Raw genomic sequence first — 56,176 nt, 5'->3', positions numbered from 1 at the left:
GGACCGTCCCGTCGTCCGCAGCAGGGTCGGGGCGGCCGAGGCGCGGCTGTTCCCGCTGCCGGACGCGGTGGCCTACGCGCAGCGGTGGCTGGAACTGCACCGTCCCCGTACGGAGGAGTTCCCGAACCCGCCGGTCTGAGGTCCCCGGCCCGTACCTAGACTCGTGACCCATGCGAAGTGAGCCCGTGGTCCAGGTGCAGGCCCTGGTGAAGCGGTACGGCACGAAGACCGCGGTGGACGGCCTCGACCTGGTGGCACGGCAGGGCGTGACGGCCGTGCTCGGACCCAACGGGGCGGGCAAGACGACCACGGTGGAGACCTGCGAGGGATACCGGCGGCCGGACTCCGGCGCGGTGCGCGTCCTGGGCCTGGACCCGGTGCGGCAGTCGGCCGCGCTCCGACCCCGCGTCGGCGTGATGCTCCAGTCCGGCGGCGTCTACTCCGGCGCGCGGGCCGACGAGATGCTCCGGCACATGGCCAAGCTGCACGCGCACCCCCTGGACGTGGACGCGCTGATCGAGCGTCTCGGACTCGGCTCCTGCGGCCGTACGACCTACCGGCGGCTCTCCGGCGGCCAGCAGCAGCGGCTCGCGCTGGCGATGGCCGTGGTCGGGCGCCCGGAACTGGTCTTCCTGGACGAGCCGACCGCCGGACTCGACCCGCAGGCCCGCCGCGCCACCTGGGACCTCGTACGGGATCTGCGCGCCGACGGGGTCTCCGTCATCCTCACGACGCACCACATGGACGAGGCCGAACAGCTCGCCGACGACGTCGCGATCATCGACGCCGGCCGGGTGGTGGCCCAGGGCAGCCCCGAGGAGCTGTGCCGGGGCGGCGCCGAGAACACCCTGCGCTTCTCGGGCCGGCCGGGACTGGACGTGGCGTCTCTGCTCAAGGCGCTGCCGCCCGACTCCCAGGCCGACGAGCTGACCCCGGGCTCGTACCGGGTGGTCGGCGAGGTGGACCCGCAACTGCTCGCCACGGTCACGTCCTGGTGCGCACAGCACGGCGTGCTGCCGGACCGGATCTCGGTCGAACGGCACACCCTGGAGGATGTCTTCCTGGAACTGACGGGCAAGGAGCTGCGTTCATGATCCGGGTCCGCACGGAGACCGGCCGGGGGTCCGGGGGTCGTCCCCCGGGAAGACACAGCCTGGAACTGACGGGCAAGGAGCTGCGCTCATGAATCCGGTGAAACCGGCACCCACCGGGACCCGTGCGACCGGCGCCTACGCGCCGAAGCCGGGCGCGGCACCGCTCCCCCGCATGATCGCGGCGCAGGCGGCACTCGAGACGAAGATGCTGCTGCGCAACGGCGAGCAGTTGCTGCTCACCGTGGTCATCCCCACGCTGCTGCTGGTGCTGTTCAGCACGGTGGACATCGTGGACACCGGCACGGGCGAGGCCGTGGACTTCCTCACCCCCGGTGTCCTCGCGCTGGCGGTGATGTCGACGGCGTTCACGGGGCAGGCCATCGCCACCGGTTTCGAGCGCCGGTACGGGGTGCTGAAGCGGCTGGCGTCGTCGCCGCTGCCGCGCTGGGCGCTGATGACCGCGAAGACGCTTTCGGTGCTGGTCACCGAGGTGCTCCAGATCGCCTTGCTGACGGTGATCGCGTTCGCGCTGGGCTGGTCGCCGCAGGGCAACCCGTTCGCGGTGTTTGTGCTGCTGGTGCTGGGCACGGCCGCCTTCTCGGGGCTCGGTCTGCTGATGGCGGGCACCCTGAAGGCCGAGGCGACGCTCGCCGCCGCCAACCTGGTGTTCCTGCTGCTGCTCGTCGGCGGCGGGGTTGTCGTGCCACTGGACAACTTCCCGGACGGTGCGCAGAGCGTCCTCGGGCTGCTGCCGATCTCGGCCCTGTCGGAGGGCCTGCGGGACGTGCTCCAGGACGGGGCGGGGCTGCCGTGGGGCCAGGTCGCGATCCTCGCCGTGTGGGCGATCGCGGGGCTGGCGGCGGCCGGCAGGTTCTTCCGCTGGGAGTGAGCGGGCGGCGGAAACGGGACGGAACCGCCACAGGGCGGACCCTCGTGAAAGCATGCACAAGCGGCGCCCTACGATGGGTCGTGTGCCAAACCTGACCCGCGCCGACGCCCAGGCGGCCCTGCGCAGCCCCCTCGCCTTCATCGCCGCACGCTGGTCCCCGGATCCCCGGACGGTCCGGCGGGCGGTCCTCGCCGCGCTCGTCATGTCGGTGGTCATCGTGGTCACCGGCGGTGCGGTGCGGCTGACCGGCTCCGGTCTGGGCTGCCCGACCTGGCCCAAATGCACCGATGACTCCCTCACCTCCACCCGCGAGATGGGGGTGCACGGTGTCATCGAGTTCGGCAACCGGCTGCTGACGTACGTGCTGTGTGCCGCCGTCGGCTGGGCGATCGTCGCCGTGCGCTCCGAGAAGCCGTTCCGGCGCGGCCTGACGCGGCTGGGCTGGGCGCAGTTCTGGATCGTGATGGGCAATGCGATCCTCGGCGGCATCGTGGTCCTGGTCGGCCTGAACCCGTACACGGTCGCGGCGCACTTCCTGCTCTCCTCCGCGCTGATCGCGGTCGCCGCCGTGATGTGGCAGCGCGTCCGCGAGGGCGACGGGGAACCTCGGCCGCTGGTCGGCAAGCCGGTACGGCAGCTGGTGTGGTTCCTGGTGATCGCCTCCGTACTGCTGATCGCGGTCGGCACGGTGGTGACCGGTGCGGGGCCGCACGCGGGCGACTCCAGCGAGGTCGCGCGGATGCCGGTGGACTCGGAGATGGTCAGCAAGCTGCACGCCGTGCTGGCGTGGGTCGTGGCGACGCTGACGTTCGCCCTGTGGTTCCTCCTCAAGGCGGTCGACGCCCCCGAGGGCCCGCTGCACCGCACCCGCGAGCTGTTCCTGATCATCCTCGCGCAGGGCGTGATCGGCTACGTCCAGTACTTCACGGACCTGCCCGAGGTCCTGGTCGGCGCCCACATGTTCGGCTCCTGCGTCATGTGGATCTGGGTGGTACGGGTCCTGCTGTCGCTGCGCGAGCGGCCGGATACGCCGGTGGCCGGTCCGCCGGTGCCGCCCGCTCAGTCGTCCGACGCCACGAGCGCGTCGATCGCCTGACCCGGGTAGTCCCGGGTCAGGCGTGCCCGGCGCAGGGCCCGTTCCCCGTCGGGCGGCGCGGGATCCTCTTGACGTGCTCCCTGGCCTAAAGTCCAGGGATTCCGGCCTGGGTCGTCCGACCCTTCCGGGGGCTTCCTGTTTCAACGCGCTGTGCCGGGATTTTCGGCCTGGTCCTACCGGCGCTCCACGAGGCGTTTAGCGTCTCCACCCGTCCGGTGGCGACGATTCGGCGTCCTTCGAAGAGGACGTTGCGGGCCGCGTTGTGGTCGCGGTCGTGCACGGTGCCGCACTCCTTGCACGTCCACTCCCTCACGTGCAGCGGCTTGGGCCCGTCCCGAAATCCGCAGGCCGAACAGACCTGGGAGGACGGGAAGGCCCGGTCCACCTTGGCGAAGGTGCGTCCGTGCTTGACCGCCTTGTACTCCAGCATGCCGACGAACGCGGACCAGCCCGCGTCGTGCACGGACTTGGCGAGCCGGGTGCGGCCGAGACCGGCCACCGCGAGGTCTTCCACATACACCGCTTGGTTGTCGCGGATGATCTGTGTGGATGCCTTGTGGTGGAAGTCCCGGCGCCGGTCCGCCACACGCGCGTGCTGGCGGGCGACCTTGAGGCGGGCCTTGGCCCGGTTCTTCGAACCCTTCTGCTTGCGGCACAGGTCCCGCTGAAGGCGCTTGAGTTTCTTCTCCGCCCGGCGCAGGAAGCGGGGGCTGTCGATCCTGCGGCCGTCGGACAGGACGGCGAAGGCGGACAGGCCGAGGTCGATACCGGCTTCCGCCTCCAATTCGGGGAGGATGTCCGGCTCGGTGTCCACGACGAAGCTGAGGAAGTAGCGGCCACAGCTGTCCTGGGTGACGGTCAGGGACGTGGGCGCGGCCGGAAGCCGGCGCGACCACTTCACCTTGAGGTCGCCGACCCTGGCCACGTACACCGTGCCGTCGTCATGGAGGGAGAAGGCGTTGGTGTTGAGGCGGACCGACTGCCGGGCGTCCTTCTTCGATTTGTACCGGGGCGGGTCGGCCTTGCGGCCCTGCCGCTTGCCCTTGAGCAAGTCGAAGAAGTTCTTGTAGGCGGTGTCCAGGTCCCGGAGGGACTGTTGCAGGACGACCGCTGACACGTCACCGAGCCAGACGCGTTCCTCGGTGCGCTTGGCCTGGGTGATGCGAAGCCGGGACAACTCGGCCGACGTCACGTACGGCAGTCCTGCCGCGTGCGCTCGCTTCCGGTCGCGCAGGCAGTCGTTCCACACCACGCGGGCGCACTCGAGGGGGTGGCATTCGCGATCTCGACGCCCGCGGCCTTGAGGCCGACGGTGGTCAGGTAGCGCCGCGCTGTGTAGCGGAGTTCCTCCTCGCTGTGCCCGTGCTCGCCGGCGGCGACCGAGCTGATCCCCGAGTTGGTGCCGTACGCGTAGGCGATCAAAAGCAGGCGTTCCAGGAGCTTCGCCTCATCGATCGCCTCGCGGGTGCCGACCGGGGCGAGGGCCTTGAGCATCCCGGTGCGCAGGGCGGCTTCCTTGAGGATGTCGATCAGGGCGACGGTGTCCCACTTCTTGCGGATCGCCTTCTTGAGATTGCGCAGGTTCTTTGGTTCCTTCTGGGGTTCGGGCTCGGTGAACTTGATCGCGCCGTTGCGGTGCTTGCCGCTGATCGTCACCCATGGCAGCTTCGGCAGCTTGGTGTCCAGCGCGCCGAGCTCGGCGCGCATTTCGCTCTGGAGCTGGGCGATGAACAGCTTCGCGTCGCGCGGCTTGTTCAGCTTCTCGTAGTACTCCGCGCGCCGGACCTCGAAGTCGTCGGGCAGGTCCTCGTCGGGGTTGCACCACTTGTCGGCGCCAGCCACCCAGATCTCCTTACAGCGCAGCCGGTCCCGCAGGGCCTGGAAGACGCACGCCTCGTAGACGGTGCGCATGACGCGCTTGGGACCCTTGTCGGGGGTGAAGATGGCGAACTCCATCCAGTCCTTGCGCACGACGCCTTCGAGCGGAATGGTCTCGCCGAGCGGCAGGTAGGTGGTGGAGGAGTCCTTGTGCCGCTCGATCAGGGCCAGGGCGTCCATGACGGGCTTGTGCTGGTCGTTGGAGGAGCAGAAGTCCAGCACGCCGAGGAGCTTCATCAGCCCGCTGCGGTAGTGGTTGGAGTAGGAGGACTTGAAGACCTCCCGCTTGTTGCGGGCGAACTCCGCGTTGGTCGCCTTCATCTCGGCGACCAGGTCCTTGAGCGTCTTTTCCCCGCCGACGGCCGGATAGACCACCTCGCGCACGCTGCCCTCGGGGGGCGCCGAGGGAGGCGGTGGCGATCTTTCCGAGGAGTCCGGCCTTGCCGCGGACCTTGGTGAACTCGGCGACAAACGCCTCGGTGACCTTCTTCTCCGCCCGCGCGTTGATGCGGTGCACGGTGGAGTTCAGCAGCTCCACGAGGGTGTCGGTGATCTCCCGCTGGCGCTGGAGCAGCAGGGCTGCGAGCAAGACGTGCCGTACGGGGGCGTCGAAGCGCCGCAGGTGGCTGGGGAGGCGGCCGAGGCGCGGGCCCACCAGGCGTTGATGACCTGTACTCCGATGCCGGTGAACGCCTTGGCCGGGACGCCGACGGCGCGGACCTGCTTGAGCTTGGATATCTCATCCAGTAGCGAGTTGAGGCTGACGTTGCCCGGATGGGCCTTGATGTCGGCCAGTACCGACTCGATGTCGTCTTCGTCCTCTTCGGCGCTGTCGCCGTCCACGGCCGCAGTATCGTCTCGTTCGGTGGCGTCGCCGGTCGGGTCGGTGAAGACCAGCGCGTCCAGCCGGCGGGGGACAGTCTTCTTCTCGCGCAAGGCGTGCGGCGACTTCGGCGACGGCCCGCTCGTCGGCCTGGTGCAGCGCGGAGCGGATGATCGCCGTGACCTGGTCCGGGGTCGGGGGCTCGATCAGGTCGTGCCGCATCTGCCGGAACAACTCGGCCCGTATCTGCTCGTCGCGCCGTTCGTCGTGCCAGTTCGCGTCCACCAGGTGGGAGACGAGCTTGAGGGTGTCGGTCTTCGAACACTCATGCCAGCCGGTCAACTTCCGCAGTTCGGTGCGGTGCCGCTGGGCGGTGCGGTCGGTGAAGTCGTAGAACCCCAGCTCCGAGGCCGCGACCCCGGCCTGCTTGGCGACGTGCTCGACCGCGTCGGGCGGCAACTCCAGACGGGTCTTGGGGAACCGTCCGCGCCAGGTCAAAAACTTCAGCTGGACGGCGAAGCCCAGCTTTGTGGCCCCGCTCTTGTTCCGTAACCATCCCGCCTCGTCGCCGGACAGGGTGAAGTAGTCCACCACCCCGTCCAGACCCAGATTCCGCCCCACTCCACAGCCTCTTTCGTCACCTCTGTGATCGGCACTCGGGCTGGACGGTAAAGGTGGCGCTGTGTACGGCGCACGAACATCGGCGAAGCAGTCCGGCGGGATGGGCGGGCCTGGTAATGGAACCGGGCGATCAGTTCAGGCGGCGGCTGGATGCCCGGCGGCCTTGCCGGTGGCGTCCCGTCGCATGGCGGTCATGCCCAGGTCCGCCATGCGGGGCACGAAGGCGACGTCGAGTTCGTCGACCGGGTGGATCAGGCCCCGCTCGCAGGTCTCCGCCAGCCACACCGTGCAGTCGGCGGGGTAGGCAGGGTTGACGCCGATCTCGCCCTTGGGGAGGAACCCGTTGAACGGCGCCCGGATCTGGTGGTGGTTCCAGTAGTTCCAGGCCCGAAGGGCCTTGGCCTGCTCGAAGGCGAGGTAGAGCTGCGGGTAGCGCTGAAGAATGCGCATCTCGCGGAAGAGTGTCTGCCCCAGCAGGGACGGCGCAGCCTTGGCAAGGCTGTCGAAGTCCTGGTCGCGGAAGGTGAAGGTGGTCGCGTCCTGGCCGGGGTCGAGGGCCAGGGCGGTGAGTAGGTGGGAGAGGCGGTCTCGGGTGTACTGCGCTGCTCCGGGGGCGAGCGGGGGCTCGATGTCGGCGATCAGGTCGTGTAGGCGCTGGTGGTCGGGGTGGAAGCGGGACAGGTCGAACAGCTTGTCCATGCCGCTGACCGCGGAGAACGCCAGACGCTTGTAGAGGCGGTTGTTCATCTCGCCGACCTCCGCGAGTGCCTTCGTCTCGGTGCTGGTGGAGTGGAGCATCAGGTACTCCGACAGCACCTCGAAGTACACGTAGCCCAGGAACGGCAGATTCTGGACGGCAGCGGCGAGCTGGTCCACAAACGTGCCCGGCGCCGTCCTGCGTCCGGCAGCGCCTGCCAGGGCCACGTCCAGGAAGGGGGCGGCCGTACGGATCTGGTGCAGCGCTCTCCCGCGCAACCAAAGGTCCTCGGCCTTGGTGAGGAAGCTGCGGTGATCCAGGTAGGTGCCCAGGTGGACGCGGCCGAGCCGCACGTAGTCGATGCCCTTGGCCGGCGCCGGGGCGGTGGGCTTGATCTCGATCATCAGAGTTTGAGTGTGCGACTTGGTCTGTAGCAGGTAGGCGCCGAGGTTGTGCGGACGCAGGCCGGCGGGGGTCTCGGTCAGCGGTGAACAGTACAGCGCGGCGAGCAGGCATCCGGAGGAGGCGTAAAGCTGGCCGCTGGCCCGGATGGCGTCCAGGGCCGTCGTGGTGTGCATCAGATGGATCGGGCGACCGCTGGTGAGCGCCTGGGTCATGGCGTTGTGGGCGAGCAGATGGCCGCCGGGGGTGTCGTGCTGTAGTCGGCGCCGCCAGTCGTCCTCGCTCTCGGCACACCCGGCCGGGACGGGGCGGATGCGGGGGTGGGTGTAGTCGGTGTGGGCGTCGTCGAGGTCGGTGTCCACAAGAGGCACGAGAGGTCTCCTACTGGCCGGGGGTGAGGAAGCGTCGGGCGTCGGCGAGGGCGTGCTGGGGGTCGGCTCCGTCAAGGGCGGCCTGCTCGCTGCGCACGACGAGGGCAAAGGCGGCCGGGGGCAGCCAGTCGGGCACCGGAATGCGCAGCCGGGCCAGGTCCGGCCACCACCGCTGAAGCGGCAGGCGATAGCGGTCCAGGCAGTCGGCCGCCTTGAGGACGTCGACGAGATGCGGAGCGCGCCGGTAGGCGCACTTCTGCTGTGCGGTGAAGTTTTCGTAGGGCACGTCGTGCACGGCGATCGCCTGCGCCGCCCGGTGTAGCGCGGCCGCCGGAACCTCGCAGCCCATCGCGCGGGTGACCGTGTCGGTGCGGCGGCGGAACCACGCCGCCGCTCGTTGTCCGTGACCGGGGTCGGTCCGGTCATCGCACCGCCGGCAGTCGTGGACTGCCCCGGCGGCACAGAGCGCCGCGACGTCGTCGCCCTCCAGCCCGTACTCCTGGGCCAGGAGTACGGCGAGCAGGCTGACGCGGGCGTTGTGGCGGACGCCGTGGTTGGAATCGGCCTGGCGCTCGGTGGTGAACCACGACCTGGCCGGTACGAGCATGAGTCCCGGGCGTGGGAAGCTGGGCGCGGCGTCGAAGTTCGCCGGGCGGTTGTCCGTAATCCACCCAAGCGTCATCTGGTCCATCGGCTGGTGGGCGGGCAGTCGGCACTGGGAGGCGAGTTCATGCAGGCAGGCGCGGCCGGGCGGAGTTCGATCGGTCATGGCGTCCTTCACACAGATGGGAACAGGGCAGGCGTGAAGCTGGGCGTGGCGATCCTGACGATGGGCACCCGGCCCAAGGAGCTGGCGGAGCTGCTGGCCTCGGTCCATGCGCAGACGACCGCGGCGGCGCGGACGGTGGTGGTGGCCAACGGGTGTGCGATGCCCGATCTGCCGCCGTGGGTCGAGACGGTGCAGCTGGAGGAGAACCTGGGGGTGACCGGCGGCCGCAACGCCGCCTTGGAGCACCTGTCGGACATGGACCTGGTGCTGGACCTGGACGACGACGGCCTGCTGGTCTCCGACGACGTCTTCTCCACGATCACCGCGCTGTACGCGGCGGATGCGCGGCTGGGGATCGTCGGCTTCCGTATCGCCGACGAGACCGGAGTGACCCAGCGCCGCCACGTGCCCCGGCTGCGGGCCGGTGACTCGATGCGCGGCGGCCTGGTGACCGGCTTCCTCGGCGGGGCCCACGTCCTGTCCGTGAAGATGCTGCAGGAGGTCGGCCACTGGCCGGACGCGTTCTTCTTCGCGCACGAAGAGACCGACATGGCCTGGCGGGCGATCGACGCCGACTGGCGGGTGCGTTACGCGCCCCAGCTGCTCCTCCAGCACCCGCGGACCTCCCCGGCCCGGCACGCGTTCTTCTACCAGGTCAACGCCCGTAACCGGGTCTACCTGGCACGCCGTCACCTGCCCGCGGTGCTCGTCCCCGTCTACCTGGGGGTGTGGGTGGCCCTGACGCTGGCCCGCACCCGCGGCCTCTCCGGGCTGCGGGCCTGGTTCGGCGGCTTCGCCGAGGGCTGGCGCACCGAGTGCGGGCGCCGGAAGCCGATGCGCTGGCGCACCGTGTTCCGACTGGCCCGCCTCGGCCGCCCCCCGGTGATCTGAGCGACTCACGCAGCGGCCTGGGCCTCGGTGTGCAGCCACGCCGGAATCGCCTGTGGGGTCCGCTCCAGCCACTTCAGGTAGCGGCTCACCCCGTCCTCGATGTCCACCTGCGGAGCCCAGTCCAGCACGCTGCGCATGCGGGTGATGTCGGCGCAGGCACCGAGCGGATCGCCCTGTGGCCGCGGGGTCTCGATGATCCGCGCACCGGGATGCTGGCGGCGCACCAGGTCGGCGACCTGCCGGATGGAAGTGGCGCGGCCGGTTCCGACGTTGAGCGTCGTACGGTCCGCGCGCTCGGTCACCGCTGACAGCAGGGTCGCCTCCGCGATGTCGTCGACGTGCACGAAGTCCCGCACCTGGTGGCCCCCGCCGTTGAGGTGCAGCGGCAGACCGAGCGCGGCCCGCATGGCGAACCAGGCCACCACCCAGCTGTGACTGTTCTCCTTGACCACCTGCGGCTCCCCGTAGACGGAGAAGTACCGCACGATCGCGTACGAGTCGTCGGCGCCGCCCAGGGCCAGGGCGGTCTGATGCTCGCCCCACAGCTTGGTGTTGGCGTAGACCGACCCGGGCGTCAGCACGTCCTCCTCGCTGAAGCGGGCCCCCGTATCTGGCGAACCGTTGCCGACGCCGTAGACGCTGGCCGAGGAGACGAAGACCAGCCGCCTCAGCGCGCCGCTGTGCCGGGCCGCTGCATCCAGCACGGTCTGGGTACCGCGGATATTGGCTTCCAGCGCCGCCGCCGGATTGCGGGTGCACTCCGCGACGTCGGCCAGCGCCGCGGCGTGGATGACGTAATCACTGCGCGACAGCAGGTCGTTCATCAGCGCGGCGTCGGTGATGTCGCCGGCGACGACGTCCGGGTCCCCGGGCGAGATGCCGAACACGGAGGAGTAGACGGAACTGCCGTAGGCGTCCAGTCGGCCCACGGCAAGCGGTTTGGCGCCCAGTGCGCGGAGTTTGTGCACGATGCGGCTGCCGACCAGTCCGAAGCCTCCGGTCACGGTGACGGTGGCGCCGGACAGATCAGCAAAGCGATCCCTGGTGTTCACGCGAGGACCAGCCCTTCTCGACGGCGCCGCGCGGATGCGCGGCGTCACGCCGTCGAGGACACCACCAGGCCCCGCCGAGCTCCAGGGGATGACTGTGTGGCCGGTGTGTGCCCGGCCTCGGTGAAGCCCCCTCAACCCCCGCCCGAGTACGGCATGGTGGAGGAGCGGCGTCAGTATCGGAGGGGCGACATGGATCTGGACCGTCATCCGCTGGCGCACCTGCGCCGCAGTCACCACTGGTCCGGAGAGGACCTCGCCCGTCTGCTCCGTGCGCAGGCCCGCAGGCGTGGCCTGCGCAGCGGTATCGACCGAAACCGGATCTGGCTCTGGGAGACAGGAACTACACCGAGCGAGGAGAGCCAGTTGCTGCTGGCAGAGGTCCTCGATGTTCCCACCGCCGCGATCGAACATCTCCGATGGCCCGACTGGCTGCCCGCCTTCGAACAGCCCGCCCCGTTCAGCCCCTCGGGAAGCCGGGCCGCCCTGAGAGAGGTGCAGATCACCCGCATGGACCGACGATCCTTCCTGGTACTCAGCAGCAGCACCCTCATCGAGGTCGCTGCCGACTGGGCCCGCATCGAGCCACGCCACCTGTCCCAGGCCCTGGGTGGACAACAGATCGACGAGGAACTCCTGAGGTGGCTGGAGCAGCGTTCCAGCGAACTGCGCACCCTTGCCGCCGGGCCGCACCGGCAGGTCTCTGGCCTCATCGACGCCCATCTGAACACTGCGATCGACCTGATCACCCAGGACCGTTACAGCTCAGCAATTGGCCGCCGCCTCCACGCCGTGGCCGCCGACCTCGCGCACTGCGCCGCATGGCTGCGCTTCGATGCCGACCGGCACGCCGACGCCCAACGCCACTGGCAGGCCGCCGTCCACGCCGCGCACCAGGCCGGGGACCGCGATCTCGCCGCGGTCGCACTCTCCGACCTCGGTTACCAGGCAACCTGGTTGTCCAGGCCCGCCGATGCGATCAAAGTGCTGGAACATGCCCGCTCCCGGACCCGTACGCCGGCCGCCCGCTCCCTGCTCGACGTACGCCGCGCACGGGCTTGCGCCGTACTCCAAGATCACACTGGAACCGGGCGTGCCCTGGCATCCGCCGAGGCCGAGCTGGACCGGATTCGCCCGCAGGACACACCCCCCGTGGTGTCCTGGATGTCGATGGCGGATGTCAACGCCGACGCCGGACGCTGCTGGCTCGACCTCGGCGACCCCGGTCGCGCTGGCAGCGCAATCGACTCCGGACTGGGCGAGCTCGATCCACGCCGGTCCCGTACCAGAGCGGTGTTCCTGACCTACCGGGCCGAAGGCTCGCTCCATGACCGCGACGCCTCCGCTGCCGCGGCCGATGCCCGCGCCGCTCTCGACACCGCCCTCGACTCCGGGGCCACTCGCTGCATCGACCTCGCTTCCACACTCATCCGCCGCCTGGACGACCGGACCGAGCAACCGATGATCGAGCTGCGCGAGTACGCCCGGGAACGACTCGCGGGGTGATCCGACAGCGGCCGGGGGCTGGCCCTGAGTGTCGGCAAACGACCGTCTGTCGACACTCCACCCCGCGATCACGAACCCGCAGGTGAGCACTGTCGACAACTCGCGTCGGCAATCAATGTCGGAGAACGGTCGGACCGATAGATTCCGACACATGCTCATCGGCTACGCGCGGGTCTCGACCGCCGACCAGAACCCCGATCATCAGATTGACGCCCTGCTGCGGGCCGGCGTCGACCGCGACAACATCCATGTCGATACCGCGAGCGGCGCTAAGCCTGAATCCACCGACGAAAACCGGACCCGAGCAGCCTTAGTCCAGGTCAGCGGCCCGATTGAGCCGTTCCGCGCCTTCACCTCTCAGGTGAAGATCGACTACCCCCCGAAGGACTGGTTGACCTGGGAGGACACAGTCTGCCCTCCATGATCATCGGTGGATCCAGGCTAAGGCGTCCCGCCCGAAGCTCGACCTCGTCATGCAGCTGCTTCGCGGGGGCGACACGTTGAAGGTCACCCGGCTCGACCGACTCTCCCGCTCCGTGCTGCACATGGTGACCCTCGGCGCCAACCTAGCGTGAGCGCGACATCGGCCTGCATGTCATCGAGCAGGGCATCGACACCTCGACGATGGAAGGCCGCGCGATGTTCAGGATGCTGTCCGTACTCGCTGAGCTCCAGCGCGAGCTGATCGTGGCTAACACCAACGACGGGCTCGCCTCCGCACGGGCCCGCGGCCGAGTCGGCGGGCGCCGGCCCCGCCTTACCCCCGACCAGGCCGAACTCGCCCAGCAGCTCTACGACGCCCGCGAGAAGACCGTCCAACAGATCGCCGATATATTCAACGTCCCCCGCTCCACGGTCTACGGGCACCTCGACAAGACCAAGACTGTGCCCCGCCAGTCAAAGAAGACCACAGCCGCGAAGTCCTGAAAGCTACCAGCGGGTTACTTGTCGGTTGGTTCGCCGCTCGTTAACGGCACCCCCAGGTCGCCGTCTCGAAGCTGGTCAACAGCCTCAAGGGCGTCTCCGCTCGCCGGATACGGCTGGGGGCACCTTCCGGCCGAAGGCCGGGGGAGAGTTCACCGGCCGGATCAACCGCACCATCATGCACGGGCACCTGTGGTCGCCCTCGTATTTCTCCGCATCGTGCGGCGGAGCACCGTTGGCGATCGTCCGCCAGTACATCGAGCAGCAAAAACGTCCACTCTAAGGTGCACGTCAGAGCAGTCCTGAGATGCATTCATCCCCGGCGCGAACGCCGGGGCTTTCTGCAAGAGTCCCGGTAACGCCACCTTCGGATGTCCTCGACGACCTCGCCGGGGGCGCCGAGGGCGATCAGTACCTTCAGGGCCTCCCGCTTGGAGACCAGTCGGCCCTCGCGCACCGTGACCGTGGCACGGGCGAAGGTCAGCAGGCCCAGGTCGACCCGTACGTCCTGCGTCCAGTGGGCGTCCCGGTCCACCTCCCGCCGCCAGAAGTCGCGCTGGTCGCGCACCACGAACGCGGCGAGGTCACCGTCCGGCACCGGCGGCAGTACGTCCACGGGCGGCGCACCGTGCAGGACCCGGCCGAAGCGGTGCAGCTCGGCCCGGGTGACCGGGGGTGACCGTCCGTTTGAAGAGCTGCTCGTACACCCGAGTCGGGTGGCGCCACTCGGCGTCTCCGGCGGTGTCCGGCATCAGGCAGGTGCGGTGGTGGGCGCTGCGCCGGCTTCGCAGGGCCTAACGGTGAACCGGTGAGTAGGTGTTGCCCGGCCGCGGGGTTGCCGTGGCGCGGCCCTGCGTCCCCCGCCGGGCCGGCGCCGCCCGCAGGCGTGGTTCAGCCGTTGGCCGGGCCGCCGATCTGGAGGCCCGCCATGCGGGTCCATTCGTACCGGCCGGTCCTGACCTTGGCCGCGAACTCGCCGTCGAAGTCGTCGTGGAGGGTGAGGCCCGCCCGCTCGGCCGCCTTCTGGGCGATGGGGTAGGAGTGGGCGACCAGGTCGCCCCAGGCGCCGTCCTCACCGACGAGCACGATCCGGGCGCCGCGCTGTCCGAGGTACGCGATCTGGCCTTCGGCTCCGCCGTGGGCCGTGGCGAAGCCACTGATCCGCTTGGCGAGCTTGGCCGCCTTCCGGTCGGCCTTGCGCTCGGCCTTCTGTTCGGCCCGCTGCTCGGAGGTCTGCTCGGCCTTCGGGTCCGACTGCTGCGTGTCTGCCATGACCAGGATGCTACCGATGGGTAGATCGAACGGCGACGGGTGGGGTCCGTGGCCTTGGCCACGGACCCCACCCGTCGAACGACTGCTCGGGAGGGCCTACCGCAGGAAGGGGTCCACCGCGACGGCCACGAAGAGCAGCGACACATAGGTGATGGACCAGTGGAACAGCCGCATCTCCTTGAGCTTGCCGCCGGTCACCTCGGACTTGGCCCGGTTGAGGAGCGCGTGCGCCTCCCAGAGCCACCAGCCGCCCGCGGCCAGCGCGACCGCGGTGTAGAACCAGCCGGTGTAGCCGAGTGGGGTGAGCAGCAGCGACACCGCGACCATGACCCAGCTGTAGATCACGATCTGCCGGGCGACGACCCTGTTGGAGGCGATCACCGGGAGCATCGGCACGCCCACGCGCGCGTAGTCCTCCTTCACCTTCATGGACAGCGGCCAGTAGTGCGGCGGCGTCCAGAAGAAGATGACGAGGAAGAGGACGATCGGCGCCCAGGACATCGAGTTGGTGACCGCGGACCAGCCGATCAGCACCGGCATGCAGCCGGCGATGCCGCCCCACACGATGTTCTGCGACGTACGCCGTTTGAGGATCATCGTGTAGACGACGACGTAGAAGAGGAGCGCGCCGAGGGAGAGCCAGGCGGACAGCCAGTTGACGGCGAGGCCGAACAGCAGGGTCGAGACGACGCCCAGGCCGACGCCGAAGACCAGGCACTCGCGCGGGCTGACCATGCCGGTGACCAGGGGGCGCTGCGAGGTGCGGTCCATCAGCGCGTCGATGTCGCGGTCGAGGTACATGTTGAGCGCGTTGGCACCGCCCGCCGACAGGTAGCCGCCGAGGCAGGTCAGCAGCACCAGCTGCAGGTCGGGCACCCCCTGCTGCGCCAGGAACATCACCGGAACGGTGGTGATGAGCAGCAGCTCGATGATCCGCGGCTTGGTCAACGCCACGAACGCCTTGACACGGGCCCCGATCGGCCGGTGACTCGGGCTCTGGCTCGTCCCGATTACCCCCGCAGGACGGGATTCAACGGCCGTCACTCGCACCCCTGACAGAGACATCCCAGCAAGCCCTCCCGTATGAAGTGGCGGTAAAGGCTCGCGCGTACCACGCCACCTTAGACGTTGCCCAGACCCGGACATTCGCGGGGGTCGGCTCGTGTTGAACATGGTCGCTCATCGCGGGGATCCGAGCTCGATTGAGCATCCGGATGAGCGGCTCCGTATTCATCTGCCGAATGCGCATACTGCCCAGTCAGAAGGCGGATCGCCGGGAGTCCCGGCAGTCTGGAAGGGCTCGGAGGAAGCACGTCCTACGGGGGTAGGCTCGACTTCGCCGGTATGTACTCGTCCGGCATCCGAAACATGTGGAGAGGAGCCCTGACTCAGGGTGAGCACCAAGCCGACCACCGCAGACCTCGAGTGGACCGAACTGGACCAGCGGGCCGTGGACACCGCCCGCGTCCTGGCCGCCGATGCCGTACAGAAGGTCGGCAACGGCCATCCCGGTACGGCGATGAGCCTGGCGCCCGCCGCGTACACCCTCTTCCAGAAGGTGATGCGGCACGACCCCTCGGACGCCGACTGGGTCGGGCGGGACCGTTTCGTCCTGTCCGCCGGACATTCGTCCCTGACTCTCTACACCCAGCTGTACCTGGCCGGTTTCGGTCTGGAGCTGGACGACCTGAAGGCGTTCCGCACCTGGGGTTCGAAGACGCCGGGCCACCCGGAGTACGGGCACACCACGGGCGTGGAGACGACGACCGGGCCGCTGGGCCAGGGTGTCGCCAACGCGGTCGGCATGGCGATGGCCGCCCGCTACGAGCGCGGTCTGTTCGACCCGGAGGCCGCCCCGGGCGAGTCCCCGTTCGACCACTTCATCTACTGCATCGCCGGTGACGGCTGCCTGCAGGAGGGCATCTCCGCGGAGGCGTCCTCGATGGCCGGCCACCAGAAGCTCGGCAACCTGGTCCTGCTGTGGGACGACAATCACATCTCGATCGAGGGCGACACCGAGACGGCCGTCTCCGAGGACACCGTCAAGCGGTACGAGGCCTACGGCTGGCATGTGCAGCGGGTGGCCCCGAAGCCGGACGGCGACCTGGACCCGAGCGCGCTCTACGACGCGATCGAGGAGGCGAAGAAGGTCACCGACCGGCCGTCGTTCATCGCGATGCGTTCGATCATCGCCTGGCCGGCCCCGAACGCGCAGAACACCGAGGCCGCCCACGGCTCGGCGCTCGGCGACGACGAGGTGGCCGCCACCAAGCGGGTACTGGGCTTCGACCCGGAGCAGACCTTCGAGGTGACCGACGAGGTCATCGGCCACACCCGCGGGGCGCTGGAGCGCGGCAAGCAGGCGCGGGCCGAGTGGGAGAAGTCGTTCCAGAAGTGGCGGAGCGACAACGCCGAGCGCGCGGCCGAGTTCGACCGGGTCGCGGCCGGTGAGCTGCCCAAGGGCTGGGAGGACACGCTTCCGGTCTTCGAGCCGGGCAAGGCGATCGCCACGCGTGCCGCGTCCGGCAAGGTGCTCCAGGCGCTCGGCGCCATCGTCCCGGAGCTGTGGGGCGGCTCGGCCGACCTGGCGGGCTCCAACAACACGACGATCGACAAGACGTCGTCGTTCCTCCCGGCGGACAACCCGCTGCCCGAGGCGAACCCGTACGGCCGCACGATCCACTTCGGCATCCGCGAGCACTCCATGGCCGCGGAGATGAACGGCATCGCGCTGCACGGCAACACCCGCATCTACGGCGGCACCTTCCTGGTGTTCTCCGACTACATGCGCAACGCGGTGCGGCTGTCCGCCCTGATGCACCTGCCGGTGACGTACGTGTGGACGCACGACTCCATCGGTCTGGGCGAGGACGGCCCGACCCACCAGCCCGTGGAGCACCTGGCCTCGCTGCGCGCCATCCCCGGTCTGAACGTCGTCCGCCCCGCGGACGCCAACGAGACCGCGACCGCCTGGCGGGAGATCCTCAAGCGCTGGACGAAGGAGTTCGGCAAGGGCGCCCCGCACGCTCTGGCCCTCACCCGCCAGGGCGTGCCGACCTACGAGCCGAACGAGGACGCCACGCGCGGTGGCTATGTACTGTTCGAGGCCGAAGGGCCCTCCGGGCAGAGCACGCAGCCGCAGGTGGTCCTGATCGCCACCGGTTCCGAGGTGCATGTCGCCGTCGGGGCGCGCGAGCAGCTGCAGGCCGCCGGTGTGCCGACGCGTGTGGTGTCCATGCCGTCGGTGGAATGGTTCGAGGAGCAGGACCAGGGATACCGGGACAGCGTTCTGCCCCCGGCCGTGAAGGCCCGCGTCGCCGTCGAGGCGGGCATCGGCCTCACCTGGCACAAGTACGTGGGGGACGCCGGGCGCATCGTGTCCCTGGAGCACTTCGGCGCGTCCGCCGACGGCAAGGTGCTGTTCAAGGAGTACGGCTTCACCGCCGAGAACGTGGCGTCCGTGGCCCGCGAGGCACTCGACGCGACCCCCGGTACCACCGCAGCCCAGGGCTGACGCTCACATACGAAACGTAGGAGAAGGAATTTCCATGACAGACGCACTCAAGCGCCTTTCCGACGAAGGCGTCGCGATCTGGCTGGACGACCTGTCGCGCAAGCGGATCACGTCCGGCAACCTCGCCGAGCTGATCGACCAGCAGCACGTCGTGGGCGTCACCACCAACCCGTCGATCTTCCAGAAGGCGATCTCCGAGGGCGACGGCTACGAGGAGCAGCTCGCCGACCTCGCCGCCCGCAAGGTCACGGTCGAAGAGGCCATCCGGATGATCACCACGGCGGACGTCCGTGACGCCGCCGACATCCTGCGCCCGGTCTTCGACGCCACCGACGGCCAGGACGGCCGGGTCTCCATCGAGGTCGACCCGCGTCTCGCGCACAACACGCGCGCCACCGTCGCCGAGGCCAAGCAGCTGGCCTGGCTGGTGGACCGGCCCAACACCCTGATCAAGATCCCGGCGACCGAGGCCGGCATCCCGGCGATCGCCGAGACCATCGGCCTGGGCATCAGCGTCAACGTCACGCTGATCTTCTCCCTGGAGCGCTACCGCAAGGTCATGGACGCGTTCCTGACCGGCCTGGAGAAGGCCAGGGAGCGCGGCCTGGACCTGTCGAAGATCCGTTCGGTGGCGTCGTTCTTCGTGTCCCGTGTGGACACCGAGATCGACAAGCGGATCGACGCGCTCGGCACCGACGAGGCCAAGGCGCTGCGCGGCAAGGCCGCCCTCGCCAACGCGCGCCTGGCCTACCAGGCGTACGAGGAGGTCTTCGCCACCGACCGCTGGAGCGCGCTGGAGCGCGAGGGCGCCAACAAGCAGCGTCCGCTGTGGGCCTCCACCGGTGTGAAGGACAAGGCGTACAAGGCCACGCTGTACGTCGACGACCTGGTGGCGCCGAACACGGTGAACACCATGCCGGAGGCGACCCTGGTGGCCACCGAGGAGTCGGGCGAGATCACCGGCAACACCGTCGCCGGCACCTACGAGCAGGCCCGCGCCGACCTCGACGCGGTGGAGCGGCTCGGCATCTCGTACGACGAGGTGGTGCAGCTGCTGGAGGACGAGGGCGTCGACAAGTTCGAGTCGGCCTGGAACGACCTGCTGAAGTCGACCGAGGCGGAGCTCGCGCGCCTCGCCCCTTCGGAGGGCTGACATCTTGTCGAGCAGCAATCCGCTGCGTGACCCGGCAGACCGACGGCTCCCGCGTGTCGCGGGGCCGTCGGGCCTGGTCATCTTCGGGGTCACAGGCGATCTGTCGCGCAAGAAGCTGATGCCGGCGGTGTACGACCTCGCCAACCGGGGTCTGCTGCCGCCGGGCTTCTCACTGGTCGGTTTCGCCCGCCGCGAGTGGGCGAACGAGGACTTCGCGCAGGAGGTCCACGACGCGGTCAAGGAACATGCCCGCACCCCCTTCCGCGAGGAGGTCTGGCAGCAGCTCATCCAGGGCATGCGCTTCGTCCAGGGCACCTTCGACGACGACGAGTCCTTCGAGCGGCTGCGGGGCACGATCGAGGAGCTGGACAAGGCGCAGGGCACGAGCGGCAACTTCGCGTTCTACCTGTCGGTGCCGCCGCGTTCCTTCCCGGTGGTCATCCAGCAGCTGAAGAAGCACGGGCTCGCCGACCAGTCGAGTGGTTCCTGGCGGCGGGCGGTGATCGAGAAGCCGTTCGGCCACGACCTGAAGTCGGCCGAGGAGCTCAACGCGATCGTCCACGAGGTGTTCGCCCCGGACCAGGTCTTCCGCATCGACCACTACCTGGGCAAGGAGACCGTCCAGAACATCCTGGCGCTCCGCTTCGCGAACACGATGTTCGAGCCGATCTGGAACCGGTCCTTCGTCGACCACGTGCAGATCACCATGGCCGAGGACATCGGCATCGGCGGCCGGGCCGGCTACTACGACGGCATCGGCGCCGCCCGTGACGTCATCCAGAACCACCTGCTCCAGCTCATGGCGCTGACCGCCATGGAGGAGCCGGCCTCCTTCGGTGCGGACGCGCTGGCCGCGGAGAAGACCAAGGTGCTCGGCGCCGTACGACTGCCGAAGGACCTGGGCCGGGACACCGTGCGCGGGCAGTACGCGGCGGGCTGGCAGGGCGGCGCGAAGGCGGTCGGCTATCTGGAGGAGGAGGGCATCGACGCCTCCTCGAACACCGACACGTACGCCGCGATCAAGCTGGGCGTGGACAACCGCCGCTGGGCGGGCGTCCCCTTCTACCTGCGCACCGGCAAGCGGCTGGGCCGCCGGGTCACCGAGATCGCGGTGGTGTTCCAGCGGGCACCGCACTCCCCCTTCGACTCCACGGCGACCGAGGAGCTCGGGCAGAACGCCATCGTGATCCGCGTCCAGCCGGACGAGGGTGTCACGGTGCGGTTCGGCTCCAAGGTGCCGGGCACCTCGATGGAGATCCGGGACGTGTCGATGGACTTCGCCTACGGCGAGTCGTTCACCGAGTCCAGCCCGGAGGCGTACGAACGGCTCATCCTCGACGTCCTGCTCGGCGACTCCAATCTCTTCCCCCGCACCGAGGAGGTCGAGCTGTCCTGGAAGATCCTCGACCCGATCGAGGAGTACTGGGACATCCACGGCAGGCCGGCCCAGTATTCGGCCGGTACCTGGGGGCCCGTCGAGGCGGACCACATGCTCGAGCGAGACGGACGGAGCTGGCGCCGGCCATGAAGATAGACCTCACGGACACCACGGCCGGCGAGATCAACAAGTCGCTGGTGAAGGCCCGCCGGGCCATCGGCACTCCGGCGGTCGGCATGGTGCTCACCCTGGTCATCGTGACCGACGAGGAGAACGCCTACGACGCGCTGAAGTCCGCCGGGGACGCCTCGCGCGAGCATCCCTCGCGCACGGTGGTCGTCATCAAGCGCGTCTCCCGCTCGCACCGCGACCGTACGCAGTCCCGGCTGGACGCGGAGGTGCTGGTCGGCGCGGACGCGGGCACCGGTGAGACGGTGGTGCTGCGGCTGTACGGCGAGGTCGCCGACCACGCCCAGTCGGTGGTGCTGCCGCTGCTGCTGCCGGACGCCCCGGTGGTGGTCTGGTGGCCGGTCAACGCCCCGCTGAATCCGGCGGGCGATCCGCTGGGCGCGCTGGGCCAGCGCCGGGTGACCGACATCTATGCCGGCGAGCAGCCGGTACGGGAGCTCGCGGCCCGTGCCGACTCCTACACCCCGGGCGACACCGACCTGTCCTGGACCCGGATCACACCCTGGCGTTCGATGCTGGCGGCGGCCCTGGACCAGGTGACCTGCGAGGTGCAGGGCGTCGAGGTGGAGGGCGAGGAGTTCAACCCGAGCTGTGAGCTGCTGGCGATGTGGCTCGCGGACCGGCTGGACGTCCCCGTGAAGCGTTCGCTGTCCGCCGGCCCCGGGCTCACGGCGGTCCGTCTGAGGACCGACTGCGGCCCGATCGCGCTGGACCGGGCCGACGGTTCGCTCGCGACGCTGTCGATCCAGGGCCAGCCCAAGCGTGCGGTGGCGCTCAAGCGCCGGGACACGTCGGAGCTGATCGCGGAGGAGCTGCGCCGGCTGGACCCGGACGACACGTACGCGTCGGCGCTGCGGTACGGGGTCGAGCGGCTGAAGAGCGGCGCGCGCGGTGCGGCTTCCGTAGCGGCGTCGGAGCCGGGGGCTGCTTCGGGTGGCGACCGGCTGGCGGCGGTGTCGCGCGGGCTGACCGAGGCGTCCAGCGCGCTCGACGAGGTGTCGCGGGTGCTGGACGAGGCGTCGGGGGCTCCGAAGGAGCCGGCGCGGGAGCCCGAGGCGTCGGGTGACTCCGGGAAGCGGCCGGCGGGTGAGTCGCCGGCCAAAGGAGCAGGGGGACTCGCTCCCGTCGAAGCGGCTGCGGAAGGTTCCCGGGTCGCGGCGGCGGCGCAGGCCCCGGTGAACAGGGCGGCGGCGAAGTGAGTACGACACCGCAGCTCGTCGTGCACCGCGACAAGGAGCTGATGGCGCAGGCCGCGGCGGCCCGGCTGATCACCAGGATCGTGGACGCGCAGGCCTCGCGGGGTTCGGCGTCCGTGGTCCTGACCGGGGGCCGCAACGGCAACGGCCTGCTGGCCGCGCTCGCGGCGGCGCCCGCCCGGGACGCGGTCGACTGGGGCCGGCTCGACCTGTGGTGGGGCGACGAGCGGTTCCTGCCGGAGGGCGACCCGGAGCGCAATGTCACCCAGGCCCGCGAGGCGCTGCTCGACGCGGTGCCGCTGGATCCGGAGCGCGTGCACGCCATGCCCGCGTCCGACGGACCGCACGGCATCGACGTGGACACGGCGGCGGCCGCGTACGCCGAGGAGCTGGCCCGTGCCGCGGGACCGACGAACCACGGCGGGGTGCCGGAGTTCGACGTATTGATGCTGGGCGTCGGCCCGGACACACACGTGGCGTCCCTCTTCCCGGAACTGCCCGCGGTCCGGGAGACGGAGCGCACGGTGGTCGGCGTCCATGGCGCGCCCAAGCCGCCGCCGACCAGGGTGACGCTCACCCTGCCGGCGATCCGCGCGGCCCGGGAGGTGTGGCTGCTGGCGGCCGGCGAGGACAAGGCCGAGGCCGCGGCGATCGCCCTGTCGGGCGCGGGCGAGATCCAGGCCCCGGCGGCGGGCGCGTACGGCCGGGCCCGCACCTTGTGGCTGCTGGACGCGGCGGCGGCCTCACAGCTGCCGCGGGCCCTGTATCCGCCGGCGTCGGCGTAACGCGCGCACCGCACGGCACGCACGGACCCCCGCTTCCTCGCGAAGCGGGGGTCCGTGCGCTGTCCGGGTGGGGACGGTGTCCGTCACTTCACCGAGCCCGCCATCACTCCCTGCACGAAGTGCCGCTGGAAGGCGAAGAACACGACCACCGGCACCACCAGGGACAGGAACGCGCCCGGCGCGAGTACATCGATGTTGCTGCCGAACTGGCGGATCTGCGACTGGAGTTCCACCGTCAGCGGCTGCGAGGAGCTGTCGGCGAAGAGGAGGGCGACCAGCATGTCGTTCCAGACCCACAGGAACTGGAAGATGGCGAGGCTGGCGATCGCCGGGCGGCCGACGGGCAGGACGAGCCGGGTGAAGATGCGCCACTCACTGCCGCCGTCCATCCGGGCGGCCTCCAGCATCTCCTTGGGCATCTCGGCGAAGTAGTTCCGCAGCAGGAACACCGCGAACGGCAGCCCGTACGCCACATGGAACAGCACGACACCGGGGATGGTGCCGAACAGCCCCAGCTGGCCGAAGAGTTTGGCGACCGGCAGCAGCCCGATCTGCACGGGGACCACCAGCAGCGCCACCACGAGGAGGAAGATCGCCTCGCGGCCGGGGAAGTCGAGCCAGGCGAAGGCGTATCCGGCGAGCGCCGCGACGACCACGACCAGGGCCGTGGTCGGCACCGAGATCAGCACGGTGTTCCAGAACGCCTGGGTCATGCCCGAGTTCTTCAACAGGGCCGCGTAGTTGTCGAAGGAAAGCTGCCCGGGACCGGCGAACACGGTCCACCAGCCGCCCTTGGCCGTGTCCTCGGCGGACCGCAGCGAGGACAGGAACAGGCCGGCCAGCGGGGTCATCCACACCAGGCCGATCACGACCAGGAACGCCTGCACCACGGCGTTGCCCAGGCCGCGCCGGATCGCGTTCATCGCTGACTCCTTCGGAAGCGGCGGACGTTGAAGACCATGGCGGGGACGACCAGCAGCAGGAGCAGCACACCGAGCGCGCTGCCCAGCCCCTGGTTGTTGCCGCCGCCGAACGACACCAGCCACATCTGGGTCGCGAGCACGGTCGCGTCCTCCTGCACGGGCCCGGGCGCGATGATGTAGACGAGGTCGAACACCTTCATCACATTGATCACCAGGGTCACGAAGACGACGGTGAGGACCGGCGCCAGCAGCGGGACGGTGATCCGGCGGAAGATCTGCCACTCGTTCGCGCCGTCCATCCTCGCCGCCTCCAGCGCGTCCCTGGGCAGGGCGGAGAGTCCCGCGCCGATCAGCACCATCGCGAACCCGGTCCAGATCCACAGGTAGGCCCCGATGATCGCCGGGGTGACGAGGGTGGGGCCGAGCCAGGAGATGCCGTCGTAGGGGGGCGCGAAGTTGGCGGCGGGCAGTCTGAGCGCGTACGAGCCGTTGTCCAGGCCGGTGAAGCGGAACGAGCCGTCGGCGGCGGTCGTCGTGCTCGCGACGGTGCGTCCGTCGCGGACCGCCTCGACCGTCATCCCGGGCAGTCCGCTTTCCTCCGGGTCGACCACTCCCGGCTCGCCTCCCCCGCCGGGGGTGAAGTCGAGGTGGACCACTCCGCGGAGCTCGTCGGAGCCGGCCTCCTGCCGGGTGGCCGCCGGGTGGGCGGGTGCGGCGTCGTCGGGCAGGTCCTTGGGGGCGACACCGACCAGGCCGAGGGTCGTGGTGGTGCCCGGTGAGAGGTCCGCGCCGGTCAGGTACCCGCCGTCGGCCTCCTTGGTCAGGCCCGGCCCGGCGCCGCCCCCGCCGCCGGTGTCCTCGCGGGCGCGGGCCGTCGGGTAGGAGGAGCTGCCCTTGAAGGCGTCGTGGACCGAGACGGCGGCGGCGTTCAGCACGCCCTTGTCGGGGTCGTCGTCGTAGGCGAGCCGGAAGACGATGCCGGCCGCCAGGAAGGACACCGCCATCGGCATGAAGAGCAGCAGTTTGAAGGCGGTGGCCCAGCGGACCTTCTCCACCAGCACGGCCAGGATCAGGCCGAGGCCGGTGAGCAGGGTGGGGGCGATCACGACCCAGATCGCGGTGTTGCGGACGGCCTTGAGGGTGGCCGGGTCGTGGAACATCTCGGTGTAGTTCCCGCCGCCCACGAACCGGGTGCCGGAGGCGTCGAAGAGGCTGCGGCCGACGGAGAACAGCACCGGGTACACGACCAGCGCGCCCAGCAGGAGCAGCGCGGGCAGCACGAACAGCACGGCGACGATCCGCCCCCGCCGGCGCAGGCGCCGGCGGCGGGCACGATCGGGGTGCGAGGGAGCCGGCGGGCTCGCCTCTTTCACCAGGGTGGCGGTCATGACGTCAGTTCCCGTACGCCTTGGCCGCCGCCTTCTCCAGCTCGGCCGCCGTCTTCTTCGGGTCGGACGGGTCGCGCAGGAAGTCCTGGAGGATCTTCCATTCGCCGGTGCCCTTGGTGCCGCCGAAGGCCGCCGGGGCCTGGTCGGACATGTCGAAGCGGACCGAGTCGTCGGCCTCGATCAGGGACTCGGCGGTGGCGCGGGTGACGTCGTCGCTGTAGGAGGAGAGGTCGAGCTTCTTGTTCGGGGAGAGGAATCCGCCGGCCTCGGCCCACACGGCGGCGGCCTCCGGGGTGGCCAGGTACTCCAGGAGCGCCATACCGGCCTCGGCGTTCTTGCCGTCCTTGAGCACCACGGCCGCGTCGCCGCCGCTGACCACCGGGGCCTCGCCGTCGCCGACCGGCGGGAACGGGAAGAAGTTCGCGTCGGTGCCGATGGCCTTGCCGAACTGGTCCTTGGCGACGCCGGCCACGAAGTCGCCCTCATAGACCATGGCGGCGTCCGGCTCGGGGCCGAAGACCTTCTCCACCGACCCGGGGAAGTCGGTGTTCAGTGCTTCCTTCTGGCCGCCCGCGAGAAGCTGCTTGTCCTTGAAGAGGTCGCCGAGTGTGGTGAGCGCCTCGACCACCGTCGGGTCGGTCCACTTGATCTCGTGCGCGGCGAGGGCGTCGTACTTCTCGGGGCCCGCCTGGGAGAGGTAGACGTTCTCGAACCAGTCGGTCAGCGTCCAGCCGTCCTGGCCGGCGACGGAGAAGGCGGCGAGGCCGGAGTCGGAGATCGTCCGCCCGTCCTTCAGCATGGCGTCGTAGGTCTTCGGCGGGGTGACCCCGGCCTGTTCGAGGGCCTCGGGGCTGTACCAGACGGTCGACTTGTGGGCGGCCTTGAAGTAGAGGCCGTACAGGGTTCCGTCGACGCTGCCGTAGTTCTGCCACACCTCGGCGAAGTTGGCGTCCACGGTGCCCTGGACCTTCTTGTCCAGCGGCTTGAGCCAGCCCTGCTCGGCGAACTGCTTCAACACGCCGACCTGCGGGACCATCACGACGTCGGGGGCGTTGCCGCCCTCGATCTTGCTGCCGACGACGGTGGAGACGTTGTCGCCGGTGGACACGAACTGTGTCTTGGCGCCGGTCTTCTCGGTGAAGGCGTCCAGCACCTTCTGGAAGTTCTTCTGCTCGCTGCCGGACCAGACACCGGCGACCGAGACGGTCTGGCCGCCGAGCGCCTTGTCCCCGCCGCCTGCCGAGACGGGCTCGCCCGAGCCGCAGGCGGTGGCGCCGAGGGCGAGCACGAGGGCGGTGCAGCCGGTGAGCAGGGTGGTACGTCGTCGCATCATCGTTGATGTCCCTTCGAAATACGTGAAGTGGGCGGGATCTAGGAGCCGCTGATCCACCAGGCGGCCGTGGAGCCGGGCAGCACTCCGGGCGGGCACGGGCCGCTGGCGAGCAGCGGGGTGCCGGAGGCCGGAGCGGGTACGGGGGCGGTGCCGAAGTTGACGGCGCACACCAGGTCGTCGGCGCGGACGAAGGCCAGGACGTCCGGCGGGGTCTCCAGCCAGCTCAGTGCGCCCTCGCCCAACTGGGGCAGTGAGGCGCGCAGTTGCAGGCCGTCGCGGTACAGGTGCCAGAAGGAGCGGGTGTCGGCGAGGGCGCGGTCGGTGGCGTGTTCGGCGAACCACTCGGGCTGCGGCAGCCAGGGCGCGGCCCCCTCGGCGCCGGAGGTGAAGCCGAACGGGGAGGCCTGTCCCGACCAGGGCAGCGGCACCCGGCAGCCGTCGCGGATCCGGGCCCGGCTGCCGGTGCGGCGGAAGATCGGGTCGGTGAGCACGTCGTCGGGGAGGTCGACGACCTCGGGCAGGCCCAGTTCCTCGCCCTGGTAGACGTACGCGGCGCCGGGCAGCGCCAGCATCAGCAGCGCGGCGGCGCGAGCGCGGGCGGCGCCGAGGCCGCTGCCCTGGGGGGCGGGTTCGCCGTAGCGGGTGACGGTGCGGACCTGGTCGTGGTTGTTGAGGACCCAGGTGACGGTCGAGCCGGTGCCGGCGATGTCCTGCATGGCCTCGGAGATGACCTTGCGGAAGGCGTCGGCGTTCCAGGGGGCGCCGAGCAGGTCGAAGAAGAAAGCCTGGTGGAGCTCGTCCGGGCGGACGTACCTCGCGTGCTCTCGGGCGGTCGGGACGGAGACCTCGCCGACCAGGAGGCGCTCCTGGCCGTCGCGCCGCGTGTACTCCTCGCACACCTCGCGCCAGTGCCGCCACACCTCGTGCACCTCGGGCTGGTTCCACGCCAGCGGGTTGACCGAGTCACGGGTGCGGGCGTCGGCCTCCGGGTCCGGGGAGTCGGGCAGTTCCGGGTGCTTGAAGAGTCCGGCGGCGACATCGATGCGGAAGCCGTCGGCACCCCGGTCCAGCCAGAACCGCAGGGTGCGGTCGAAGTCGGCGGCGACCTCGGGGTTGCGCCAGTTCCAGTCCGGCTGTTCGGGCGTGAACATGTGCAGGTACCACTGGCCGGGCCGGCCGTCCGGCTCGGTGACCCGGGTCCAGGCGGGCCCGCCGAACATGGCGTGCCAGTTGTTGGGCGGCTCGGCGCCGCCCGGTCCGCGGCCGTCGGCGAAGTGGAAGCGGGCGCGCTGCGGGCTACCGGGCTGCGCGGCGAGCGCCTCGCGGAACCAGGGGTGCTCGCTGGAGCAGTGGTTGGGGACGATGTCCAGCAGCACCTTGACGCCGAGCCGCCGGGCGGCCCCGACCAGCAGGTCGAACTCGGTGAGATCGCCGAAGACCGGGTCGACGTCGCGGTAGTCGGCCACGTCGTAGCCGTGATCGTGCTGCGGCGAGGGGTAGAAGGGGCTCAGCCAGATCCCGTCCACGCCCAGCTTCTTCAGGTACGGCAGGCCCGCCCTGACCCCGGCGAGATCGCCGATGCCGTCACCGGTGCTGTCCAGGAAGCTGCGGACGTACACCTGGTAGATCACTGCGTCGCGCCACCAGCGGTGGGTGTCGATGTGCTTGGGACTCACCCCGTGGACCTGTCTGTGCGTGCGGAGGCCCGGAATTCCCGGCCGACGGCGTCATCGCCGTTATGCATGCATGTTAGGTAGGTGTGTCGCGGAGGTGTCAATGAACGGACGCAAGCTACCAGACAGTTGCCGTAGGCAAATCAGTGCGTATTCAGGCACATCAGGCATGGTTGAGACATCCGCGTTACATAACGGATAACTAGACATGGACGTTCGGGAGAGAGGCCCGGTGGGCCGGACGGGCGCGGACCCGGGGCGCGGACCCTGACGTGCGGACCCTGACGTGCGGACCCTGACGTGCGGACCCTGACGTGCGGACCCCGGGGTGCGGTCCGCGGACGGCGCGTCTAGCGAGCGGAGACGGCGGCGAGTTCGCGCGCCAGCCGTCGCACCGCCGACTCGGGCGTCTGCCGCCCGGTCAGCGCGTCGCGCACCACCGCCTGCACGACCAGGCTCACCTGGTCGTAGCGCGGGCTCTTGGGGCGCGGGGCGGCGGCGAGCACGCTCTCGCGCAGCGTCGGCAGGTACGGGAACCGCCGGACCAGTTCCGGGTCGTCGTACAGCGCGGCCCGTACGGGTGGCAGCGCGCCGCGGGTGAGGACCTGGCGCTGCACGGGCTCGCTGGTGAGGTACTCGATCAGCCTCGCGGCGGAGTCGGGGTGCCGCGCATGGGCGGCGACGGCGAGGTTGGAGCCGCCGAGGACGCTCGTCCCGGGCCCGTCCGGTCCCGGCAGCGGTACGGCGCCGACCTTTCCGGCGACCGCGGAGCCCTCGGCGGACGCGGCGACGTAGGCGTAGGGCCAGTTGCGCAGGAAGAGCAGCCTGCCGTCCTGGAAGGCCTGCTTGGACTCCTCCTCCTTGTAGGTCAGCGCCTCCTGGGGGATCCAGCCCTCGCGGACCCCGCGGGCGAGGAACCCGATGCCCTCGCGGGCCGCCCGGGAGTTGACGGTGACGCGCTCGCCCTCGTCGCCCAGGATGGTGCCGCCCGCCGAGTAGACGGCCTCGGCCGCGTTGACGGTCAGGCCCTCGTACGGCAGGAACTGGCCCGCGTAGCCGTCAAGGCCGCGCGCCGGGGCGAGGGTCTTCGCGGCCCGCTCCAGGTCGGCCCAGGTGCGTGGTGGCGCCACGCCCTCCTCGTCGAGGACGTCCTTGCGGTACAGGAGCAGCCCGGCGTTGGTCACGTAGGGGACGGCGTACAGCCGGTCGTCGTAGGTCGCGGTGTCCACCACGCGCGGCAGGAAGGTGTCCAGCGGGAAGCGGTCGCGCGGCAGCGGGCGGATCCAGCCGGCCGCTGCGAACTCCGAGGTCCAGCTGACGTCGATGTTGAGCACGTCGAAGCGGCCGCGGTCGGCGTGGCGCAGGTCGGTGATCATCTGCGCGCGGGTCTCGTCGGCCGAGTCGGGCAGTTCGACGAGGGTGATCTCCTCGCCGGGGTGGGTGCGGTTCCACCCTTCGAGCAGTGGGCCGAGATAGCCGGTGAGGTCCCCCGCGGTGGCCAGGGTGAGCGGACCGCGCCCGCCGCCGGGAACCGCCTGTTCGGCCCGCGCACCGGAGGCCACACAGACAGTCAGGAGCACGGCGAGGACGAGAAGGCCCCTACCCGCGGCATGGATCCACCGCATAGGTTCCTCCCTGTGCACCGTCACCCGGCACCCTTGCCGGGGTCAGAAGCCATGTATACCTGTTAGGTATCGGCGATACTAGGGCGCGCGGCACATTGTGCCGGGCGCGCGGAACGAGGCGCACGGCATGTGACACGAAGGACGCGGGGAGGAGAGCACGAGTGCGGCAGTCCCTCCTGGCTCTGCTCGCCCGCGGCCCGGCCCACGGCTACGAGCTCAAGCAGGGCCTTGAGCAACTGCTGGGCTCCGCGTACCCTCAGCCGAACGTCGGCCAGATCTACGTCACCCTGGGCCGCCTCGAGAAGTCGGGGCTGATCGAGGGCGAGGACGTCGAGCAGGCCGGCCGGCCCAACAAGAAGGTCTACCACCTCACCGACGCCGGGCGGGAGGCGCTGCGCGCCTGGTACGAGGAGACCGCGGACGAGCCGCGGGTGCGGGACGAGTTCTTCATGAAGCTGGCCCTCGCCCCGCAGACCGGGCTCGCCGACCAGATCGCCCTGATCAACCGCCAGCGGCGCCAGTACCTCAACACCATGCGGCAGTTGTCGAAGCTGGCCGCCGCCGAGGACCGGGACAACCGCGTCGCCCATCTGCTGATCGAGGGCGCGATGCTGCACCTGCAGGCCGATCTCGACTGGCTGGAGCGGTGCCAGGAAGAGCTGGAGGAGCTGGAGTGAGTGAGAACCCCACTCCCGTGCTGCGCGCCGAAGGCCTGGTCAAGACGCACCACGGAGAGGGAGCCCCGGCGCACGCGGTGCGCGGGGTCGATCTGCGGGTGACGCGCGGCGAGTTCGTGGCGGTGACCGGCCCGTCCGGCGCCGGCAAGTCGACCCTGCTGCATCTGCTCGGCGGGCTCCAGCGGCCGGACTCCGGCAGCATCTGGCTGGACGGCGAGCGCACCGACGCCTACAGCGAGGCCCGCTGGGCGGTGGAGCGCAGGAAGCGCATCGGGATCGTCTTCCAGTTCTTCAACCTCGTCTCGAACCTGTCGGTCGCCGACAACGTCGAACTGCCGGCGCTGCTCGCCGGAACCCCGCCGAGGAAGACCCGCGCCGGGCGGGAGGAACTGCTGGCCGAGCTGGGCCTGACAGGCAAGGAGCGGAGCATGCCGGGCGAGCTGTCCGGCGGTGAGCAGCAGCGGGTCGCGCTGGCCCGTGCCCTGATCAACCATCCGCCACTGCTGCTGGCCGACGAACCCGCCGGCAGTCTGGACAGCAGGGGCACCCGTGAGGTGATGCGACTGCTGTCCCGTTTCCACCGGCGCGGGCAGACGATCCTGCTGGTCACGCACGACGCCCGGCTGGCGAGCGCCGCGGACCGGGTGATCAGCTTCTTCGACGGGCGGATCGCCGACGACGCGCAGCTCGACGGGACACCGGCGCGCGGCCGGGGCATATCCGGGGTGCTGGAGCTCAAGGACTGACATGCGTGGGTACGACGGTCCGGGCGCCCGGCACGAGCGAAGGGGCTGACGCCGGTGCGAGCGACGCTGCGCTGGGCGCACTCCGATCTGCGCACGCACCGCGGTGAGGCGCTGTTCCTGGTGCTCGCCACCGCGGGCATCGTCGCGTCCCTGCTACTGGCCACGGCCCTGTTCGGGTACGCGACCAACCCCTGGCAGCGAATCTTCACCCAGGCACGCGGCGCGCACGTCACGCTGCACACGACCGCCCCGGCCGACGCCGCGAAGCTGGCCCATCTGGACGGTGTGGAGTCCGTCGCCGGCCCCTACCCCACGGCCGCCGTCACCCTCGCCGCGCGCGGCAACCGCGCCTCCGCCGAACTGCGCGGCACCGCCGAACAGCCGGAAACCGGCCGTCCGCTGATCACCTCCGGGGGCTGGCTGGACCCCGCCACCCCCGACGGCGTCGTCCTGGAGAGCAGTCTCGCCCGCGCCCTGCTCACCACGCCCGGCGACACCCTCACCCTGCCCGGCACCGCGCGGAAGCTGACCGTGGTGGGCGTCGCCGACAGCGCCGAACCACGCTACCGGCCGGGGGAACAGCCCGGTCTGGTGTGGGCCCTGCCGTCCGCCGTGACCGACCCCGACGGCCAGGTGACCGGCCTGCGGCTGACCGACCCCGCGGACACCGAGTACGCGGTGCAGCGGGCGGTGACCGTGCTGGGCTCCGGCGCCATCGGCGAGGTGTCCACCTGGCAGCAGGCACGGGCCGAGGCGCAGGGCGACAACCGGCTGCTCGGCCAGGTGCTGGGCCTGTTCGGTCTCGGCGCGCTGGTCGCCGCCGGGTTCGCCGTGCACGGGGCGATCAGCACCCGGATCAGAGGGCATCTGCGGGACATCTCCGTCCTCAAGGCGATCGGCTTCACACCGGGACAGGTCGTCCGCGTCTTCCTGCTCCAGCACCTCGGGTACGCCCTGCTGGGCGCGGTGGCCGCCGCCGCGCTGGCCGAGGCGCTGGGCAGCGGGATTCCGGGGCGGTTCGGGGACGCGGTCGGTGTGTGGCAAGGGCTGCCCGGACACACCGTGACGCTGTTCGTGGTGCCCGTGGGAGCGGTGCTGTTCATCGGCGCCACCACCGGGCTCGCGGCGTGGCGGGCGGGCCGGGTGCCGCCGGTGCCGGTACCCAGGCCGGCGGCGCCCGAGGCCGGCCGGCTGACGGGCGTGGCGCGGCGGGCGCTCGGCGCGCGGGTGCCGCCGGCACTCGTCCTCGGCTGGCACAAGGCGTTCACCCGCCGCCCGCGCGCCCTGGGCACGGTGGCCAGGCTGGCCCTGCCGCTGCTGCTGATCGTGACGGCGCTGAGCGCGTGGAGCACCATCGACCGCTTCCACAGCGGCCCGGAGCACATGGGGCTGCCCACCGCGCTCAGCATCCGCGCCGACGCCTCGCTCGGCGACCGGGAGGCCCGCGCGCTGCTGGAACGCGATCCGCAGGTCGCGGCCGCCCATCCGGGCGTCGAAGTGGCCGCCCTGGTCCCCGGCCAGACCGCCACGATCGCGCTGCGCGGCTTCGGCACCCACCAGGAGCCGTACCCGTTCACCCTGGCGGAGGGCCGCGCCGCGCACGGGCCCGACGAGGCGGTGGCCGGGCAGGGGCTGCTCGACCTGCTGCACGTACGGGTCGGCGACTGGGTGCGGATGACCGTCGGCGACCGGCCGCAGATCCTGCACATCGTCGGCCGCAGCATCGAGCCCGAGAACGCCGGACGGGTCATCTCCACCTCGCTCGACACCCTCCGCGGCAACGACCCGGACCTCGAGCCCGCCCTCTACCAGCTCCGGCTGAAGCCCGGCGCCGACCCGCGGACCGTCGCCGACCGGCTGACCAGCGCCGGCGACGGCCACCTGGACGTGCACACGGTGACCGATCCGGCCGACGGGCTGTCCCCGTTGCGCGCGGTCGTCGTCGGGCTGATCGCCGTACTCGCCCTGATCGGGCTGATCGAACTGCTCACCGTGATCGGCGGCACGGTCCGCGAGGGCGAACGGGACCTGCTCGCGCTCAAGGCCATCGGCCTGACCCCACGGCAGATCACCGCGATCACGGTCACGGCCACTTCCTGCACGGCACTGGCCGCCGTGCTCGTCGCCATGGGGCTGGGGCTGCCACTGGCGCACTGGCTGATCGACGCCCAAGGACGGTCGAGCGGCATCGGCGCCGGAATCGCCCGGGGGCCCTCCCCCGCGCTCCTGGTACTGCTGGGTGCCGCCGCGGTGCTGGGAGCCGCCGCCCTCGCCGCCCTCCCGGCCGCCCGCTCGGCCCGGCGCAGGCTGGCGGACACGCTGAGCGCGGTCGCCTGACGGCGACGCCGGAACGCCTCGGCCGGTCAGCCTCCGTAGGGGCCCTGCGGGTTGGGGGCGTAGGGACTCTGCTGGCCGGGTGCGTACGGGTTCCCGGTGGCTCCCGGCACGTACGGGTTCCGCGGGCCCGGTGCGTAGGGGTGGCCGCCCGTGGTGGACGGGCGCGGGCGGCCGTAGGGGTGAGGAGGAGAAGGACCGTGGAGGCGGTCAGCGCGTTCTCCATCAGCTCCATGATGTCGAAGCCGCCCTGGACGACGGTGTAAACACCGAGCGACGCGACCACTCCGGCGATGACCCGCAAACACTTGAGCCGCTCGATGGACGGATCGAGCGAATCCGGGATCCAGGCGGGATGGAACACCACCCGTGCGACCTTGTGGGGCTTCAGGAAGGACCGTGCCGTCAGCGTGCCGCCCGTCCACCTTCCGTGCGTACGTGCCACTTCCTGTTCCCCCGAGCGTTCACCTGCATGATCGACGGGGAATTCCACGGGAAGCGGACGGCGCCCAGCCGTCCGCTTCCCGTACCGTGCTCACCGCCTTCCGCGCAGCTCCCGGTAGGTGGCGACCAGGGCCCGGCTGGAGGCGTCCAGACCGGGCACGTCGGCGCCTTCGGTGAGCGCGGGCTCGACACGCTTGGCGAGCACCTTGCCGAGCTCCACGCCCCACTGGTCGAAGGAGTCGATGTTCCAGATCGCGCCCTGCACGAACACCTTGTGCTCATAGAGGGCGACGAGCTGGCCGAGGACGGACGGCGTCAGCTCGCGCGCGAGGATCGTGGTCGTGGGGTGGTCGCCCTTGAACGCCTTGTGCGGCACCAGTTCCTCGGGTACGCCCTCGCTCCGCACCTCGTCCGGTGTCTTGCCGAAGGCCAGGGCCTGCGTCTGGGCGAAGAAGTTGGCCATCAGCAGGTCGTGCTGCGCCCCCAGTTCGTCGCTCAGCTCGGCGACCGGCTCGGCGAAGCCGATGAAGTCCGCCGGGATCAGCTTCGTGCCCTGGTGGATCAACTGGTAATAGGCGTGCTGCCCGTTGGTGCCGGACGTGCCCCAGACGACGGGACCGGTCTGCCACTGGACCTCGCGCCCGTCCCGGCCGACGTACTTGCCGTTGGACTCCATGTCGAGCTGCTGGAGATAGGCGGTGAACTTCGACAGGTAGTGCGAGTACGGCAGGACCGCGTGCGACTGGGCACCCAGGAAGTTGCCGTACCAGACGCCCAGCAGGCCCAGCAGCAGCGGCACGTTGGACTCGGCCGGGGCGGTGCGAAAGTGGTCGTCGACGAGGCGGAACCCGTCGAGCATCTCCCGGAAGCGGTCCGGCCCGATGGCGATCATCAGCGACAGGCCGATCGCCGAGTCGTACGAGTAGCGTCCGCCGACCCAGTCCCAGAACTCGAACATGTTCGCTGTGTCGATGCCGAAGTCGGCGACCTTCTCCGCGTTCGTCGACAGGGCGACGAAGTGCTTGGCGACGGCGGCCTCTCCCCCATCGAGCGCGTTCAGCAGCCAGGTCCGCGCGGAGGTGGCGTTGGTGACCGTCTCGATGGTGGTGAACGTCTTGGACGCGATGATGAACAGTGTCTCGGCCGGGTCCAGGTCGCGGATGGCCTCGTGCAGGTCGGAGCCGTCCACGTTGGACACGAAGCGGACCGCGAGGTCGCGGTCGGTGAAGGCGCGCAGCGCCTCGTACGCCATCGCGGGCCCCAGGTCGGAGCCGCCGATGCCGACGTTGACCACAGTGCGGATGCGCTTGCCGGTGTGGCCGGTCCACTCGCCGGAACGCACACGGTCGGCGAAGGAGGCCATCTTGTCGAGAACGGCGTGCACGGCGGGGACGACGTTCTCCCCGTCAACCTCGACCACCGCGTCGCGCGGCGCCCTGAGGGCGGTGTGCAGGACGGCCCGGTCCTCGGTGGTGTTGATCCGCTCACCGCGGAACATGGCGTCGCGCAGCCCGAACACGTCGGTGGCGGCGGCCAGTTCGCGCAGCAGTCGCAGGGTGTCGTCGGTGACGAGGTGCTTGGAGTAGTCGATGTACAGGTCACCGACCCGGAGCGTGTACGCGGTGCCCCGGTCGGGGTGGGCGGCGAACACCTCACGCAACCGCAGGTTCCCGAGCTCCTCGCGGTGCTTGGCCAGTGCGGTCCACTCGGGAGTCTGGTCGAGCCTGGTACGGCCGTCTGCGTTCATCTCGGACTTCAGCCTTCTTCCTTGCTGCCTGTGCTGCGTATCCGCCCCGCTGCCGGTTCCAACCTAATTGATCAGCGGTGGACATCGCCTGTCGTGACGCCGTCGTGGGGCGCAACAACAGATACGGCTGTCCGGCCCCCGGGTATTCAGCACGGCGACGGGCAGGACGTCCGTCGGACCGGGCTGCGGACAGGACAGGCGGGGCCGAGGGCGGGGCCGTGGGCGGGAAGAAGGAGCCGGCCGCGAGCAGCCGGACAGGAACACGGCACAACGCAGGTACGGCTCAGGTACAGCAGGTGCGGCGCAGGCCCCCTGGCCGACTGCACGCTGCATGGGCCCGGTCGGCCGTCGACTCCCGAACCGAACTGAACCGAACTGCTAGATCTCGCCCCGCAGTTTGGCGAGCGCCTCGGCGAGGATCGCCTCACCGTCCGCGTCACTGCGTCGCTCCCGCACATAGGCGAGGTGCGTCTTGTACGGCTCCGTACGCGGCGGGGCCGGGGGGTTCTCTCGGTCCTGACCGGCCGGAAAGCCGCAGCGGGGGCAGTCCCACGTATCGGGGACCTGCGCGTCGCTCGCGAAGCTCGGCTGGGTCTCGTGCCCGTTGGAGCACCAGAAGGAGAGGCGCAGCCGCGGCGCTGACTCACCGCGCTCGGCCTCGCCCATCGGCCCCGCCCCGACCCGGCTTCCCCGGATCGCGTTGCCACTTGCCACGGTTGTAACTCCCTGCGTGATGGCGCGGCGAAGCGAGTCGGCGTTCCGCTTCGCTGCGAGCGCCTCAGTCTACGTAAGGCCCAACGCACGTCCAGTGATTGGAGTTACCGCTCCCCTATCCAGACGCAAGCCCCATGATAGGCCGCACTGTGCTGCGCGTACCGGACATGGGGCCTTACGTGGGGAATGCGCACCCGATGCGGGCGGATTGTCCGCCAGGGTCCTTCGCTCGGATCAACCCGTCTTCATCATGATGCCGAGCGCGACGATGCAGGCGGCCCAGAGCAGACCGACCACGACGGTGATCCGGTCGAGGTTGCGCTCGGCGACCGAGGAGCCGCCGACGGAGGACTGCATGCCGCCACCGAACATGTCGGAGAGGCCGCCGCCCTTCCCCTTGTGCATCAGCACCAGCAGCATCAGCAACAGGCTGAAGACGATCAGGGCGATCGAGAACCCCAAAATCACGGCTGGACCAACTTCCTCGGATTCGGATGGGACGACGCGGGGTCCAGCTCAGGACTGGACCCCGCAAGGGTACGACGGATCGCGGCTAGCGCCTACTCACTGGTCGCGAAAGCGGATGATCTTGACGAACTCGTCCGCGTCCAGCGAGGCACCGCCGACCAGCGCGCCGTCGATGTCGGCCTGCGCCATGATCTCGACGACGTTGCCCGACTTGACCGAGCCGCCGTACTGGATGCGGACCTGGTCGGCGACATCCTGGGAGTACAGCTCGGCGAGCTTGCCGCGGATGGCGGCGCAGACCTCCTGGGCTTCCCCGGCGCCGCAGACCTTGCCGGTGCCGATGGCCCAGACGGGCTCGTAGGCGATCACGACGGACTCGGCCTGCTCGGCGGGCAGGTCCTTCAGACCGCCCTCGACCTGGGCGAGGGTGTGGGCGACGTGGTTGCCGGCCTCGCGGACGGCCAGCTCCTCGCCGACGCACAGGATCGGCGTGATGCCGTGCTTGTACGCGGACTTGACCTTGGCGTTCACGAGCTCGTCGGTCTCGCCGTGGTACTGCCTGCGCTCGGAGTGGCCGACCGCCACGTACGTGCACTTCAGCTTGGCCAGCATCGGGCCGGAGATCTCACCGGTGTAGGCACCGCCGTCGTGCGCCGAGATGTCCTGGGCGCCATACCTGATCTTCAGCTTGTCGCCGTCGACGAGGGTCTGCACGGAGCGCAGGTCGGTGAAGGGCGGCAGGACGGCGACCTCGACGGCCTCGTAGTCCGTGTCGGCCAGGGCGAAGGCGAGCTTCTGGACGTGGGCGATGGCCTCGAGGTGGTTGAGGTTCATCTTCCAGTTGCCCGCCATCAGCGGGGTGCGGCCTTTTTCAGCAGCGGTCATTGAGGGTCAGTCCTCCAGTGCGGCGAGGCCGGGGAGCGTCTTGCCCTCGAGGTATTCGAGGGAGGCGCCGCCGCCGGTCGAGATGTGGCCGAATGCCTTTTCGTCGAAACCCAGGATGCGGACGGCCGCGGCGGAGTCGCCGCCGCCGACCACGGTGTAGCCCGGGGAGTCGAGAAGGGCCTGGGCGACCGCTTTGGTGCCCTCGGCGTAGTCGGGGTGCTCGAAGACGCCCATGGGGCCGTTCCAGAAGACGGTGACCGCGTCGGCGAGCTTCGAGGCGTAGAGCGTGCAGGTCTCGGGGCCGATGTCCAGGCCCATCCGGCCGGCCGGCATGGCGTCCGCGGCGACGGTGGCGGGGTGGGCCGGCGCCTTCGTCTTCAGGTCCGGGAACTCCTCGGCGACCAGGGTGTCGACCGGCAGCACCAGTTCGACGCCGTTCTTCTCGGCGCGCTCCAGGTACTCGGTGACGGCGGACAGCTGGTCCTCCTGGACCAGCGACGTGCCGATCTCGTAGCCCTTGGCCTTGAGGAAGGTGTACGCCATGCCGCCGCCGATGAGGATGCGGTCGGCCTTGCCGAGCAGTTCGTCGATGACGGCGAGCTTGTCGGAGACCTTGGCGCCGCCGAGGGCGACGACGTAGGGCCGCTGGACATCGTCCGTGAGCTTCTTCAGGACGCCGACCTCGGTGGCGATGAGGAAGCCCGCGGCATGCGGCAGGCGGGCCGGGAGGTCGTACACGGACGCGTGCTTGCGGTGCACCGCGCCGAAGCCGTCGCCCACGTAGAGGTCGGCGAGGCCGGCGAGACGGTCGGCGAAGGCGCCGCGCTCAGCGTCGTCCTTGGCCGTCTCGCCGGCGTTGAAGCGCAGGTTCTCGAGGACCGCGACCTGTCCGTCGGCGAGGCCGGCGACGGTGGCGGTGGCGGACTCTCCGACGGTGTCCGTCGCGAAGGCCACGTCGACGCCGAGGAGTTCGCCCAGGCGGGCGGCGGCCGGGGCGAGCGAGAAGGCGGGGTCCGGGGCGCCCTTGGGGCGGCCCAGGTGCGAGGCGACGACGACACGGCCGCCCGCCTCGGCAAGCGCCTTGACGGTGGGCAGCACCGCGCGGATGCGGCCGTCGTCGGTGATGGTGGTGCCGTCCAGCGGCACGTTGAGGTCGGCGCGGACGAAGACCCGCTTGCCCGCGACCCCTTCGGAGAGGAGTTCGTCGATCGTCTTCATGAAGGGACTCCTGGAGAAGAGCTTGTGTTCGCTCGTGATCGCTCGTGATCGGAAGCGGTCGACCGCTCCGATACGTGCGTCAGGGCTCGGACAGCGCGTTGGCGCGCCGGCCGAGCCCTGCACTCATATCAGGCGGTCTGCTCCACGATCAGAGCTGGTTGCCGACGAAGACCGTGAGGTCGACGAGGCGGTTGGAGTAGCCCCACTCATTGTCGTACCAGCCGATGATCTTCACGTTCTTGCCGTCCTGGACCATGGTCAGGGACGAGTCGAACGTGCAGGACGCCGGGGCGTTGACGATGTCGGAGGAGACGATCGGGTCCTCCGTGTACTCGAGGAGACCCTTGAGCTCGCCCTCGGCGGCCTTCTGGAAGGCGGCGTTGACCTCTTCCTTGGTGACCTCGCGGCCGAGCTCGACGACCAGGTCGGTGACCGAGCCGGTCGGGACCGGGACGCGCATCGCGATGCCGTCCAGCTTGCCCTTGAGCTGCGGCAGCACCAGGGCGGTGGCCTTCGCGGCACCGGTCGTCGTCGGGATGATGTTCTCGGCGGCGGCACGGGCGCGGCGCAGGTCCTTGTGCGGGAAGTCCAGGATCCGCTGGTCGTTCGTGTACGCGTGCACCGTCGTCATCAGGCCCCGGACGATGCCGAAGTTCTCGTCGAGCACCTTCGCCATCGGCGCCACACAGTTGGTGGTGCAGGAGGCGTTGGAGATGACGTGGTGGTTCGCCGGGTCGTACTGGTCCTGGTTGACGCCCAGCACGATGGTGACGTCCTCATCCTTGGCCGGAGCCGAGATGATGACCTTCTTGGCGCCACCGGCGATGTGCTTCTCGGCGTCGGCCTTCTTCGTGAAGATGCCGGTCGACTCGATCACGATGTCGACGCCCAGCTCGCCCCAGGGGATGTCCTCGGGGTTGCGCTCGGAGAGCACCTTCAGCGTCTTGCCGTCGACGGTGATCGTGTCGGCGGTGTGGGAAACCTCCTGCTTGAGGCGGCCCAGAATGGTGTCGTACTTCAGCAGGTGGGCAGTGGTCGCGGTGTCACCCAGGTCATTGACGGCCACGATCTCGATATCTGCGCCCTGCTCGAGCAATGCGCGGAAGTAGTTCCGGCCGATGCGGCCAAACCCGTTGATGCCTACGCGGATCGTCACGAACCGATCTCCTCGTTGGTGCGCCGGCTCAAGTCGCCGGCGAGCTGTATGGGATGTCCCCGACCACCCCCGACCCTACCTCTCCGGGGCCACGCCCGTGACATCGAGTCGGGCCATACCCGGCAGGCCGGACCTTACCCGCCAGTAGGGTACGGACCGCCCAGGCCGAGGGCCCTCGTCCGGCCCGTCCACCAGGGCGACTTGACCAGGGGCGGAAAGCCTTCCCGGTGTCCCGTCACCGTGCCGGAGCCCGCAGATGAACCTCCCGCCCCCTCCTCACCGATCGGCCTCCGGCCGGCTGCGGTCGATCCGTGAGCGGGGGCGCCGGAGGGCTTGGCGAGGGGGGTTCGTCCGGCGGTGGCGGTTCATCGGCGGGGCGTCGGGAGGCCTTTGGCAGCGGGACTCCGTCAGCGGGGCGTCGGCGGCCACCCCTGGCCGGCCGGGCCGGGTGGCCGGCAAGGCTGCCCCCGAACGGGAGGGCGTCAGCCGACGAGGTTGTCGGCGAGTTCCTCGCCGATGTTGGCCTCCGTGCCCGGGATGCCGAGGTCGGCGGCGCGCTTGTCGGCCATCGCGAGCAGCCGGCGAATCCGGCCGGCCACGGCGTCCTTGGTCAGCGCCGGGTCGGCCAGCGCGCCCAGTTCCTCCAGCGAGGCCTGCTTGTGCTCCATGCGCAGCCGCCCGGCCGCGGCGAGGTGCTCGGGAACGTCGTCGGCGAGGATCTCCAGGGCGCGCTGCACCCGGGCGCCGGCGGCGACGGCCGCGCGGGCCGAGCGGCGCAGGTTGGCGTCGTCGAAGTTGGCCAGCCGGTTCGCCGTGGCGCGCACCTCTCGGCGCATCCGGCGTTCCTCCCAGGCCAGCACCGAGTCGTGCGCGCCGAGCCGGGTGAGCAGGGCGCCGATGGCGTCGCCGTCACGGACGACGACCCGGTCCACGCCGCGCACCTCGCGGGCCTTGGAGGGGATGGACAGCCGACGGGCGGCGCCGACCAGAGCGAGCGCGGCCTCCGGGCCGGGGCAGGTCACCTCGAGAGAGCAGGAGCGGCCCGGTTCGGTCAGGGAGCCGTGCGCCAGGAACGCCCCCCGCCAGGCAGCCTCGGCGTCGCAGGTGGCCCCTGAGACCACCTGCGGGGGCAGGCCACGGATCGGGCGGCCCCGTCCGTCCACCAGGCCGGTCTGGCGGGCCAGCTGGTCGCCGCCCGCGACCACCCGGACGACATAGCGCGAGCCGCGGCGCAGCCCGCCCGGTGCCATCACAATCAGTTCGGAGCCGTGTCCGAAGATCTCCAGGATGTCCCGCTTGAGGCGGCGGGCGGCCATCGCCGTGTCCAGCTCCGCCTCGATCACGATGCGCCCGCTCACCAGGTGGAGGCCGCCGGCGAACCGCAGAACGGCGGAAACCTCCGCCTTTCTGCAGCAGGTCCGCGTGACGGGGAGCCGGGAGACCTCGTCCTTCACCGCTGCCGTCATCGCCATGGGCCGATCCTTCCATGCATCCGAAAAATACGGTCGTACGCGGCGGCCAGCAGCTCCGGGTCGTGCCGGGGGCTTCCGTCGGGCCGGGCCACCGGCGCCAGCTCGACCGCGGCGCCGAGCCGCTTGGCGGCGTCGGTCAGCAAGTCGCGGTCGGGCACGGCGGCCTCGTCGGCCAGCACCACGTCCAGGGCGAGTTTAGGGGCGTGTCGTCCCAAAACCTCCACATGACGCTGCGGGGAGAAGCCCTCGGTTTCTCCGGGCTGCGGGGCGAGGTTCAGGGAGAGCACCCGGCGCGCCCTGGTCCGGATGAGCGCGTCCAGCAGTTCTGGCACCAGGAGGTGCGGGATGACCGAGGAGAACCAGGAGCCGGGGCCGAGCACCACCCAGTCGGCGTCCAGGACCGCCTCGACCGCCTCGGGGACGGCGGGCGGGTCGTTCGGCACGAGGTGCACGGACTGCACATCACCGGGGGTGAGGGCGACGGTCGCCTGCCCGCGGACGATGTCCACGGCCTCGGGACGCTCCGGGTCATGGCCCAGCACCCGGGCCTGGAGCTCCAGCGGTACGGCGGACATGGGCAGCACCCGCCCGTGCGCGCCGAGCAGCCGGCCCACCAGGTCCAGGGCCTGGACGTGGTCGCCGAGCTGCTCCCACAGAGCGACGATCAGCAGATTGCCGACCGCGTGCTCGTGCAGGTCCCCCTGGGACTGGAAGCGGTGCTGGATGACCCGGGCCCAGGTCTGGCCCCATTCGTCGTCGCCGCACAGCGCGGCCAGCGCCTTGCGCAGGTCGCCGGGCGGCAGTACGCCCAGTTCGTCGCGGAGCCGCCCGCTGGAGCCGCCGTCGTCGGCCACGGTGACGACGGCGGTGAGGTCGCCGGTGATCCGGCGCAGCGCGGCGAGCGAGGCGGACAGCCCCATGCCACCGCCGAGGGCGACCACCTTGGGCTGGGTGCCCCTGCGTCGCGGTTTGGCACCGCGGGCCTCGGCCTGCCGTCCGGCGCGCCCTTCGGGCATCACCCGGCGCAGCCGGTGCAGCCGCGGAGTACGTGCGGTCATTCCCGTCCCATGTCCCGGTGGACGACCACCGTCTCCACGCCCTCCGCGGCGAGTCGGGCGGCGAGCTTCTCCGACATGGCGACCGACCGGTGCTTGCCGCCGGTGCAGCCGACGGCGATGGTCACATAGCGCTTGCCCTCACGGCGGTAGCCCGCGGCGATCAGCCGCAGCAGCTCGGCGTACCGGTCGAGGAACTCCTTGGCGCCGGGCTGGTTGAGGACGTACGCCGCCACCTCCTCGTTGCGGCCGGTGAACGGGCGCAGTTCCGGGACCCAGTGCGGGTTGGGCAGGAACCGCATGTCCACGACCAGGTCGGCGTCGACCGGGAGGCCGTACTTGAAGCCGAAGGACATCACGGTGGCCCGCAGTTCGGGCTCCTCGTCGCCGGCGAACTGGGCGTCCATCTTGGCGCGGAGTTCGTGCACGTTGAGGCTGGAGGTGTCGATCACCAGGTCGGCGTCACCGCGCAGTTCGCGCAGCAGTTCGCGCTCGGCGGCGATGCCGTCGACGATGCGGCCGTCGCCCTGGAGGGGGTGCGGGCGGCGCACCGACTCGAAGCGGCGCACCAGGGCTTCCTCTGAGGACTCCAGGAAGACGATCCGCCGGGTGACACCCCGAGTGTCGAGGTCGGCGAGGGATTCGCGGAGGTTGTCGAAGAAGCGCCGGCCGCGGACGTCGACGACGACCGCGATCCGGGCCACGTTGCCCTGGGAGCGGGCGCCGAGCTCCACCATGGTGGGGATCAGTGCGGGCGGGAGGTTGTCGACGACGAACCAGCCCAGGTCCTCCAGACACTTCGCGGCCGTGGAACGGCCCGCCCCGGACATGCCGGAGATGATCACCAGCTCGGGGATCGCCGCCTCGGGGGCCCCGGCCGTTTCCTTGCCCGTACTCACCTGTGCTCCGTCACTTGTTCCGCCGCCGTCGTCCTGCCGTGTCCCAAGACCTGCGTCCTGGGCCGTGTCCCGGCCGGTGTCCCGGCCCGCGGCCGTGTCCCGGTCCGCATCCTGACCAGTGTCCTGGCGTGTCTCGTGCTCGGTCATCTCTCCAGCCCCCGTCGGTCGTCCGGGGCGCCCGCGGACACGGGCTCCCCGGGGGAACCCCCGGACTTCCCGGGTTCTTCCCCGTCGTCCATGCCATCCATATCAACCATGTCATCCATGTCATCCATGATCTCGCCCGTCGCCGTGTTCACGGCGGGACCGGCGGGGACTGCTCCGGCGAGGGCCGCGGTGATCGCCTCAGCCGTCTTGCGGCCTATGCCGGGCACGTCGCAGATCTGTTCGACGGTCGCCGCCCGCAGCTTCTTCACCGAGCCGAAGTGCTTGATCAGCGCCTGCTTGCGGGTCTCGCCGAGGCCGGGCACGTCGTCCAGCGGACCGGACCGGAAGCGTTTGGCCCGCTTGACGCGCTGATAGCTGATGGCGAAGCGGTGCGCCTCGTCCCGGACGCGCTGGAGCAGGTAGAGGCCCTCGCTGGTGCGGGGCAGCACCACCGGGTCGTCGTCGCCCGGCAGCCACACCTCCTCCAGCCGCTTGGCGAGGCCGCACACCGCGATGTCGTCGATGCCGAGCTCGTCCAGGGCCCGGTGGGCCGCCGCGACCTGGGGGGCGCCACCGTCGACGACCACCAGCTGGGGCGGGTACGCGAAGCGCTTGGGACGGCCGTCGTCCTCGGTGAGCGTGCTCGCGGAGGGTACGGCGGGGCCGCCGGCGGTTCCGTCCGGGCCGAGGACGTCCTCGGCGCCGGCGGTCCGGGCCGGGCTCGGGGTGCCGTCCGCGCCGGCCACCTCACCGCCGGTCCCGGCCCCTGGCTCCTCGCCGTCGCTCCACTCGCCGGTCCGCTCCTTGTCGGCGAGATAGCGCCGGAAGCGGCGGGTGATCACCTCGTGCATGGACCGGACGTCGTCCTGGCCGGCGAAGCTCTTGATCTGGAAACGGCGGTACTCGCTCTTGCGGGCCAGCCCGTCCTCGAAGACGACCATGGAGGCCACCACGTCGTCGCCCTGGAGGTGCGAGATGTCGTAGCACTCGATCCGCAGCGGGGCGCTGTCCAGGCCGAGGGCGTCGGCGATCTCCTCCAGCGCGCGCGAGCGTGTGGTCAGGTCGGAGGCGCGCTTGGTTTTGTGCAGGACAAGGGCCTGCTGGGCGTTGCGCTCCACGGTCTCCATCAGGGCCCGCTTGTCCCCGCGCTGCGGGACCCGCAGGGAGACGCCCGAGCCGCGCCGCCCGGTGAGCCACTCCTGGACCGGCTCCACCGGGTCGGGCAGCGCGGGGACCAGGACCTCCCTGGGGACGGCGTCGCCGGTCTCCTCGCCGTACAGCTGCTGCAGGGCGTGCTCCACGAGGGCGCCGGTGGTGATCTCCTCCACCTTGTCGGTGACCCAGCCCCGCTGGCCGCGCACGCGTCCGCCACGCACGTGGAAGATCTGGACGGCCGCCTCCAGCTCGTCCTCGGCGACCGCGATCAGGTCGGCGTCGGTGGCGTCGGCGAGGACCACCGCGCTCTTCTCCATTGCCTTCTTCAGCGCCCCGATGTCGTCCCGCAGGCGGGCGGCCCGCTCGTACTCCATCTCCTCGGCCGCCTCGGTCATCCGCTGCTCCAGGCGGCGTAGATGGGCGCCGGTGCGGCCGGCCATGAAGTCACAGAACTCCTCCGCAAGTTCGCGGTGCTCCTCGGCGGAGATCCGCTCCACGCAGGGCGCCGAGCACTTGCCGATGTAGCCGAGCAGGCAGGGGCGGCCCGTGCGGGCGGCGTTCTTGAAGACACCGGTCGAGCAGGTGCGCACCGGGAACACCCGCAGCAGCAGGTCCACGGTGTCGCGGATCGCCCACGCGTGCCCGTACGGACCGAAGTACCGGACGCCCTTCTTCTTGTGACCGCGCATCACCTGCACGCGCGGGAACTCCTCGTTCATCGTCACCGCGAGGTACGGGTAGCTCTTGTCGTCGCGGTACTTGACGTTGAAGCGGGGGTCGTACTCCTTGATCCAGGAGTACTCCAGCTGGAGCGCCTCGACCTCCGTGGACACCACCGTCCACTCCACGGAGACGGCCGTGGTGACCATGGTGCGGGTGCGCGGGTGGAGCCCGGCGAGGTCCTGGAAGTAGTTCGCCAGGCGCTGGCGCAGGCTCTTCGCCTTTCCGACGTAGATCACCCGGCGGTGCTCGTCGCGGAACCGGTAGACCCCCGGCGAGTCGGGGATCTCACCCGGTTTGGGGCGGTAGCTGGAGGGGTCGGCCATGTCTCACACCCTACTGGCGGGGACCGACACAGCGGCGGGGGCGTGCGGCCACCGGACGGGCACCGCTCCGGAAGGGTTATGACTGGTAAGAAGCGGGAATGTGGGGGGTCCGGCCCCTCGGGCGGGATGCCGGCAGGATGCGGACGCGGTCACGAGTCGGAGGGCTGGTCGGACAATGCGACAGACACGGATCGAGAAATCACGACGGCCGGCCGCCCGCGCCCGCCGGTACGCGGACGAGACGGCCGCCCTCCTCGACTCCTTCGACCCACGCGACCCCGACATCGTGCGCGCCAAGCGCCTGGGTCCGCGTCCGAAGAGCGGTCGGGACGCGACAGGCCAGTCGTAGGGAAGAGTCGTAGAGAAGTCGCAGGGAAGCCCTTCGCAGCAGGGCGTCAGGGGCCGTGCCGGCCTTCGGGTCGGCACGGCCCCTGACGTGTGTGCACCACGCGTGTGCACCGCGCGGTGCCCGCTTGTTGGGCATCAGGTGTTGTCGGGAATTGGTCAACACGCTTCAATGCGGAGGAACTCGGGGCCCTGAACGGCGGCGTACGGATGTGAAGACCCGTCCACGCCGACGGGGGAGGGTCCCGGGGTGCGCAGAGCGAACGGCCTGACCAGCCGTTGTGGACATTCAGAGAAAGGCCCCTGCATGCCGCACGCCACACCGCACACGGACATGGACATGGACATGGACATGGACATGGACATGGACACCACCACCGCGAAACTGGACTCGGCCCTGCGCGGCGGCCCTTTCCACGTCGCCCTGCGGGCCGCGATAGCCGCCCGCGGCCTGCCGCTGCAACGGGTGCAGCACCATCTGTCGCGCCACGGCGTGAAGGTGGGTGTCACCAGCCTCAGTTATTGGCAACAGGGCGCCCGTCGCCCGCAGCGCGCGGAGTCGCTGCGGGCGGTACGGGCGCTGGAGGAGATTCTGGAGTTGCCGGAGGAGTCGCTGATCCGTCTGCTCGCCGAGTCCGACGAGCAGACGCCGGACGGCCGCCCCGCGGGCCGTTCCTACCGCTCGCTGGTCGAAATCTCGGGCGTCCTCGCGGGACTGCTGGCCGAGCTCGACGCCCCGCGGGACAGCGGGCTGCAGACCCTGGGGCACCACGAGCGGGTCCGGATCGGGGCGCACCGGGAGCTGGCGGAACGTGAGTCCCACCACATCGTGCGCGCGCACCGGGACGGCATCGACCGCTTCGTGGCCGTCCACTACGGCGACCCCGGTTCCGCACCGGCCCGGATGACCGTGCACTCCCTGGAGAACTGCCGCACCGGCCGTATCCGCTGGCAGCAGGACACCGGTGTGCTCGCGGCCGAGCTGCTCTTCGACACGCGGCTGCGGGCCGGTGACACGTTCCTGTTCCGGTACGCCGTCGAGGACGGCACGGCCGGTGTCTCGCGCGAGTACCTGCACGGGACGGACTCCCCCGGCGGCCAGTACGCGCTCCAGGTGTGCTTCGACGCCGGGGCGCTCCCGGCACGCTGCCACCGATTCACCCAGCACTCCGCGGCGGCACCGCGCGGCGGCCGTCAGGAGCTGGCGGTCAGCGCTCTGCACCGCTCGGTGCACCTGGTCGAACCGCGCGTGCGCTCGGGATACGTGGGGATCGACTGGGACTGGGACTGAGGCTCGGCCGAGGCTCAGTCCCAGCTCAGAGCTGAGCCGCAGCCTCGCGGCTCAGGTCTGCGGCTCAGGTCTGCGGCTTCGCGACGATCGTGCCGTTCCGGACCTCGACGGAGAGCGGTATCAGCGGCGCCACCGCCGGCTCGCGCAGCACCTTGCCGGTGGTGGCGTCGAACTCGCTCCCGTGGCATGGGCAGATCAGCTTCGTCCCCTTCAGCTGGTTGATGGGACAGCTCGCGTGCGTGCAGAGGGTGCTGTACGCCGTGAAGGAGCCGTCCTCGTCCCGGCTGACGACGACGTTGTGGTCCCAGTACAGCTTGCTGCTCCCCCGAGCGACCTCGCTCTCCGCGCCGAGCTCGACGGGCCCGGTCGGCCGCGAGGGCCTCTCCTCGCCTCCCCCGCAGGCGGTGAGGCCGAGTCCGGCCACAGGGGTGAGGGCCATGCCTCTCAGAACGGTACGGCGGCTCGCGGCGGATCGGCCGGACATGGGGAACTCCACTGGTCGGACGGCGGTACGGGGCGACCTTACCGGGGGTGATTTCTCCGGTCGCCGGGCGGGGAGCGGGTGAGGACGGCGAGACGGGACACGGCGTGGACGAGAGGCGTAAACGCTTGCGCAAACGTTTACGTCTGCCGCTGGATGGGATAGCTTCCCCGTCACGAAGCTGCGGCAGGACACCCGCGTCGGCCGGGTACGCGAAGGGAGGGGCGATGGCGACCATGACGGACGTGGCGCGGTGCGCCGGGGTTTCGGTCGCGACCGTCTCGCACGTCCTGAACGGCACACGGCCGGTCCTCCCGCACACCCGTCAGGCGGTCCTGGACGCCGTCGAGGAGCTCGGCTACACCCCGAACACGCTGGCCCGCTCGCTGGTGACCTCCCGCACCCGTTCGATCGGGCTCGCGGTGTCGGCGATCAGCAACCCGTACTTCACCGAGATCCTCCAGGGCGTCGAGGCGGCCGCCCTGGAGTACGGCTACAGCCTGCTCATCGCCGATCCGCACGACGACCCCGAGCACGAGCGCAAGGTCGTGCAGCTGCTGCACGAGCGCCGGGTGGAGGGCATGATCGTCGCGCCCTCCTCGCAGCCGCGCGAGCTGCTCGCCTACCTCGGGCGCCATCGCGTACCGGCCGTGTTCCTCGACCGGGTGGTCGAGGGCTCCGGGGAAGGCGGCCCGCGCTTCGACCAGGTCTGCGCCGAGAACACGGGGCCGACGGCCCGGCTGGTCACGCACCTCGCCGGGCTCGGCCACCGCCGGATCGCCCTGGTCGCGGGGCGGCCCGGGTTCAGCACCACCGCCGAGCGGATCACCGGGTACCGGCACGGCCTCGCGGGTGCGGGGCTGCCGTTCGACGAACGGCTCCTGGTGCACGGCGACTCCGAGTCGGCCGGTGCCGAACGGGCCACCGGTGACCTGCTCTCCCTCGGCGCTCCCCCGACCGCGCTGGTCACCGGGAACAACGCCATGACGATCGGCGCGCTGCGCGCCCTGCGCGCCCACGGTCTCTCCGTGCCCGGGGACATCGCGCTGTGCTGCTTCGACGACTTCGCCTGGGCGGACCTGTTCTCCCCCCGGCTCACCGCGATCGCCCAGCCCAGCAGGGACATCGGCGCCCGTGCCGTCCAGGTGCTCCTGGACCGGCTCGCCGCACCGGACCGGCCCGCGCGGACCGAACGGCTCTCCTGCGCCTTCGTGCACCGCACGTCCTGCGGCTGCCCGGACCCACAGGACCCCCCGGAGCGGCTTGCGCAGTCCCAGGAGCCCCTACGGCCTCGGCACACGCAGCAGACCCACCAGCAGACCCAATAGCCCAATAGCCCGGCAGCCCAACAACCCAGCAACCCGAGAAAGGGACCCCTCGTGATCGTCGTAGCCGGTGAGGCACTGATCGACCTGGTACCGCAGGACGCGGGCGCGCTCACGGCGCTGACGCCGGCGCTCGGGGGCGGCCCCTACAACACGGCGGTGGCGCTGGGCCGTCTCGGCTCCCCCGCCGCCTTCTGCTCCCGGGTGTCCCGCGACGCCTTCGGCGAGGCGCTGCTGGACCGGCTGCGGGAGACCGGCGTGGTGGTGTCGTCGGTGCAGCGCGGTGACGAGCCGACGACGCTCGCCGTCGCCACGGTCGCGGCGGACGGCTCGGCGGTCTACTCCTTCTACGTGGAGGGGACGGCGGACCGGCTGTTCACGGCGCCGGACGCTTTGCCGGCCGGCACCCGCGCGGTGTCCTTCGGTACCTGCTCCCTCGTGCTGGAGCCGGGGGCGAGCGCGTACGAGGAGCTGATGCGCACCGCCCACGCGCGCGGTGTGTTCACCGCACTGGATCCCAACATCCGGCCGGGGCTGATCCCGGATCCCGACGCCTACCGGGCCCGGTTCCTGAGCTGGCTGCCGTCGGTGTCGCTGCTGAAGCTGTCCGAGGAGGACGCCCGGTGGCTCGGCGGCACGCCCGCGCGGTGGCTGGCGGCCGGTCCGGCGGCGGTCGTGGTCACCCGGGGCGGTGACGGGCTGACCGTGTTCACTCGGGAGGGCGGCGAGTACTCCGTGCCGGGTGAGCGGGTCGAGGTGGTGGACACGATCGGCGCGGGCGACACCGTCAACGCGGCGCTGCTGCACGGCCTGGCGGCCCGGGGCGCGTTCAGCGAGCGGGGAGCGGCCGCGCTGGGCGCGGACGGCTGGCGGGAGCTGCTCGGCTTCGCGGCGCGCGCGGCGGCGCTCACCTGCTCACGCGCGGGCGCCGAGCCTCCGTACGCCCACGAGCTGGAAGCAGGTCACTGAGTCCCGGCGCGATCGGCACCGGGGCCCTCGACCTGGCCGAACATGCGAGCCGCCGACCTGCTCGGCTTCAAGAAGTGGCCGTCGGCGACGTACCGCTCGGCTCAGGTGAGGACGCGCCGAGGGGCGTGCCCCACGAGCAGTGTTTCCTCGTGGGGCACGTGACCCCGTCCCGACGTCGACGTCAGCCCTACAGCAGGCTCGCTGAGTCCCCGCCGACGCGGGGGTGTTCCCGGCCTCAGCCGCCTGCCCCTACCGCCTGCCCCTACCGCTTGGCCACCGTCTTCCGACGGACGGTCTTCTTCGCCGGCGCCTTCGTCGAACGCACGGCGTCGCTGATCTTCTCCGGTCCCAGGACTTCCTGCAGGAACTTGCCGGTGTGGCTGGCCGGGGCCGCGGCAATCTGCTCGGGCGTGCCCTCCGCGACGACCAGGCCGCCACCGGAACCGCCCTCCGGGCCCATGTCGACGACCCAGTCGGCGGTCTTGATCACGTCGAGGTTGTGCTCGATGACGATGACCGTGTTGCCCTTGTCGACCAGGCCGGACAGGACGGTCAGCAGCTTGCTGATGTCCTCGAAGTGCAGGCCGGTGGTCGGCTCGTCCAGGACGTAGACCGTGCGGCCGGTGGAGCGCCGCTGCAGCTCGCTCGCGAGCTTCACCCGCTGGGCCTCGCCGCCCGACAGGGTGGTGGCCGCCTGACCGAGCCGGACGTACCCCAGGCCGACATCGTGGAGCGTCTTCATGTGGCGGGAGATCGCCGGGACGGCCTCGAAGAAGTGCATGGCCTCCTCGATCGGCATGTTCAGGACCTCGGCGACGGACTTGCCCTTGTAGTGGACCTCCAAGGTCTCCCGGTTGTAGCGGGCGCCGTGGCAGACCTCGCACGGGACGTACACGTCCGGGAGGAAGTTCATCTCGATCTTGATGGTGCCGTCGCCCGCGCAGTTCTCGCAGCGGCCGCCCTTGACGTTGAAGGAGAAGCGGCCGGGCAGGTAGCCGCGGACCTTCGCCTCGGCCGTCTCGGCGAACAACTTGCGGACGTGGTCGAAGACACCGGTGTACGTCGCCGGGTTGGAGCGCGGGGTGCGGCCGATGGGCGACTGGTCGACATGCACCACCTTGTCGACCAGGTCGTCGCCGTCCACGCGTGTGTGCCGGCCGGGGACGCTGCGGGCGCCGTTCAGCTCGCGGGCCAGGTGGGTGTACAGGATGTCGTTGACCAGCGTGGACTTGCCGGAGCCGGAGACGCCTGTGACCGCGGTGAACACGCCGAGGGGGAAGGACACCTCGATGTCTTGCAGGTTGTTCTCACGGGCGCCGTGCACCGTGAGGAGGCGCGACGGGTCGAGCGGGCGGCGGATCTCCGGCAGCGGGATGGCCTTCCGGCCGGACAGGTACTGGCCGGTCTGCGACTCGGTGTTCTCGAGCAGCTCCTTCAGGGCTCCGCTGTGCACGACCTTGCCGCCGTGCTCACCGGCGCCCGGACCGATGTCGACGATCCAGTCGGCGACCTTGATGGTGTCCTCGTCGTGCTCGACGACGATGAGCGTGTTGCCCATGTCGCGGAGTCTGATCAGGGTCTCGATCAGCCGGTGGTTGTCGCGCTGGTGCAGACCGATGGACGGCTCGTCGAGGACGTAGAGGACGCCGACGAGGCCGGAGCCGATCTGGGTGGCCAGGCGGATGCGCTGGGCCTCGCCGCCGGAGAGGGTGCCCGCCGCGCGGTTCAGCGAGAGGTAGTCGAGGCCGACGTCGACCAGGAACCGCAGCCGCTCATTGACCTCCTTCAGCACGCGCTCGGCGATCTTCTTGTCGCGGGCGGAGAGCTTCATCGCGCCCAGGAAGTCCGCGCACTCGCTGATGGACATGGCCGAGACCTCGGCGATCGACTTCCCCATGACCGTGACGGCGAGAATGATCGGCTTGAGGCGGGTGCCTTCGCACGAGGGGCAGGCGACCTCGCGCATGTAGCCCTCGAAGCGCTCGCGGCTGGCATCGCTCTCGGCCTCGCTGTGCCGGCGCTTGACGAAGGGGAGGGCGCCCTCGAAGGCCGTCGTGTACCGGCGCTCGCGGCCGTACCGGTTGCGGTAGCGGACCTCGACCTGGGTCTTGTGGCCGTGCAGCAGGGCCTTTTTGGCGCGCTGCGGCAGGCCGGCGAAGGGGATGTCCGTGCGGAAGCCCAGCGCGTCGGCGAGGGCGCCGATCAGCCGGGCGAAGTAGTCCTTGGTGTGGCCGTGCGACCAGGGGTGGATGGCACCCTCGTCGAGACTCTTGTCCGGGTCGGGGACGATCAGCTCCGGGTCGACCTCCATGCGCGTGCCGATGCCGGAGCATTCGGGGCAGGCGCCGAAGGGCGAGTTGAAGGAGAAGGAGCGGGGCTCCAGCTCCTCGAAGGACAGGTCGTCGTACGGGCAGTACAGGTGCTCGGAGAACATGCGCTCGCGCTCGGGGTCGCCCTCGGGGAGGTCGACGAAGTCGAGCACGACCATGCCTCCGGACAGGCCGAGCGCGGTCTCGACGGAGTCGGTGAGGCGGCGCTTGGCGCTTTCCTTCACGGTGAGGCGGTCGACGACCACCTCGATGGTGTGCTTCTCCTGCTTCTTCAGCGTGGGCGGGGTGGCGAGCTGGACGGTCTCGCCGTCCACCCGCGCGCGGGAGTAGCCCTTGGTCTGGAGGTCGGCGAAGAGGTCGACGAACTCGCCCTTGCGCTCCCGCACCAGCGGCGACAGCACCTGGAAGCGGCTGCCCTCCGACAGCTCCAGCACCCGGTCGACGATGGCCTGCGGCGACTGACGCGAGATGGGCCGGGAGCACTGGGGGCAGTGCGGCTTGCCGATGCGCGCGAAGAGCAGTCGCAGGTAGTCGTAGACCTCGGTGATGGTGCCCACGGTGGAGCGCGGGTTGCGCGAGGTCGACTTCTGGTCGATGGAGACCGCCGGGGACAGTCCCTCGATGAAGTCGACGTCCGGCTTGTCCATCTGGCCGAGGAACTGCCGGGCGTACGAGGAGAGCGACTCCACGTAGCGCCGCTGTCCTTCGGCGAAGATCGTGTCGAAGGCCAGCGAGGACTTGCCCGACCCCGACAGGCCCGTAAAGACGATGAGCGAGTCGCGCGGGAGGTCGAGCGAGACGTTCTTGAGGTTGTGCTCGCGCGCTCCACGGACGATGAGACGGTCGGCCACGCGGGTCCGCACCTTTCTGAGAGAAGTGACAGGGGCGGGGCCCCCGTGTCTTTCCACACTAGGGCGAGCCACTGACAACGCCGGTCGGATTCACGGGTTGACAACAATCCCCGGCTCTCCAGCATGCCCGACGCCACGTCCGAACTTATAGCACGTGCATTCGATTCACGGCCTTCCTTCACCACCTTCACCCGAAGGTGTGGCGGGACTAGGGTCGGCACCATGATTGATCACACTCATGACCTGGCGTCCGTACACGCAGCGACCGAACGGCTGCTCCGCGCGGTCGCTGCACTGGACAACGCCGCTGTGACGCAGCCGTCACGGCTTCCGGGCTGGACCCGTGGACATGTGCTGGCCCACATCGCGCGCAACGCGGACGCCTTGGTGAACGCCCTGGAGGGGCGTCCGATGTACGTCTCCGGCGCCACCCGGGAGGCCGACATCGAGCGGGACGCCCCGCGCCCCCTCGACGTCCAGCTCGCGGACCTGCGGGAGACGGCAGCCCGCTTCCAGCGGGTGGGCGCGGCACCGGCGGACTGGTCGCGCACGGTGGAGCTGCGCAACGGGGTCACCGACCGGGCGGAGCGGTTGCCCTTCCGGCGCTGGGTCGAGGTGGAACTGCACCACGTGGACCTCGGCATCGGCTACGAGCCGGAGGATCTGCCGGAGGATTTCACCGAGCGGGAGATCCGCTTCCTGAGGGCGCGGTTCGACGGCCACCAGGACGTGCCCACGACGCGGCTGACCACGAGTGACGGCCGGACCTGGACCACCGGCGGCGGCGCGCCGGGCGGCCCGGTCGAGGTCGAGGGTCCGGCCGCCGACCTGCTCGGCTGGCTCTCCGGACGCCGCGGTGGCTCCGGACTGACGGTGAAGCTCGGCACCCTGCCGACCCTTCCCCCGCTATAGGCTGGCCGCCATGACGTACAGCGGGCGTGTGACGGTCGGCGGATCGGCCGACGTGCACGAACTCAAAGACCTGATGATCACCAAGGTCGCCGTCGGGCCCATGGACAACAACGCCTATCTGCTGCGCTGCCGGGCCACCGACGAGCAGCTGCTGATCGACGCGGCCAACGACGCGGACACCCTGCTGGGCACGATCGGTGACGACGGCATCGCGTCCGTCGTCACCACGCACCGGCACGGCGACCACTGGCAGGCGCTCGCCCAGGTGGTGACGGCCACCGGTGCCCGCACCCACGCGGGCCGGGACGACGCCGAGGGCATCCCGGTGCCGACGGACGTCCTGGTCGACGACGGCGACACGATCCGGGTGGGGCGGGTGGAACTCACCGCGCGCCATCTCGTCGGCCACACACCCGGCTCGATCGCCCTCGTCTACGACGATCCGCACGGGCATCCCCATGTGTTCACCGGGGACTGCCTGTTCCCGGGCGGTGTGGGCAACACCCACAAGGACCCGGAGGCATTCGCCGCCCTGATCCACGACGTCGAGACGAAGATCTTCGACGTGCTCCCCGACGAGACCTGGGTCTACCCCGGGCACGGCAACGACACCACGCTGGGCGCGGAGCGCCCGCAGCTGCCCCGGTGGCGCGCGCGGGGCTGGTGAGCGGCGGCCGGATGTCCCGGCACAGGCGCCGGCCCGGGCGGGCCCCGCCCTCCAGGGCGGATTCCAGGGGGCGGGACTTACGCCCGTGCCCGTCCGGTGCCGGCCAGCGCCGCGATCCGCTCCACCGCGAACACGTACCCCTGCACCCCGCATCCCGCGATGACCCCGTCGGCCCGCAGCGAGACGTAGGAGTGGTGCCGGAAGGACTCCCGCCGGTGGATGTTGGAGATGTGGACCTCCACCACGGGCAGGCCGTCGCAGGTGTTGAGGGCGTCCAGGATGGCGACGGAGGTGTGCGAGTAGGCGCCGGGGTTGATCACGATGCCGCAGTGGTTCAGCCTCGCCTCGTGGATCCAGTCCACCAGCTCGCCCTCGTGATTGGACTGCCGCAGGTCCACCGCGCCTCCGTGCGCGCCTGCCGCCTCGACGCACAGCGCCTCCACGTCGGCGAGCGTCTCGGAGCCGTAGATCTCCGGCTGACGCTGCCCGAGCAGGTTCAGATTGGGGCCGTTGAGAATCATGATCGGGGCATCGGCCAGGCTGTGGTGCACAGTTCCTCCGGTCCGTTCGGAAAAGGTCGGGAAGAGTCGGAAAGACGTCGCAAAGAGGATGAAGCGGGTTTGCTGCAGCCGTCACCGGGACGCCGCTCGGACCGGTCTATCACGATCCCGCGGGCGGTTGCCCCGGGCCCGGTGTGCCAACGGAACCGCCTCCGGGTGGTGGTGCGCCGGCACGTGGGTCTGCGCCTGACACGCCCCGCCCGGAGGCGGTTTCCGGAGTCGGCCCTACGGGTTGATCGCCAGTTCGAGATAGGCCGCGAGGATCACCAGGTGCACCCCGCCCTGGAGCGGTGTGGCCCGGCCGGGGCGAACGGTCAGGGCGCCGACCACCACCGTCAGGGTGAGCAGCACCATATGGGTGTTGCCAAGGCCCAGGACGAGCGGGCCGGAGAGCCAGAGGGAGGCTATCGCGACCGCGGGGATGGTCAGGCCGATGCTGGCCATCGCTGAGCCAAGCGCGAGATTCACACTGGTCTGCACCCGGTTGCGCTGCGCCGCGCGCACTGCGGCGATGGTCTCGGGAAGCAGAACCAGCAGCGCGATGATCACACCGACGACGGCGTGGGGCAGGCCGGCCGACTTGACACCGGACTCGATGGCGGGCGAAACGCCTTTGGCCAGGCCGACCACCCCGACCAGGGCCAGGCCGAGCAGCCCGAGGCTGATCATGGCGGTGCGGGTGGAGGGCGCGTCCGCGTGGTCGTCCTCCGGGTCCACGACCGGCTTGGGCCTGCCGGGCTTGACCACGGGCAGGAAGTAGTCACGATGCCGGACGGTCTGTGTCGTGACGAACAAGCCGTAGAGGATCAGCGAGGTGACCGCGGCGAAGGTGAGCTGCACCCC

The 56,176-nt window shown here is 70.5% G+C and carries 50 protein-coding genes and 4 pseudogenes (2 of these 54 running past the window's edge); 24 read left to right on the top strand and 30 right to left on the bottom strand.

From position 1 onward, the window contains the following. The 4 genes from ACFPZI_RS13205 to ACFPZI_RS13190 form a co-directional block, all read left to right on the top strand. A protein-coding gene (locus ACFPZI_RS13205) for a hypothetical protein (RefSeq protein WP_381362576.1) crosses the window boundary here: on the top strand, positions 1-139 show its 3' portion. 14 nt of this gene lie to the left of the window's left edge; only the last 139 of its 153 coding nucleotides appear in the window; the start codon falls outside the window, past its left edge; the stop codon is at positions 137-139. A 31-nt stretch (positions 140-170) separates the two neighbouring features. Next, a complete protein-coding gene (locus ACFPZI_RS13200; RefSeq protein WP_381362574.1) occupies positions 171-1,094 on the top strand; it encodes an ABC transporter ATP-binding protein in 924 nt (307 codons plus the stop codon). 88 nt (positions 1,095-1,182) lie between these two features. Beyond that, positions 1,183-1,983, top strand: coding sequence for an ABC transporter permease (locus ACFPZI_RS13195; protein ID WP_381362572.1), 801 nt, complete (start codon positions 1,183-1,185; stop codon positions 1,981-1,983). A 73-nt stretch (positions 1,984-2,056) separates the two neighbouring features. Continuing rightward, positions 2,057-3,079 carry a COX15/CtaA family protein gene (locus tag ACFPZI_RS13190; RefSeq protein ID WP_381362569.1) on the top strand — a complete coding sequence of 341 codons (1,023 nt, stop codon included), beginning with the start codon at positions 2,057-2,059 and terminating at the stop codon, positions 3,077-3,079. Between the two features lie 85 nt (positions 3,080-3,164). Here ACFPZI_RS13190 and ACFPZI_RS13185 read toward each other — a convergent pair. From ACFPZI_RS13185 to ACFPZI_RS13160, 6 genes and pseudogenes are all read right to left on the bottom strand, one after another. Further along, positions 3,165-4,340: pseudogene (locus ACFPZI_RS13185) on the bottom strand (RNA-guided endonuclease InsQ/TnpB family protein); the annotation flags it as partial. After that, a complete protein-coding gene (locus ACFPZI_RS13180; RefSeq protein ID WP_381362948.1) occupies positions 4,268-4,573 on the bottom strand; it encodes a Tn3 family transposase in 306 nt (101 codons plus the stop codon). The pseudogene ACFPZI_RS13185 and the gene ACFPZI_RS13180, both read right to left, overlap by 73 nt. A 909-nt stretch (positions 4,574-5,482) precedes the next feature. After that, positions 5,483-5,800: a hypothetical protein gene (locus ACFPZI_RS13175; protein WP_381362966.1), complete on the bottom strand. Its 318-nt coding sequence runs from the start codon at positions 5,798-5,800 to the stop codon at positions 5,483-5,485. Continuing rightward, complete coding sequence (locus tag ACFPZI_RS13170; protein ID WP_381362946.1) at positions 5,697-6,371, bottom strand: DUF4158 domain-containing protein; 675 nt, start codon at positions 6,369-6,371, stop codon at positions 5,697-5,699. Before ACFPZI_RS13170 ends, ACFPZI_RS13175 begins: the two co-directional genes overlap by 104 nt. A 165-nt stretch (positions 6,372-6,536) precedes the next feature. Continuing rightward, entirely contained in the window at positions 6,537-7,871 is a 1,335-nt protein-coding gene (locus ACFPZI_RS13165; protein WP_381362567.1) for a hypothetical protein, read from the bottom strand. Positions 7,872-7,881: 10 nt separating this feature from the next. Beyond that, on the bottom strand, positions 7,882-8,640 hold the full coding sequence (locus tag ACFPZI_RS13160; RefSeq protein ID WP_381362564.1) for a hypothetical protein: 759 nt from the start codon (positions 8,638-8,640) through the stop codon (positions 7,882-7,884). 60 nt (positions 8,641-8,700) lie between these two features. Here ACFPZI_RS13160 and ACFPZI_RS13155 point away from each other — a divergent pair, with 60 nt between their 5' ends. Continuing rightward, complete coding sequence (locus ACFPZI_RS13155) at positions 8,701-9,531, top strand: glycosyltransferase family 2 protein (protein ID WP_381362944.1); 831 nt, start codon at positions 8,701-8,703, stop codon at positions 9,529-9,531. 5 nt (positions 9,532-9,536) lie between these two features. Here the strand turns inward: ACFPZI_RS13155 and ACFPZI_RS13150 are convergent, their stop codons facing one another. After that, on the bottom strand, positions 9,537-10,583 hold the full coding sequence (locus ACFPZI_RS13150) for an NAD-dependent epimerase/dehydratase family protein (RefSeq protein ID WP_381362562.1): 1,047 nt from the start codon (positions 10,581-10,583) through the stop codon (positions 9,537-9,539). 189 nt (positions 10,584-10,772) lie between these two features. On the opposite strand from ACFPZI_RS13150, the gene ACFPZI_RS13145 reads away from it, so the two are divergent. The 5 genes and pseudogenes from ACFPZI_RS13145 to ACFPZI_RS13125 all read left to right on the top strand — a co-directional run. After that, the gene (locus tag ACFPZI_RS13145; RefSeq protein ID WP_381362559.1) at positions 10,773-12,086 is read left to right on the top strand and encodes an XRE family transcriptional regulator; all 1,314 of its coding nucleotides are present in this window, start codon (positions 10,773-10,775) and stop codon (positions 12,084-12,086) included. A 151-nt stretch (positions 12,087-12,237) separates the two neighbouring features. Continuing rightward, positions 12,238-12,510, top strand: a complete 273-nt coding sequence (locus tag ACFPZI_RS13140) for a recombinase family protein (protein ID WP_381362556.1) — start codon at positions 12,238-12,240, stop codon at positions 12,508-12,510. Positions 12,511-12,559: 49 nt separating this feature from the next. Then, entirely contained in the window at positions 12,560-12,661 is a 102-nt protein-coding gene (locus ACFPZI_RS13135; RefSeq protein ID WP_381362554.1) for a recombinase family protein, read from the top strand. A gap of 49 nt (positions 12,662-12,710) precedes the next feature. Beyond that, complete coding sequence (locus ACFPZI_RS13130) at positions 12,711-13,013, top strand: helix-turn-helix domain-containing protein (RefSeq protein ID WP_381362551.1); 303 nt, start codon at positions 12,711-12,713, stop codon at positions 13,011-13,013. A 181-nt stretch (positions 13,014-13,194) separates the two neighbouring features. Next, positions 13,195-13,293: pseudogene (locus ACFPZI_RS13125) on the top strand (transposase); the annotation flags it as partial. Between the two features lie 30 nt (positions 13,294-13,323). Here ACFPZI_RS13125 and ACFPZI_RS13120 read toward each other — a convergent pair. From ACFPZI_RS13120 to ACFPZI_RS13110, 3 genes and pseudogenes are all read right to left on the bottom strand, one after another. Continuing rightward, positions 13,324-13,777, bottom strand: a pseudogene (locus tag ACFPZI_RS13120) (nucleotidyltransferase); the annotation flags it as partial. A 124-nt stretch (positions 13,778-13,901) separates the two neighbouring features. Continuing rightward, the gene (locus ACFPZI_RS13115; protein ID WP_381362548.1) at positions 13,902-14,282 is read right to left on the bottom strand and encodes a hypothetical protein; all 381 of its coding nucleotides are present in this window, start codon (positions 14,280-14,282) and stop codon (positions 13,902-13,904) included. Between the two features lie 96 nt (positions 14,283-14,378). Beyond that, complete coding sequence (locus ACFPZI_RS13110; RefSeq protein WP_381362545.1) at positions 14,379-15,347, bottom strand: heme o synthase; 969 nt, start codon at positions 15,345-15,347, stop codon at positions 14,379-14,381. A 328-nt stretch (positions 15,348-15,675) separates the two neighbouring features. Between ACFPZI_RS13110 and tkt the strand changes: the two genes are divergently transcribed. From tkt to pgl, 5 genes are read left to right on the top strand one after another with little or no spacing between them, the layout of a single operon-like run. After that, the gene (gene tkt, locus ACFPZI_RS13105; RefSeq protein ID WP_381362542.1) at positions 15,676-17,796 is read left to right on the top strand and encodes a transketolase; all 2,121 of its coding nucleotides are present in this window, start codon (positions 15,676-15,678) and stop codon (positions 17,794-17,796) included. Between the two features lie 34 nt (positions 17,797-17,830). After that, complete coding sequence (gene tal / locus ACFPZI_RS13100; protein ID WP_381362539.1) at positions 17,831-18,949, top strand: transaldolase; 1,119 nt, start codon at positions 17,831-17,833, stop codon at positions 18,947-18,949. 4 nt (positions 18,950-18,953) lie between these two features. Further along, the gene (zwf, locus tag ACFPZI_RS13095; RefSeq protein WP_381362536.1) at positions 18,954-20,477 is read left to right on the top strand and encodes a glucose-6-phosphate dehydrogenase; all 1,524 of its coding nucleotides are present in this window, start codon (positions 18,954-18,956) and stop codon (positions 20,475-20,477) included. Then, positions 20,474-21,715 carry a glucose-6-phosphate dehydrogenase assembly protein OpcA gene (gene opcA / locus ACFPZI_RS13090; protein ID WP_381362533.1) on the top strand — a complete coding sequence of 414 codons (1,242 nt, stop codon included), beginning with the start codon at positions 20,474-20,476 and terminating at the stop codon, positions 21,713-21,715. Before zwf ends, opcA begins: the two co-directional genes overlap by 4 nt. Further along, positions 21,712-22,497, top strand: coding sequence for a 6-phosphogluconolactonase (pgl, locus tag ACFPZI_RS13085; protein ID WP_381362530.1), 786 nt, complete (start codon positions 21,712-21,714; stop codon positions 22,495-22,497). The genes opcA and pgl overlap by 4 nt, the downstream gene beginning before the upstream one ends. A gap of 83 nt (positions 22,498-22,580) precedes the next feature. On the opposite strand, the gene ACFPZI_RS13080 is transcribed toward pgl, so the two are convergent. The 5 genes from ACFPZI_RS13080 to ACFPZI_RS13060 form a co-directional block, all read right to left on the bottom strand. Beyond that, on the bottom strand, positions 22,581-23,420 hold the full coding sequence (locus ACFPZI_RS13080) for a carbohydrate ABC transporter permease (RefSeq protein ID WP_381362528.1): 840 nt from the start codon (positions 23,418-23,420) through the stop codon (positions 22,581-22,583). Next, positions 23,417-24,808: an ABC transporter permease gene (locus ACFPZI_RS13075; protein WP_381362527.1), complete on the bottom strand. Its 1,392-nt coding sequence runs from the start codon at positions 24,806-24,808 to the stop codon at positions 23,417-23,419. The genes ACFPZI_RS13080 and ACFPZI_RS13075 overlap by 4 nt, the downstream gene beginning before the upstream one ends. Positions 24,809-24,812: 4 nt before the next feature. Continuing rightward, entirely contained in the window at positions 24,813-26,141 is a 1,329-nt protein-coding gene (locus tag ACFPZI_RS13070) for an ABC transporter substrate-binding protein (protein WP_381362524.1), read from the bottom strand. Between the two features lie 38 nt (positions 26,142-26,179). Continuing rightward, on the bottom strand, positions 26,180-27,802 hold the full coding sequence (locus tag ACFPZI_RS13065) for a glycoside hydrolase family 13 protein (protein ID WP_381362942.1): 1,623 nt from the start codon (positions 27,800-27,802) through the stop codon (positions 26,180-26,182). Between the two features lie 362 nt (positions 27,803-28,164). Next, the gene (locus tag ACFPZI_RS13060; RefSeq protein WP_381362521.1) at positions 28,165-29,439 is read right to left on the bottom strand and encodes an ABC transporter substrate-binding protein; all 1,275 of its coding nucleotides are present in this window, start codon (positions 29,437-29,439) and stop codon (positions 28,165-28,167) included. A gap of 161 nt (positions 29,440-29,600) precedes the next feature. Between ACFPZI_RS13060 and ACFPZI_RS13055 the strand changes: the two genes are divergently transcribed. From ACFPZI_RS13055 to ACFPZI_RS13045, 3 genes are read left to right on the top strand one after another with little or no spacing between them, the layout of a single operon-like run. Continuing rightward, entirely contained in the window at positions 29,601-30,116 is a 516-nt protein-coding gene (locus tag ACFPZI_RS13055; RefSeq protein ID WP_381209931.1) for a PadR family transcriptional regulator, read from the top strand. Next, the gene (locus ACFPZI_RS13050) at positions 30,113-30,862 is read left to right on the top strand and encodes an ABC transporter ATP-binding protein (RefSeq protein ID WP_381362518.1); all 750 of its coding nucleotides are present in this window, start codon (positions 30,113-30,115) and stop codon (positions 30,860-30,862) included. The genes ACFPZI_RS13055 and ACFPZI_RS13050 overlap by 4 nt, the downstream gene beginning before the upstream one ends. Positions 30,863-30,916: 54 nt before the next feature. Then, a complete protein-coding gene (locus ACFPZI_RS13045; RefSeq protein WP_381362515.1) occupies positions 30,917-33,199 on the top strand; it encodes an ABC transporter permease in 2,283 nt (760 codons plus the stop codon). A gap of 175 nt (positions 33,200-33,374) precedes the next feature. Here the strand turns inward: ACFPZI_RS13045 and ACFPZI_RS13040 are convergent. The 11 genes and pseudogenes from ACFPZI_RS13040 to uvrC form a co-directional block, all read right to left on the bottom strand. Continuing rightward, positions 33,375-33,641: pseudogene (locus ACFPZI_RS13040) on the bottom strand (hypothetical protein); the annotation flags it as partial. Positions 33,642-33,731: 90 nt separating this feature from the next. Further along, entirely contained in the window at positions 33,732-35,387 is a 1,656-nt protein-coding gene (gene pgi / locus ACFPZI_RS13035) for a glucose-6-phosphate isomerase (protein WP_381362513.1), read from the bottom strand. A 378-nt stretch (positions 35,388-35,765) separates the two neighbouring features. Further along, on the bottom strand, positions 35,766-36,101 hold the full coding sequence (locus ACFPZI_RS13030; protein WP_074993622.1) for an RNA polymerase-binding protein RbpA: 336 nt from the start codon (positions 36,099-36,101) through the stop codon (positions 35,766-35,768). A 234-nt stretch (positions 36,102-36,335) separates the two neighbouring features. After that, positions 36,336-36,569, bottom strand: coding sequence for a preprotein translocase subunit SecG (gene secG, locus ACFPZI_RS13025; protein ID WP_381362509.1), 234 nt, complete (start codon positions 36,567-36,569; stop codon positions 36,336-36,338). Between the two features lie 96 nt (positions 36,570-36,665). Then, positions 36,666-37,454, bottom strand: coding sequence for a triose-phosphate isomerase (gene tpiA / locus ACFPZI_RS13020; protein WP_381362506.1), 789 nt, complete (start codon positions 37,452-37,454; stop codon positions 36,666-36,668). 6 nt (positions 37,455-37,460) lie between these two features. Beyond that, a complete protein-coding gene (locus ACFPZI_RS13015; protein WP_381362504.1) occupies positions 37,461-38,672 on the bottom strand; it encodes a phosphoglycerate kinase in 1,212 nt (403 codons plus the stop codon). Between the two features lie 148 nt (positions 38,673-38,820). Further along, positions 38,821-39,828 carry a type I glyceraldehyde-3-phosphate dehydrogenase gene (gap, locus tag ACFPZI_RS13010; RefSeq protein WP_381362502.1) on the bottom strand — a complete coding sequence of 336 codons (1,008 nt, stop codon included), beginning with the start codon at positions 39,826-39,828 and terminating at the stop codon, positions 38,821-38,823. 482 nt (positions 39,829-40,310) lie between these two features. Then, positions 40,311-41,300, bottom strand: a complete 990-nt coding sequence (gene whiA / locus ACFPZI_RS13005) for a DNA-binding protein WhiA (RefSeq protein ID WP_381209904.1) — start codon at positions 41,298-41,300, stop codon at positions 40,311-40,313. Further along, complete coding sequence (locus ACFPZI_RS13000; RefSeq protein WP_381362499.1) at positions 41,291-42,358, bottom strand: gluconeogenesis factor YvcK family protein; 1,068 nt, start codon at positions 42,356-42,358, stop codon at positions 41,291-41,293. Before ACFPZI_RS13000 ends, whiA begins: the two co-directional genes overlap by 10 nt. Further along, positions 42,355-43,401, bottom strand: coding sequence for an RNase adapter RapZ (gene rapZ / locus ACFPZI_RS12995; protein ID WP_381362498.1), 1,047 nt, complete (start codon positions 43,399-43,401; stop codon positions 42,355-42,357). The genes ACFPZI_RS13000 and rapZ overlap by 4 nt, the downstream gene beginning before the upstream one ends. Beyond that, the gene (uvrC, locus tag ACFPZI_RS12990; RefSeq protein ID WP_381362495.1) at positions 43,398-45,602 is read right to left on the bottom strand and encodes an excinuclease ABC subunit UvrC; all 2,205 of its coding nucleotides are present in this window, start codon (positions 45,600-45,602) and stop codon (positions 43,398-43,400) included. The genes rapZ and uvrC overlap by 4 nt, the downstream gene beginning before the upstream one ends. 175 nt (positions 45,603-45,777) lie before the next feature. On the opposite strand from uvrC, the gene ACFPZI_RS12985 reads away from it, so the two are divergent. Together ACFPZI_RS12985 and ACFPZI_RS12980 are read left to right on the top strand one after the other, a co-directional pair. After that, entirely contained in the window at positions 45,778-45,951 is a 174-nt protein-coding gene (locus ACFPZI_RS12985; protein WP_381362493.1) for a hypothetical protein, read from the top strand. A gap of 303 nt (positions 45,952-46,254) precedes the next feature. After that, entirely contained in the window at positions 46,255-47,238 is a 984-nt protein-coding gene (locus tag ACFPZI_RS12980; RefSeq protein WP_381362490.1) for a hypothetical protein, read from the top strand. A 64-nt stretch (positions 47,239-47,302) separates the two neighbouring features. On the opposite strand, the gene ACFPZI_RS12975 is transcribed toward ACFPZI_RS12980, so the two are convergent. Continuing rightward, positions 47,303-47,722: a Rieske (2Fe-2S) protein gene (locus ACFPZI_RS12975; protein WP_381362488.1), complete on the bottom strand. Its 420-nt coding sequence runs from the start codon at positions 47,720-47,722 to the stop codon at positions 47,303-47,305. Between the two features lie 224 nt (positions 47,723-47,946). On the opposite strand from ACFPZI_RS12975, the gene ACFPZI_RS12970 reads away from it, so the two are divergent. Together ACFPZI_RS12970 and ACFPZI_RS12965 are read left to right on the top strand one after the other, a co-directional pair. Beyond that, the gene (locus ACFPZI_RS12970) at positions 47,947-49,047 is read left to right on the top strand and encodes a LacI family DNA-binding transcriptional regulator (protein ID WP_381362485.1); all 1,101 of its coding nucleotides are present in this window, start codon (positions 47,947-47,949) and stop codon (positions 49,045-49,047) included. A 51-nt stretch (positions 49,048-49,098) separates the two neighbouring features. Further along, a complete protein-coding gene (locus ACFPZI_RS12965) occupies positions 49,099-50,013 on the top strand; it encodes a carbohydrate kinase family protein (protein ID WP_381362482.1) in 915 nt (304 codons plus the stop codon). A 262-nt stretch (positions 50,014-50,275) separates the two neighbouring features. Here ACFPZI_RS12965 and uvrA read toward each other — a convergent pair whose 3' ends face one another. Further along, positions 50,276-53,194, bottom strand: coding sequence for an excinuclease ABC subunit UvrA (gene uvrA / locus ACFPZI_RS12960; protein ID WP_381362480.1), 2,919 nt, complete (start codon positions 53,192-53,194; stop codon positions 50,276-50,278). Positions 53,195-53,416: 222 nt separating this feature from the next. Between uvrA and ACFPZI_RS12955 the strand changes: the two genes are divergently transcribed. Next, positions 53,417-54,106 (top strand): maleylpyruvate isomerase family mycothiol-dependent enzyme, encoded by a 690-nt coding sequence (locus ACFPZI_RS12955; protein WP_381362478.1) that lies wholly within the window; start codon positions 53,417-53,419, stop codon positions 54,104-54,106. A gap of 10 nt (positions 54,107-54,116) precedes the next feature. Continuing rightward, a complete protein-coding gene (locus ACFPZI_RS12950; protein ID WP_381362475.1) occupies positions 54,117-54,773 on the top strand; it encodes an MBL fold metallo-hydrolase in 657 nt (218 codons plus the stop codon). 77 nt (positions 54,774-54,850) lie between these two features. On the opposite strand, the gene aroQ is transcribed toward ACFPZI_RS12950, so the two are convergent. Both aroQ and ACFPZI_RS12940 read right to left on the bottom strand, forming a co-directional pair. Next, on the bottom strand, positions 54,851-55,324 hold the full coding sequence (aroQ, locus tag ACFPZI_RS12945; protein WP_381362473.1) for a type II 3-dehydroquinate dehydratase: 474 nt from the start codon (positions 55,322-55,324) through the stop codon (positions 54,851-54,853). 234 nt (positions 55,325-55,558) lie between these two features. Then, positions 55,559-56,176, bottom strand: the 3' portion of a protein-coding gene (locus ACFPZI_RS12940) for a calcium:cation antiporter (protein WP_381362471.1). The gene runs 495 nt beyond the window's last position; only the last 618 of its 1,113 coding nucleotides appear in the window; its start codon lies off the right edge, out of view; its stop codon occupies positions 55,559-55,561.

This window comes from Streptomyces chlorus, from assembly GCF_042655885.1.
GTDB lineage: Bacteria > Actinomycetota > Actinomycetes > Streptomycetales > Streptomycetaceae > Streptomyces > Streptomyces chlorus.
The sequence above is the reverse complement of the archived record's forward strand: the minus strand, read 5'-3'. Positions and strand labels throughout refer to the sequence as shown.

Excerpts from the sequence above, each read along its gene's own strand:
- ACFPZI_RS13200 (WP_381362574.1), top strand. The coding sequence starts at position 171 with ATGCGAAGTGAGCCCGTGGTCCAGGTGCAGGCCCTGGTGAAGCGGTAC.
- ACFPZI_RS13195 (WP_381362572.1), top strand. The coding sequence starts at position 1,183 with ATGAATCCGGTGAAACCGGCACCCACCGGGACCCGTGCGACCGGCGCC.
- ACFPZI_RS13190 (WP_381362569.1), top strand. The coding sequence starts at position 2,057 with ATGGGTCGTGTGCCAAACCTGACCCGCGCCGACGCCCAGGCGGCCCTG.
- ACFPZI_RS13180 (WP_381362948.1), bottom strand. The coding sequence starts at position 4,573 with ATGCTCAAGGCCCTCGCCCCGGTCGGCACCCGCGAGGCGATCGATGAG.
- ACFPZI_RS13160 (WP_381362564.1), bottom strand. The coding sequence starts at position 8,640 with ATGACCGATCGAACTCCGCCCGGCCGCGCCTGCCTGCATGAACTCGCC.
- ACFPZI_RS13155 (WP_381362944.1), top strand. The coding sequence starts at position 8,701 with ATGGGCACCCGGCCCAAGGAGCTGGCGGAGCTGCTGGCCTCGGTCCAT.
- ACFPZI_RS13145 (WP_381362559.1), top strand. The coding sequence starts at position 10,773 with ATGGATCTGGACCGTCATCCGCTGGCGCACCTGCGCCGCAGTCACCAC.
- ACFPZI_RS13140 (WP_381362556.1), top strand. The coding sequence starts at position 12,238 with ATGCTCATCGGCTACGCGCGGGTCTCGACCGCCGACCAGAACCCCGAT.
- ACFPZI_RS13135 (WP_381362554.1), top strand. The coding sequence starts at position 12,560 with ATGCAGCTGCTTCGCGGGGGCGACACGTTGAAGGTCACCCGGCTCGAC.
- ACFPZI_RS13130 (WP_381362551.1), top strand. The coding sequence starts at position 12,711 with ATGGAAGGCCGCGCGATGTTCAGGATGCTGTCCGTACTCGCTGAGCTC.
- ACFPZI_RS13115 (WP_381362548.1), bottom strand. The coding sequence starts at position 14,282 with ATGGCAGACACGCAGCAGTCGGACCCGAAGGCCGAGCAGACCTCCGAG.
- ACFPZI_RS13110 (WP_381362545.1), bottom strand. The coding sequence starts at position 15,347 with ATGTCTCTGTCAGGGGTGCGAGTGACGGCCGTTGAATCCCGTCCTGCG.
- tal (WP_381362539.1), top strand. The coding sequence starts at position 17,831 with ATGACAGACGCACTCAAGCGCCTTTCCGACGAAGGCGTCGCGATCTGG.
- opcA (WP_381362533.1), top strand. The coding sequence starts at position 20,474 with ATGAAGATAGACCTCACGGACACCACGGCCGGCGAGATCAACAAGTCG.
- ACFPZI_RS13080 (WP_381362528.1), bottom strand. The coding sequence starts at position 23,420 with ATGAACGCGATCCGGCGCGGCCTGGGCAACGCCGTGGTGCAGGCGTTC.
- ACFPZI_RS13075 (WP_381362527.1), bottom strand. The coding sequence starts at position 24,808 with ATGACCGCCACCCTGGTGAAAGAGGCGAGCCCGCCGGCTCCCTCGCAC.
- ACFPZI_RS13070 (WP_381362524.1), bottom strand. The coding sequence starts at position 26,141 with ATGATGCGACGACGTACCACCCTGCTCACCGGCTGCACCGCCCTCGTG.
- ACFPZI_RS13060 (WP_381362521.1), bottom strand. The coding sequence starts at position 29,439 with ATGCGGTGGATCCATGCCGCGGGTAGGGGCCTTCTCGTCCTCGCCGTG.
- pgi (WP_381362513.1), bottom strand. The coding sequence starts at position 35,387 with ATGAACGCAGACGGCCGTACCAGGCTCGACCAGACTCCCGAGTGGACC.
- tpiA (WP_381362506.1), bottom strand. The coding sequence starts at position 37,454 with ATGACCGCTGCTGAAAAAGGCCGCACCCCGCTGATGGCGGGCAACTGG.
- ACFPZI_RS13015 (WP_381362504.1), bottom strand. The coding sequence starts at position 38,672 with ATGAAGACGATCGACGAACTCCTCTCCGAAGGGGTCGCGGGCAAGCGG.
- whiA (WP_381209904.1), bottom strand. The coding sequence starts at position 41,300 with ATGGCGATGACGGCAGCGGTGAAGGACGAGGTCTCCCGGCTCCCCGTC.
- ACFPZI_RS13000 (WP_381362499.1), bottom strand. The coding sequence starts at position 42,358 with ATGACCGCACGTACTCCGCGGCTGCACCGGCTGCGCCGGGTGATGCCC.
- rapZ (WP_381362498.1), bottom strand. The coding sequence starts at position 43,401 with ATGACCGAGCACGAGACACGCCAGGACACTGGTCAGGATGCGGACCGG.
- uvrC (WP_381362495.1), bottom strand. The coding sequence starts at position 45,602 with ATGGCCGACCCCTCCAGCTACCGCCCCAAACCGGGTGAGATCCCCGAC.
- ACFPZI_RS12985 (WP_381362493.1), top strand. The coding sequence starts at position 45,778 with ATGCGACAGACACGGATCGAGAAATCACGACGGCCGGCCGCCCGCGCC.
- ACFPZI_RS12980 (WP_381362490.1), top strand. The coding sequence starts at position 46,255 with ATGCCGCACGCCACACCGCACACGGACATGGACATGGACATGGACATG.
- ACFPZI_RS12975 (WP_381362488.1), bottom strand. The coding sequence starts at position 47,722 with ATGTCCGGCCGATCCGCCGCGAGCCGCCGTACCGTTCTGAGAGGCATG.
- ACFPZI_RS12970 (WP_381362485.1), top strand. The coding sequence starts at position 47,947 with ATGGCGACCATGACGGACGTGGCGCGGTGCGCCGGGGTTTCGGTCGCG.
- ACFPZI_RS12955 (WP_381362478.1), top strand. The coding sequence starts at position 53,417 with ATGATTGATCACACTCATGACCTGGCGTCCGTACACGCAGCGACCGAA.
- ACFPZI_RS12950 (WP_381362475.1), top strand. The coding sequence starts at position 54,117 with ATGACGTACAGCGGGCGTGTGACGGTCGGCGGATCGGCCGACGTGCAC.